General features: G+C 65.8%; 52 protein-coding genes and 1 tRNA gene (2 of these 53 running past the window's edge). 24 read left to right on the top strand and 29 right to left on the bottom strand.

Annotated features, from left to right (window positions below):
• Window positions 1–491: the 3' portion of a CsiV family protein gene (locus HMPREF1224_RS17320; protein WP_003091190.1), read on the top strand. Its footprint begins 139 nt before the window's first position; 491 of the gene's 630 nt are visible here — the last part of the coding sequence; its start codon lies off the left edge, out of view; the stop codon is at window positions 489–491.
• Between the two features lie 45 nt (window positions 492–536).
• On the opposite strand, the gene HMPREF1224_RS17325 is transcribed toward HMPREF1224_RS17320, so the two are convergent.
• The 3 genes from HMPREF1224_RS17325 to psrA form a co-directional block, all read right to left on the bottom strand.
• Entirely contained in the window at window positions 537–1,274 is a 738-nt protein-coding gene (locus HMPREF1224_RS17325; protein WP_003091193.1) for an S-methyl-5'-thioinosine phosphorylase, read from the bottom strand.
• 11 nt (window positions 1,275–1,285) lie between these two features.
• Window positions 1,286–2,284 (bottom strand): beta-N-acetylhexosaminidase, encoded by a 999-nt coding sequence (nagZ, locus tag HMPREF1224_RS17330; protein ID WP_003118092.1) that lies wholly within the window; start codon window positions 2,282–2,284, stop codon window positions 1,286–1,288.
• 215 nt (window positions 2,285–2,499) lie between these two features.
• Window positions 2,500–3,201 (bottom strand): transcriptional regulator PsrA, encoded by a 702-nt coding sequence (gene psrA, locus HMPREF1224_RS17335; protein WP_003091195.1) that lies wholly within the window; start codon window positions 3,199–3,201, stop codon window positions 2,500–2,502.
• A gap of 231 nt (window positions 3,202–3,432) precedes the next feature.
• On the opposite strand from psrA, the gene lexA reads away from it, so the two are divergent.
• Entirely contained in the window at window positions 3,433–4,047 is a 615-nt protein-coding gene (gene lexA / locus HMPREF1224_RS17340; protein ID WP_003091196.1) for a transcriptional repressor LexA, read from the top strand.
• Window positions 4,048–4,058: 11 nt separating this feature from the next.
• Window positions 4,059–4,544 carry an SOS-induced cell division inhibitor SulA gene (gene sulA, locus HMPREF1224_RS17345; protein WP_003091197.1) on the top strand — a complete coding sequence of 162 codons (486 nt, stop codon included), beginning with the start codon at window positions 4,059–4,061 and terminating at the stop codon, window positions 4,542–4,544.
• 21 nt (window positions 4,545–4,565) lie between these two features.
• Here sulA and HMPREF1224_RS17350 read toward each other — a convergent pair whose 3' ends face one another.
• The 6 genes from HMPREF1224_RS17350 to fadB all read right to left on the bottom strand — a co-directional run bounded on the left by HMPREF1224_RS17350 (window position 4,566) and on the right by fadB (window position 12,137).
• Window positions 4,566–4,799, bottom strand: coding sequence for a hypothetical protein (locus HMPREF1224_RS17350; protein ID WP_003109483.1), 234 nt, complete (start codon window positions 4,797–4,799; stop codon window positions 4,566–4,568).
• Between the two features lie 205 nt (window positions 4,800–5,004).
• Window positions 5,005–5,523 carry a DUF6586 family protein gene (locus tag HMPREF1224_RS17355; protein ID WP_003113979.1) on the bottom strand — a complete coding sequence of 173 codons (519 nt, stop codon included), beginning with the start codon at window positions 5,521–5,523 and terminating at the stop codon, window positions 5,005–5,007.
• A gap of 106 nt (window positions 5,524–5,629) precedes the next feature.
• Window positions 5,630–8,236 carry a type I DNA topoisomerase gene (topA, locus tag HMPREF1224_RS17360; protein WP_003091201.1) on the bottom strand — a complete coding sequence of 869 codons (2,607 nt, stop codon included), beginning with the start codon at window positions 8,234–8,236 and terminating at the stop codon, window positions 5,630–5,632.
• 90 nt (window positions 8,237–8,326) lie between these two features.
• Window positions 8,327–8,590: a DUF1653 domain-containing protein gene (locus HMPREF1224_RS0111995; RefSeq protein ID WP_003109484.1), complete on the bottom strand. Its 264-nt coding sequence runs from the start codon at window positions 8,588–8,590 to the stop codon at window positions 8,327–8,329.
• Between the two features lie 193 nt (window positions 8,591–8,783).
• Complete coding sequence (fadA, locus tag HMPREF1224_RS17365) at window positions 8,784–9,959, bottom strand: acetyl-CoA C-acyltransferase FadA (RefSeq protein WP_003113978.1); 1,176 nt, start codon at window positions 9,957–9,959, stop codon at window positions 8,784–8,786.
• Between the two features lie 30 nt (window positions 9,960–9,989).
• Complete coding sequence (gene fadB, locus HMPREF1224_RS17370; RefSeq protein WP_010793201.1) at window positions 9,990–12,137, bottom strand: fatty acid oxidation complex subunit alpha FadB; 2,148 nt, start codon at window positions 12,135–12,137, stop codon at window positions 9,990–9,992.
• Window positions 12,138–12,564: 427 nt separating this feature from the next.
• Between fadB and HMPREF1224_RS17375 the strand changes: the two genes are divergently transcribed.
• Window positions 12,565–13,383: a hypothetical protein gene (locus tag HMPREF1224_RS17375; protein ID WP_003119795.1), complete on the top strand. Its 819-nt coding sequence runs from the start codon at window positions 12,565–12,567 to the stop codon at window positions 13,381–13,383.
• A 16-nt stretch (window positions 13,384–13,399) separates the two neighbouring features.
• On the opposite strand, the gene HMPREF1224_RS17380 is transcribed toward HMPREF1224_RS17375, so the two are convergent.
• The gene (locus HMPREF1224_RS17380) at window positions 13,400–13,834 is read right to left on the bottom strand and encodes a hypothetical protein (RefSeq protein WP_003109487.1); all 435 of its coding nucleotides are present in this window, start codon (window positions 13,832–13,834) and stop codon (window positions 13,400–13,402) included.
• A gap of 207 nt (window positions 13,835–14,041) precedes the next feature.
• Here HMPREF1224_RS17380 and HMPREF1224_RS17385 point away from each other — a divergent pair, with 207 nt between their 5' ends.
• The gene (locus tag HMPREF1224_RS17385) at window positions 14,042–14,479 is read left to right on the top strand and encodes a universal stress protein (protein ID WP_003091210.1); all 438 of its coding nucleotides are present in this window, start codon (window positions 14,042–14,044) and stop codon (window positions 14,477–14,479) included.
• A 29-nt stretch (window positions 14,480–14,508) separates the two neighbouring features.
• Here the strand turns inward: HMPREF1224_RS17385 and HMPREF1224_RS17390 are convergent, their stop codons facing one another.
• Window positions 14,509–15,195, bottom strand: coding sequence for a DUF6901 family protein (locus tag HMPREF1224_RS17390; RefSeq protein ID WP_003091213.1), 687 nt, complete (start codon window positions 15,193–15,195; stop codon window positions 14,509–14,511).
• A gap of 149 nt (window positions 15,196–15,344) precedes the next feature.
• Complete coding sequence (locus tag HMPREF1224_RS17395) at window positions 15,345–17,267, bottom strand: ATP-binding cassette domain-containing protein (RefSeq protein WP_010793202.1); 1,923 nt, start codon at window positions 17,265–17,267, stop codon at window positions 15,345–15,347.
• A gap of 225 nt (window positions 17,268–17,492) precedes the next feature.
• Here HMPREF1224_RS17395 and slt point away from each other — a divergent pair, with 225 nt between their 5' ends.
• A complete protein-coding gene (gene slt / locus HMPREF1224_RS17400; RefSeq protein WP_010793203.1) occupies window positions 17,493–19,421 on the top strand; it encodes a lytic transglycosylase Slt in 1,929 nt (642 codons plus the stop codon).
• A gap of 56 nt (window positions 19,422–19,477) precedes the next feature.
• Window positions 19,478–19,864 (top strand): lysozyme inhibitor LprI family protein, encoded by a 387-nt coding sequence (locus HMPREF1224_RS17405; protein WP_003091225.1) that lies wholly within the window; start codon window positions 19,478–19,480, stop codon window positions 19,862–19,864.
• 43 nt (window positions 19,865–19,907) lie between these two features.
• On the opposite strand, the gene HMPREF1224_RS17410 is transcribed toward HMPREF1224_RS17405, so the two are convergent.
• From HMPREF1224_RS17410 to HMPREF1224_RS17430, 5 genes are all read right to left on the bottom strand, one after another.
• Window positions 19,908–20,714: an MOSC domain-containing protein gene (locus HMPREF1224_RS17410; protein WP_003122468.1), complete on the bottom strand. Its 807-nt coding sequence runs from the start codon at window positions 20,712–20,714 to the stop codon at window positions 19,908–19,910.
• A gap of 102 nt (window positions 20,715–20,816) precedes the next feature.
• Complete coding sequence (gene yegS, locus HMPREF1224_RS17415) at window positions 20,817–21,725, bottom strand: lipid kinase YegS (RefSeq protein WP_003091230.1); 909 nt, start codon at window positions 21,723–21,725, stop codon at window positions 20,817–20,819.
• Between the two features lie 74 nt (window positions 21,726–21,799).
• Window positions 21,800–23,359: an FGGY-family carbohydrate kinase gene (locus HMPREF1224_RS17420; RefSeq protein ID WP_010793204.1), complete on the bottom strand. Its 1,560-nt coding sequence runs from the start codon at window positions 23,357–23,359 to the stop codon at window positions 21,800–21,802.
• Between the two features lie 20 nt (window positions 23,360–23,379).
• Complete coding sequence (locus tag HMPREF1224_RS17425) at window positions 23,380–24,960, bottom strand: glycerol-3-phosphate dehydrogenase/oxidase (RefSeq protein ID WP_010793205.1); 1,581 nt, start codon at window positions 24,958–24,960, stop codon at window positions 23,380–23,382.
• 5 nt (window positions 24,961–24,965) lie between these two features.
• A complete protein-coding gene (locus HMPREF1224_RS17430) occupies window positions 24,966–26,561 on the bottom strand; it encodes an FAD-binding oxidoreductase (protein WP_010793206.1) in 1,596 nt (531 codons plus the stop codon).
• Between the two features lie 176 nt (window positions 26,562–26,737).
• Between HMPREF1224_RS17430 and HMPREF1224_RS17435 the strand changes: the two genes are divergently transcribed.
• Window positions 26,738–27,769: an AraC family transcriptional regulator GliR gene (locus tag HMPREF1224_RS17435; RefSeq protein ID WP_003116474.1), complete on the top strand. Its 1,032-nt coding sequence runs from the start codon at window positions 26,738–26,740 to the stop codon at window positions 27,767–27,769.
• Between the two features lie 28 nt (window positions 27,770–27,797).
• Here HMPREF1224_RS17435 and glp read toward each other — a convergent pair whose 3' ends face one another.
• Together glp and moaB are read right to left on the bottom strand one after the other, a co-directional pair.
• Window positions 27,798–29,015: a molybdopterin molybdotransferase MoeA gene (glp, locus tag HMPREF1224_RS17440; RefSeq protein ID WP_003116473.1), complete on the bottom strand. Its 1,218-nt coding sequence runs from the start codon at window positions 29,013–29,015 to the stop codon at window positions 27,798–27,800.
• On the bottom strand, window positions 29,012–29,551 hold the full coding sequence (gene moaB / locus HMPREF1224_RS17445; protein ID WP_003091240.1) for a molybdenum cofactor biosynthesis protein B: 540 nt from the start codon (window positions 29,549–29,551) through the stop codon (window positions 29,012–29,014). The genes glp and moaB overlap by 4 nt, the downstream gene beginning before the upstream one ends.
• Window positions 29,552–29,617: 66 nt before the next feature.
• On the opposite strand from moaB, the gene mobA reads away from it, so the two are divergent.
• The 3 genes from mobA to HMPREF1224_RS17460 all read left to right on the top strand — a co-directional run bounded on the left by mobA (window position 29,618) and on the right by HMPREF1224_RS17460 (window position 30,797).
• Window positions 29,618–30,214, top strand: coding sequence for a molybdenum cofactor guanylyltransferase MobA (gene mobA / locus HMPREF1224_RS17450; RefSeq protein ID WP_010793207.1), 597 nt, complete (start codon window positions 29,618–29,620; stop codon window positions 30,212–30,214).
• Window positions 30,215–30,345: 131 nt separating this feature from the next.
• Entirely contained in the window at window positions 30,346–30,567 is a 222-nt protein-coding gene (locus tag HMPREF1224_RS17455) for a YgdI/YgdR family lipoprotein (protein ID WP_003091247.1), read from the top strand.
• 153 nt (window positions 30,568–30,720) lie between these two features.
• Window positions 30,721–30,797: transfer RNA gene (locus HMPREF1224_RS17460), tRNA-Pro, on the top strand.
• 57 nt (window positions 30,798–30,854) lie between these two features.
• Here the strand turns inward: HMPREF1224_RS17460 and HMPREF1224_RS17465 are convergent.
• From HMPREF1224_RS17465 to HMPREF1224_RS17475, 3 genes are all read right to left on the bottom strand, one after another.
• Window positions 30,855–32,258, bottom strand: coding sequence for a cytochrome C Snr1 (locus HMPREF1224_RS17465; RefSeq protein ID WP_003103259.1), 1,404 nt, complete (start codon window positions 32,256–32,258; stop codon window positions 30,855–30,857).
• 367 nt (window positions 32,259–32,625) lie between these two features.
• Window positions 32,626–32,865 carry a glutaredoxin family protein gene (locus HMPREF1224_RS17470; RefSeq protein WP_003113967.1) on the bottom strand — a complete coding sequence of 80 codons (240 nt, stop codon included), beginning with the start codon at window positions 32,863–32,865 and terminating at the stop codon, window positions 32,626–32,628.
• Window positions 32,866–32,910: 45 nt separating this feature from the next.
• Window positions 32,911–33,468, bottom strand: a complete 558-nt coding sequence (locus HMPREF1224_RS17475; protein ID WP_003103255.1) for a TetR/AcrR family transcriptional regulator — start codon at window positions 33,466–33,468, stop codon at window positions 32,911–32,913.
• 165 nt (window positions 33,469–33,633) lie between these two features.
• On the opposite strand from HMPREF1224_RS17475, the gene HMPREF1224_RS17480 reads away from it, so the two are divergent.
• The 4 genes from HMPREF1224_RS17480 to opdQ all read left to right on the top strand — a co-directional run bounded on the left by HMPREF1224_RS17480 (window position 33,634) and on the right by opdQ (window position 37,479).
• Entirely contained in the window at window positions 33,634–34,230 is a 597-nt protein-coding gene (locus tag HMPREF1224_RS17480) for a glutathione S-transferase family protein (RefSeq protein ID WP_003116471.1), read from the top strand.
• 16 nt (window positions 34,231–34,246) lie between these two features.
• Entirely contained in the window at window positions 34,247–35,179 is a 933-nt protein-coding gene (locus HMPREF1224_RS17485) for a pyridoxamine 5'-phosphate oxidase family protein (protein ID WP_003119784.1), read from the top strand.
• Complete coding sequence (locus tag HMPREF1224_RS17490) at window positions 35,179–36,045, top strand: MBL fold metallo-hydrolase (RefSeq protein WP_003116469.1); 867 nt, start codon at window positions 35,179–35,181, stop codon at window positions 36,043–36,045. The genes HMPREF1224_RS17485 and HMPREF1224_RS17490 overlap by 1 nt, the downstream gene beginning before the upstream one ends.
• Before the next feature lie 168 nt (window positions 36,046–36,213).
• A complete protein-coding gene (gene opdQ / locus HMPREF1224_RS17495; RefSeq protein WP_003091257.1) occupies window positions 36,214–37,479 on the top strand; it encodes a porin OpdQ in 1,266 nt (421 codons plus the stop codon).
• A 184-nt stretch (window positions 37,480–37,663) separates the two neighbouring features.
• On the opposite strand, the gene HMPREF1224_RS17500 is transcribed toward opdQ, so the two are convergent.
• Entirely contained in the window at window positions 37,664–38,872 is a 1,209-nt protein-coding gene (locus tag HMPREF1224_RS17500; protein WP_003091258.1) for an ammonium transporter, read from the bottom strand.
• Window positions 38,873–39,341: 469 nt separating this feature from the next.
• Between HMPREF1224_RS17500 and HMPREF1224_RS17505 the strand changes: the two genes are divergently transcribed.
• The 4 genes from HMPREF1224_RS17505 (at window position 39,342) to HMPREF1224_RS17520 (ending at window position 41,840) form a co-directional block, all read left to right on the top strand.
• Complete coding sequence (locus tag HMPREF1224_RS17505) at window positions 39,342–39,671, top strand: ElaB/YgaM/YqjD family protein (protein WP_003091262.1); 330 nt, start codon at window positions 39,342–39,344, stop codon at window positions 39,669–39,671.
• A 3-nt stretch (window positions 39,672–39,674) separates the two neighbouring features.
• Window positions 39,675–40,055 (top strand): phage holin family protein, encoded by a 381-nt coding sequence (locus HMPREF1224_RS17510; protein WP_003091263.1) that lies wholly within the window; start codon window positions 39,675–39,677, stop codon window positions 40,053–40,055.
• A 13-nt stretch (window positions 40,056–40,068) separates the two neighbouring features.
• Window positions 40,069–40,392, top strand: a complete 324-nt coding sequence (locus tag HMPREF1224_RS17515; RefSeq protein ID WP_003103249.1) for a hypothetical protein — start codon at window positions 40,069–40,071, stop codon at window positions 40,390–40,392.
• A 116-nt stretch (window positions 40,393–40,508) separates the two neighbouring features.
• On the top strand, window positions 40,509–41,840 hold the full coding sequence (locus tag HMPREF1224_RS17520) for a deoxyguanosinetriphosphate triphosphohydrolase (RefSeq protein ID WP_003091265.1): 1,332 nt from the start codon (window positions 40,509–40,511) through the stop codon (window positions 41,838–41,840).
• 10 nt (window positions 41,841–41,850) lie between these two features.
• Here the strand turns inward: HMPREF1224_RS17520 and HMPREF1224_RS17525 are convergent, their stop codons facing one another.
• The 3 genes from HMPREF1224_RS17525 to HMPREF1224_RS17535 all read right to left on the bottom strand — a co-directional run bounded on the left by HMPREF1224_RS17525 (window position 41,851) and on the right by HMPREF1224_RS17535 (window position 45,483).
• Window positions 41,851–44,076 carry an ATP-binding protein gene (locus HMPREF1224_RS17525; RefSeq protein WP_010793208.1) on the bottom strand — a complete coding sequence of 742 codons (2,226 nt, stop codon included), beginning with the start codon at window positions 44,074–44,076 and terminating at the stop codon, window positions 41,851–41,853.
• Between the two features lie 13 nt (window positions 44,077–44,089).
• On the bottom strand, window positions 44,090–44,713 hold the full coding sequence (locus HMPREF1224_RS17530) for a response regulator transcription factor (protein ID WP_003091268.1): 624 nt from the start codon (window positions 44,711–44,713) through the stop codon (window positions 44,090–44,092).
• A gap of 425 nt (window positions 44,714–45,138) precedes the next feature.
• The gene (locus HMPREF1224_RS17535) at window positions 45,139–45,483 is read right to left on the bottom strand and encodes a YggL 50S ribosome-binding family protein (protein ID WP_003091271.1); all 345 of its coding nucleotides are present in this window, start codon (window positions 45,481–45,483) and stop codon (window positions 45,139–45,141) included.
• A 310-nt stretch (window positions 45,484–45,793) separates the two neighbouring features.
• Here HMPREF1224_RS17535 and dacB point away from each other — a divergent pair, with 310 nt between their 5' ends.
• A complete protein-coding gene (dacB, locus tag HMPREF1224_RS17540; protein WP_003091272.1) occupies window positions 45,794–47,224 on the top strand; it encodes a D-alanyl-D-alanine carboxypeptidase/D-alanyl-D-alanine endopeptidase in 1,431 nt (476 codons plus the stop codon).
• 68 nt (window positions 47,225–47,292) lie between these two features.
• On the opposite strand, the gene rlmKL is transcribed toward dacB, so the two are convergent.
• Window positions 47,293–49,470: a bifunctional 23S rRNA (guanine(2069)-N(7))-methyltransferase RlmK/23S rRNA (guanine(2445)-N(2))-methyltransferase RlmL gene (gene rlmKL, locus HMPREF1224_RS17545; RefSeq protein ID WP_010793209.1), complete on the bottom strand. Its 2,178-nt coding sequence runs from the start codon at window positions 49,468–49,470 to the stop codon at window positions 47,293–47,295.
• 460 nt (window positions 49,471–49,930) lie between these two features.
• On the opposite strand from rlmKL, the gene rmf reads away from it, so the two are divergent.
• Window positions 49,931–50,143, top strand: a complete 213-nt coding sequence (gene rmf, locus HMPREF1224_RS17550; protein ID WP_003103238.1) for a ribosome modulation factor — start codon at window positions 49,931–49,933, stop codon at window positions 50,141–50,143.
• Between the two features lie 87 nt (window positions 50,144–50,230).
• Here rmf and HMPREF1224_RS17555 read toward each other — a convergent pair whose 3' ends face one another.
• Together HMPREF1224_RS17555 and HMPREF1224_RS0112000 are read right to left on the bottom strand one after the other, a co-directional pair.
• On the bottom strand, window positions 50,231–51,259 hold the full coding sequence (locus tag HMPREF1224_RS17555) for a quinone-dependent dihydroorotate dehydrogenase (RefSeq protein ID WP_003103236.1): 1,029 nt from the start codon (window positions 51,257–51,259) through the stop codon (window positions 50,231–50,233).
• 56 nt (window positions 51,260–51,315) lie between these two features.
• Complete coding sequence (locus HMPREF1224_RS0112000; RefSeq protein WP_003103227.1) at window positions 51,316–51,537, bottom strand: DUF2835 domain-containing protein; 222 nt, start codon at window positions 51,535–51,537, stop codon at window positions 51,316–51,318.
• A 152-nt stretch (window positions 51,538–51,689) separates the two neighbouring features.
• On the opposite strand from HMPREF1224_RS0112000, the gene HMPREF1224_RS17560 reads away from it, so the two are divergent.
• From HMPREF1224_RS17560 to HMPREF1224_RS17570, 3 genes are all read left to right on the top strand, one after another.
• Window positions 51,690–52,571: a DUF6685 family protein gene (locus HMPREF1224_RS17560; protein WP_003103225.1), complete on the top strand. Its 882-nt coding sequence runs from the start codon at window positions 51,690–51,692 to the stop codon at window positions 52,569–52,571.
• A gap of 71 nt (window positions 52,572–52,642) precedes the next feature.
• Window positions 52,643–53,644, top strand: a complete 1,002-nt coding sequence (locus HMPREF1224_RS17565; protein ID WP_003103224.1) for an alpha/beta fold hydrolase — start codon at window positions 52,643–52,645, stop codon at window positions 53,642–53,644.
• A 167-nt stretch (window positions 53,645–53,811) separates the two neighbouring features.
• Window positions 53,812–55,353, top strand: partial view of a M14 family metallopeptidase gene (locus HMPREF1224_RS17570; protein WP_010793210.1) — the 5' portion only. The gene runs 363 nt beyond the window's last position; 1,542 of the gene's 1,905 nt are visible here — the first part of the coding sequence; its start codon is at window positions 53,812–53,814; its stop codon lies off the right edge, out of view.

Consider the following 55,353-nt stretch of genomic DNA (forward strand, 5'->3'; position numbering starts at 1 on the left):
ACTGGGCCACCGGCGCACAGCCGCTGGCCAGCGACGCCCTGCGCGCCACCGCGCTCGACAACCAGCTCGCCAAGCTCAGCCAGGACAACGGCTACACCGTGCTGCTGCACAAGGCCTGGCGCCAGGACATCGGCGAGACCCCGGTGAAGATCGCCCTCAGCGAAGGCCAGGAACAGGATCATCATTTCCCGGTGGAAGGTACGCTGACCCTCAGCCAGGTGCGCTTCGTCGACATGGAGGCCGATTTCTGGGTCAATCGCTTCGGCGACGACGGTTTCCTCGCCGGCAGCCAGCACATCAGGCAGGGCACGCGGCTGAAGAATGGCGAACTGACCTATCTCGACCATCCGAGCCTGGGCATCCTGATCAAGGTGGTGCCGGTCGGCGCCCGTCCCGCCGCCCCCAATCCCATGGAAATGGAAGAACAGCAGGCACCGGCGGACGCGCCTCCCGTCGAAGGCGGTTTCGACGCCGCACCTCCTGCGCAATAGCGAAAAAGGCCGCAATAGCGGCCTTTTTTTCGTTGCGATGGCCGCCTAGCCGGCCAGGACCCGCGCCAACACCTCGCGCACCTTGCCAATGCCATCGTGCAACGCCTGTTCGATTTCGGCCATGGTGATGATCCCCGCCGACTTCCCCGCCGCGGGATTGACCACCAGCGCCAGGCAGGCGTAGGGCAGGTCCAGCTCGCGGGCCAGTGCCGCCTCGGGCATGCCGGTCATGCCGACGATATCGTTGCCGTCCCGCTCCAACCGGGCGATTTCCGCCACCGTTTCCAGGCGCGGCCCTTGGGTGCAGGCGTAGACCCCATGGCTGCTGTGCGCCAGCCCCAACGCACGCAACGCCTCGATCAGGCGCTGGCGCAACGGCTCGTCATAGGGGTGGCTGAAGTCGATATGGGTGACATGCTCGATATCGCCGGCGAAATAGGTGTGCTCGCGTCCCGAGGTGTAGTCGATCAACTGGTGCGGCACGCACAGGTGCCCCGTTCCCATCGCCGCATGGATGCCACCCACCGCGTTGACCGCGATCACCGCCTCGGCACCCGCCTGCTTCAGCGCCCAGAGATTGGCCCGGTAGTTCACCTGGTGCGGCGGGAAGCGGTGCGGATGACCGTGACGTGCCAGGAACAGCACCTCGCGCCCGGCGTAGCGGCCACGCTGGAGCGGCGCGGACGGCGCGCCATACGGCGTTTCGATCGGCAGGGACTCGCTCAGCGTCAGCCCTTCCAGCTGGGTCAGGCCGGTTCCTCCGATAATCGCGTAGACACTCATCGACAGCTCCCTCAATCAATCAGTTGCGCAGCGCGCAACGCGGACAGTGCTTCCAGCCAGCGCGGCTGCTGGCGATAGTCGGTATTCGCGTAGCCCTTGCCACGCATGCGTTGCAGACGCGACGGCGGGGTCACCTTCAGGCGTTGCAGGGCAGCCAGGGCCAGCTCGGCGGAAGCCCGGTCGTTGCACACCAGGCCCATGTCGCAGCCCGCGGCCAGGGCGGCCTCGATGCGGCTGGCGGCGTCGCCGACCACATGGGCGCCGGCCATCGACAGGTCGTCGCTGAATATCACCCCGTCGAACTTCAGCTCGCCGCGCAGGATCTCCTGCAACCAGCGCCGGGAAAAGCCGGCGGGCTGCGGGTCGACCTGCGGATAGATGACATGGGCCGGCATCAGCGCGTCGAGCTGTCCGGCCAGGCGGGCGAACGGAACCAGGTCGCTGCGCCGGATTTCCTCGAGACTGCGCGCGTCTTCGGGAATCGCCACATGGGAATCGGCCTCGGCCCAGCCGTGACCGGGAAAATGCTTGCCGGTGGCGGCCATCCCGGCGGCATGCATGCCGCGAATGAAAGCACCGGCAAGCAGCGCGGCACGCTCCGGGTCGCCCTCGAAGGCGCGGCTACCGACCACGGCGCTGCGCTGGTGATCGAGATCCAGCACCGGCGCGAAACTCAGGTCGAGGCCGACCGCCTGCACCTCGGTCGCCATCAGCCAGCCACAATGCTCGGCCAGCTCTTCGGCATTGGGGTTGTCGGCGATCGCGCGCATCGCCGGCAGGCGCACGAAGCCCTGGCGCAGGCGCTGCACGCGCCCTCCTTCCTGGTCGACGGCCAGCAACAGGTCGGGACGGATGGCGCGAATGGCCGCACACAGTTCGCGAACCTGGGCAGGATGCTCGATGTTGCGAGCGAAGATGATCAGCCCGCCCACCTCGGGGTGGCGCAGGATTTGGCGGTCCTCGGCGGTCAGCCAGGTGCCGCCGATGTCGAGCATCAGAGAGCCTTGCATGAAAAGTCCTATGGCCTGGAAATCAGCGAAGCCCGCCGTCACGGGCCTCAGACAGCGCACACTGTACTGCACCCGGCAGAAAGACTTAAGTCCCGGGGCGGTACCGCGCGCCTGCCAATGGAGCCGGCCCGGCGCATGGAGTTCCGCCCGGAGCACAGAGAAAGGAGAAAGGAGAAAGGAGAAAGGAAAACGGCGCCCTGGGGCGCCGTCTGCGATCAGGCCTTGGCGGGCGTCTTGTTCCGCGGGCGCAGTTGCGCCCCGGCCAGCAGCGGATCGTCGATGCCGCTCTCGGCGCGCATGCCGGCAGCGAAGAACGGCACCATCAGGTGCATCACCTGCTCGGTGGAAGTGTTCACGCCGAAATCGGTTTCCGCCATCGCCCGCAGGGCCTTGATCCCCGACATGCTGAAGGCGGCCGCGCCGAGCATGAAGTGCACGCGCCAGAACAGCTCGATGGGCGGCAGCTTCGGCGCAGCCTCGTTGACCAGCAGCATGTAGCGCCGGAAGACCTTGCCGTAGACCTCCTCCAGGTACTTGCGCAGGTGCCCCTGGCTCTGGCTGAAGGCCAGGCCGAGCAAGCGCATGAAGATCGACAGGTCGTTGCCGCTGCGCGGCTTCACCGCCATCGCCTGGGACACCAGCAGGTGCAGGAGGTCCTCCAGGGTGGCGTGCTGGGCCTCGGGCTTGGCCTGGCGACGATCCAGCTCCTTTTCCAGGCTGGCGCAGAATGGCCCGAGGAAGCGCGAGAACACCGCCTGGATCAGCGCCTTCTTCGAACCGAAGTGATAATTCACCGCCGCCAGGTTGACCCCGGCCTTGCTGGTGATCAGACGCAACGAGGTTTCGGCGAAGCCTTTTTCCGCGAACAGCTGTTCCGCCGCATCGAGAATGCGTTCGACGGTTTCCGACTGGGCCATGGTTTCTCCGCCTGACAAACACTTGTTTGAAACATACGTTTCAGCCACATCCCTTGTCAAGCGGCAGATGACGCACCAGTCAGGAAAATTACAGAGAAGTCCCGAAAAACGGAAGCAAGACACTGGCCAACTTCATCGTGACGCAGGACGAAATGTCATGCGGAAAATCATTGCCACGCCCCGCTCACTGTATATAATCCCAGTCACTGGATAAAAACACAGAGCGACGACATGCAGAAGCTGACGCCCCGCCAAGCCGAGATCCTCTCCTTCATCAAGCGCTGCCTGGAAGACCACGGCTTTCCGCCGACCCGGGCGGAAATCGCCCAGGAACTCGGCTTCAAGTCGCCGAACGCCGCCGAGGAGCACCTCAAGGCGCTGGCACGCAAGGGCGCCATCGAAATGACTCCGGGCGCCTCTCGCGGCATCCGCATTCCCGGCTTCGAACCGCATGCCGCCAACGACGATGAGGGCCTGCCGGTGATCGGACGGGTCGCCGCCGGCGCACCGATCCTCGCCGAACAGAACATCGAGGAATCCTGCCGTATCAATCCCGCCTTCTTCAATCCTCGCGCCGACTACCTGTTGCGCGTGCGCGGCATGAGCATGAAGGACATCGGCATCCTCGACGGCGACCTGCTGGCCGTCCACGTCACCCGCGAAGCGCGCAACGGCCAGGTGGTGGTCGCGCGGATCGGCGAGGAGGTCACGGTGAAACGCTTCAAGCGCGAAGGCAGCAAGGTCTGGCTGCTGGCGGAAAACCCTGAGTTCGCTCCGATCGAAGTCGATCTGAAGGAGCAGGAACTGATCATCGAAGGCTTGAGCGTCGGCGTGATCCGGCGCTGACAGGAGATACCATGCAGACCTCCCACTCGCTGCCCAGCGCCCAGTTGCCACTGTTCCAGGAAGCGTTCTGGGCCAGCAACGGCGCACCCTTGCTCGACGATGTCATCGACAGCCCTTCCAGCGCCTCCATCGAGGAACCCGCTGCCTTTAGCGAACTTTCGCTCAGCGGCCTGCCGGGGCACTGCCTGACCCTGCTCGCACCGATTCTCCGCGAGCTCAGCGAGGAACAGGATGCCCGCTGGCTGACCCTGATCGCTCCGCCGGCGAGCCTGACCCATGAATGGCTGCGCCGCGCCGGCCTGAACCGCGAGCGCATCCTGCTACTGCAGGCGAAGGACAACGCCGCTGCCCTGGCGCTCAGTTGCGAGGCCTTGCGCCTGGGCCGCAGCCACACCGTGGTCAGTTGGCTGGAACCGCTGAGCCGGGCGGCGCGCAAGCAACTGTCCCGCGCCGCCCAACTGGGCCAAGCACAGAGCCTGAATATTCGTCTGGGTTGAAAAAACGGCGGGGGACAGCGTTCAGTGCAGGACGCGGGGGCCTTCGTCGTGTTCCATCTCGCCCTCGGCAAGACGACCGGCCATTTGCACGCCGACATTGAACATGGCCTTGGCCACTTCGACATGCTGGCCTTGCAGGAAATTCTTCGCGTCCCCGGAGAACTCCAGGGTCACCAACGCCTCCTCGTCATCGGCGCGACGCAGCACGATGCGCCCGTCGGGCATTTCTACGATTTCAAGGAAGGATGTTGGCATGACAGACGCTCTCTACGAAGACGCGACATTGTAACAGCCCATCCAGTGCATCCCTAGCCCGCATCCGCCTTCCAGTTCCGCTCTCGCGCCTGTAACGGCGGTTCCAGAGCGCCCGGACGGCATCCGCTAAATTTTTTTGCTGGCAAATCAACCGAGTGGAACGGTAGGAAAATGTCCTACCGCTGATCGGCGAATGACGACGGCGTTACAGCTCCGTCAGGCTCTCGCGAAAACGCAGGACCAATTGCTTCAGCGACTGCCGCCATTCCTCGAGGGTTTCGCGAGAAAGCAAGGGGGCTTCTTCGTCGATACTCACGGCAACGATCAACGGTGTGCTGGGGTCGATCTTCGCTGCCTTGGTCGGTCGCGGCGGCAGGAACAGCTCGGAGTAGGCGCCCAGCAACTGGCCCAGCCAGGTTTCCGGCTGCGACGCCAACTCCACCAGTTCAGCCAGCTCGGGGCTGGGCGCGGCCGCCAGCACTTCGGCATTCAGCAATGCATCCACGCGAGGAGCGGCAGCCTGCGGCAGACGGTAGTAACCGGCGATCTCATGGCATACACCGAGCACTGCGCCATAAAGGTGGAACAGCGCCGACTCGCGCTCCCCCTGGATGATCGCCTGGGCATTCATCGCCCGCTCGGCATCGGCTCGCTTCCAGGCCTCCAGAGCCAACCCGGCGAAATACAGCTTCTGGTTGGTGCGGGTATAAAGCTCTTGGGCCATGCCGGTACTCCCGATTAAAACTGGAAGGAATGCGGAGCGCAGGCCAGGTCAGCGCCCGGCCTTCGCGCAGTATAAGCGCGCCCCATGCAAGCGGGCGCGCCATCCATCAGCGCTTGTCTTCGACCTTCCACTTGCCGCCATCGTAGAAGGCGCGCCAGCCGGTGGGCTTGCCATCGACCTCGGACTGCACGTATTGCTCCTTGGTCTTGCGGCTGAAACGGATCACCGCGGGACGGCCGTCCGGGTCTTTCTGCGGGGCGTCGCAGAGGTAATGGTACTTGGGATCCAGCTCGGCCTTGTGCGGGATGATCTCGCTCACCAACGGCGCGCGGGTCTCGCGGTTCTTCGGGAACTGGCTGGCGGCCAGGAACATGCCCGAAGCGCCGTCGCGCAGCACGTAGATATCGTCCACCTTCTCGCACTTCAATTCAGGCATGCGGATGGCGTCCATCTTCGGCGGCGCCGCCTCGCCATTCTTCAGCAGCTTGCGGGTGTTCTTGCAGGTCGGATTGGTGCAACCGAAGAACTTGCCGAAACGGCCGGTCTTCAACTGCATCTCGCTGCCACACTTGTCGCATTCCAGGCTCGGCCCTTCGTAGCCCTTGATCCGGTACTGGCCTTCCTCGATCTCGTAGCCCGGACAGTCGGGGTTGTTGCCGCAGATATGCAGCTTGTGTTTCTCGTCCAGCAGGTAGGCGTCCATCGCGGTACTGCAGATCGGGCAGCGATGCTTGCCACGCAACACCCGCGACTCGGACTCGCCCTCGTCGTCCGCGGCGATCTCGTCGCCGGGAATCAGGTTGACGGTCGCCTTGCAACGCTCCTTCGGCGGCAGGCTGTAGCCCGAGCAGCCGAGGAACACGCCGGTGGAGGCGGTACGAATCATCATCGGCCGGCCGCACTCGCGGCAGGGAATGTTGGTCAGGGTCGGCTGGTTGGCGCGCATCCCCTTCTCGCTGACTTCGGCCACCTCGAGCTTCTTCTTGAAATCGCCGTAGAACTCGTCGAGCAGGTGCTTCCAGTCGCGCTCGCCCTGGGCCACGTCGTCGAGATGCTCCTCCATCCCGGCGGTGAAACCGTAGTCCATCAGGTTGGCGAAGCTCTCGTTGAGCCGATCGGTGACGATGTCGCCCATCTTCTCCGCATAGAAGCGGCGGTTGTGGGTGGTTACGTAGCCGCGCTCCTGGATGGTGGAGATGATCGCCGCGTAGGTCGAGGGGCGGCCGATACCGCGCTTCTCCAGTTCCTTGACCAGGCTCGCTTCGGAGTAGCGCGCCGGCGGCTTGGTGAAGTGCTGGCTCGGATCGAGCTTGATCAGCTTGAGGTTCTCGCCTTCCTTCATTTCCGGCAGGACGTCGTCCTCGCCCGGCTTGCTCTGCTGCGGCAGTACCCGGGTATAACCGTCGAACTTGAGGATGCGGCCCTTGGCGCGCAGCTCGAAATCGCCGGCGGTGACGCTCACGCTGGTCGAGAGGTATTCGGCCGGGGTCATCTGGCACGCCACGAACTGGCGCCAGATCAGGTCGTACAGGCGCTCGGCGTCACGCTCCATGCCGGACAGCTGGGTCGGCTTGAGGTTGACGTCGGAAGGACGGATCGCCTCGTGCGCTTCCTGGGCGCCCTCCTTGCTCGAGTAGACGTTGGCCTTGCCCGGCAGGTACTTCTGGCCGAACTCGTCCTCGATGAAACCGCGGACCATGCCAATGGCATCGGCCGACAGGTTGGTCGAGTCGGTACGCATGTAGGTGATGTAGCCGGCCTCGTAGAGACGCTGGGCCATCATCATGGTCTTCTTCACCCCGAAGCCCAGGCGGTTGCTCGCCGCCTGCTGCAGGGTGGAAGTGATGAACGGCGCCGAGGGTCGGCTGGAGGTCGGCCGGTCCTCGCGCTTGGCGACGCTATAGGCCGAGGCCTTGAGCTTTTCCAGGGCCGCCATGGCCTGGGCTTCGTTGAGCGGCTTGAAGGCCTCGCCCTTCTCACGGGTAACCTCGAAGCGCACGTTGGCGCCCTTGGCGGTACCGAGGTCAGCATGCACTTCCCAGTACTCTTCCGGGACGAAGGCGCGAATCTCGCGTTCGCGCTCCACCACCAGCTTCACCGCCACCGACTGCACGCGGCCGGCGGACAACCCACGGGCAATCTTCTGCCAGAGCAGCGGCGAGACCATGTAGCCGACCACGCGGTCGAGGAAACGCCGCGCCTGCTGGGCGTTCACCCGGTTGATATCGAGCTCGCCGGGCTGGGAGAAGGCCTCCTGGATGGCCTTCTTGGTGATTTCGTTGAATACCACGCGCTTGTAGCGGCTTTCGTCGCCGCCGATGGCTTCCCGCAGGTGCCAGGCGATGGCCTCCCCTTCGCGGTCCAAGTCGGTCGCGAGATAGACGGTGTCGGCGTCCTTGGCCAGGCGGCGCAGCTCGTCGATGACCTTTTCCTTGCCGGGCAGGATCTCGTACTTGGCCTTCCAGCCATGCTCGGGGTCGACCCCCATGCGCGAGACCAGTTGGCGCCTGGCCTTCTCCTTCGGTGACAGCGCCGGCGCCTCGGAGGCGCTCTTGCGGCCCTTGGCCGCCGGCTCCTTGGAACTCGACGAACCACTGGTGGGCAGGTCACGGATGTGGCCGATGCTCGACTTCACCACGTACTGGCTGCCCAGGTACTTGTTGATGGTCTTGGCCTTGGCCGGGGATTCCACGATGACCAGCGATTTACCCATGGATCGGAAGGTTCCTGCGTCGAAAAGATGAATATAAAGGAGGGAGCGACTAGCGCGGCACCGCTATATATAGTGGCGAACGAGCCAAGGTCAAGCGCGGTCTTCCCCGCCGGGAGCTTTCTGCAAGCCCAGGGGATCGGCCTCGGGACTCACCAGGACGAAGCGCGGCACCCACTCGCCATCGACCTCCACGGCCTCGGTGAACATCTCCAGCGGACGCACCCAGAGACCGAATTCGCCGTACAGCGCCTGGTAGATCACCAGCGCCTCTTCCGTCTCCGAATGCCGCGCGACACCCAGGACCCGGTAGTTCTGTCCCTTGTAATGACGATAGAGCCCAGCCTGCAGGTCCATGTTCCTTACCTTGTCTCGAAAATCGGAAAACAACGGCACAATGCCGACATACAACAGCCCGGTATAGGCACGGATCGCACAATAGGCAAACCCGCGCTCCCGGGGCGTCATTCGCTCGATACAGCCGGAAACGACTGACACTGAAAAACGAAAGCCGGGGCACGAGGCCCCGGCTTTCCCCTTCGACGAACGCTTAGATGCGCTCGAAGACGGTGGTGATACCCTGTCCCAGGCCCACGCACATGGTGGACACGCCAAGGGTACCGCCGTTCTGCTTCATCACGTTCAACAGGGTGCCGGAAATGCGCGCACCGGAGCAACCGAACGGGTGACCCAGGGCGATGGCGCCGCCGTGGAGGTTGACCTTCTCGTCCATCTTGTCGAGCAGCTTGAGGTCCTTCAGCACAGGCAGGGCCTGGGCGGCGAAGGCTTCGTTGAGTTCGACGAAATCGATGTCGGCGATGGTCAGGCCGGCACGCTTGAGCGCCTTGTTGGTCGACGGCACCGGGCCGTAGCCCATGATCGCCGGGTCGACACCCGCCACGGCCATGGAGCGGATCACCGCCATCGGCTGGATGCCCAGGTCCTGGGCGCGCTGGGCCGACATCACGATCATGCAGGAGGCACCGTCGGTGATCTGCGAGGAGGTCCCCGCGGTCACGGTGCCGCCTTTCGGATTGAACGCCGGCTTCAACTCGGCCAGGGTCTCGACGGTGGTTTCCGGACGAATGGTCTCGTCGAAGTCGAAGACTTTCAGGAAACCGTTCTCGTCATACCCTTCCATCGGGATGATCTCGTCCTTGAACTTGCCTTCCTGGGTGGCCTTCCAGGCCAGTTGGTGCGAACGCGCGCCGAACTTGTCCTGCGCCTCACGGCTGATACCGTGCATCTTGCCGAGCATTTCCGCAGTCAGGCCCATCATGCCCGAGGCCTTGGCGGCGTACAGGGACAGGTGCGGGTTCGGGTCGACGCCATGCATCATGCCGACGTGGCCCATGTGCTCCACGCCGCCGATGACGAATACATCGCCATTGCCGGTCTGGATCGCCTGGGCGGCGGTGTGCAGCGCGCTCATCGACGAACCGCACAGGCGGCTGACGGTCTGCGCGGCGCTGGTGTGCGGGATCTGGGTCATCAGCGACGCCATGCGCGCGATGTTCCAGCCCTGCTCCAGGGTCTGGTTGACGCAGCCCCAGATCACGTCTTCCACTTCGGCCGGGTCGACCTTCGGGTTACGCTCCAGCAGCTTGCTGATCAGGTGCGCCGACATGGTCTCGGCGCGGGTGTTGCGGTGCATGCCACCCTTGGAACGACCCATCGGGGTGCGGCCGAAGTCGACAATGACGACGTCTCTCGGATTCAGGCTCATAAATTCACTCTCGCTCTAGTCGTTCCGCGATTAACCGAAGAATTTCTGACCGTTCTTGGCCATTTCACGCAGCTTCGCGGTCGGGTGGTACAGCGCGCCCAGCTCGGCGTACTTGTCGGCCAGGGCCACGAACTCGGCGACACCGATCGAATCGATGTAGCGCAGAGCACCACCACGGAAGGGCGGGAAGCCGATGCCGTAGATCAGGCCCATATCGGCCTCGGCAGCGGTCTCGACGATGCCGTCTTCCAGGCAACGCACGGTTTCCAGGCACAGCGGGATCATCATGAAGTTGACGATGTCCTCGTCGGTCACTTCGCGCTGCTCGACCACGATCGGCTTGAGCACTTCGTAGGCCTGCGGATCGGTGACCTTCTTCGGCTTGCCGCGCTTGTCGGTCTCGTAGGCGTAGAAGCCCTTGCCGTTCTTCTGGCCCAGGCGGTTGGCCTCGTACATCACGTCGACGGCGGTCTTGCCCTCGACCGCCATGCGGTCCGGGAAGCCCTCGGCCATGACGTCGCGGCCATGGTGGCCGGTGTCGATGCCGACCACGTCGGACAGGTAGGCCGGGCCCATGGGCCAGCCGAACTTCTCCATCACCTTGTCGATGCGCACGAAGTCGACGCCGAAGCTCAGCAGCTTGGCGAAGCCGCCGAAGTACGGGAACAGCACACGGTTGACCAGGAAGCCGGGGCAATCGTTGACCACGATCGGGCTCTTGCCCATCTTCTTGGCGTAGGCGACGGTGGTGGCGATGGCGGTTTCACCGGTCTTCTCGCCACGGATCACTTCCACCAGCGGCATCATGTGCACCGGGTTGAAGAAATGCATGCCGCAGAAGTTTTCCGGACGCTTCAGCGCCTGGGCCAGCAGGCTGATGGAGATGGTCGAGGTGTTGGAGGCGATGATCGCGTCTTCCTTCACCGCGCCTTCCACTTCGGCGAGCACGGCTTGCTTGACCTTGGGGTTCTCGACGACGGCTTCGACGACGATGTCGACGTTGCCGAAGTCGCCATAGGACATGGCCGGACGGATGCCATTGAGCGCCTCGGCCATCTTCGCCGGGGTCAGGCGACCCTTCTCGACGCGCTTGCCGAGCAGCTTGGCGGCCTCGTTCAGGCCCATCTGGATACCCTCTTCGCGGATATCCTTCATCAGGATCGGGGTGCCCTTGAGCGCCGACTGATAGGCGATGCCGCCGCCCATGATGCCGGCGCCGAGCACGGCGGCCAGTTTCACGTCCTTGGCGACTTCGTCGTATTTCTTGGCTTTCTTCTTCAGTTCCTGGTCATTCAGGAACAGGCCGATCAGACTCTGCGCGACCGAGGTCTTGGCCAGCTTGACGAAGCCGGCGGCTTCGACTTCCAGCGCCTTGTCGCGGCCGAAGTTGGCGGCCTTCTGGATGCTCTTGATGGCTTCCACCGGCGCCGGGTAGTTCGGACCGGCCTGGCCGGCGACGAAGCCCTTGGCGGTTTCGAAGGCCATCATCTGCTCGATTGCATTCAGCTTCAGCTTTTCCAGCTTCGGCTGGCGCCGTGCCTTGTGGTCCAGCTCGCCGGCGACGGCGCGCTTGGCCAGGTCGAGGGCAGCGGCCTGCAGTTGCTCGGGAGCGACCACGGCGTCGACGGCGCCGACCTTCAGGGCGTCCTCGGCCTTGTTTTCCTTGCCCGAGGCGATCCACTCGACGGCGTTATCGCAGCCGATCAGGCGCGGCAGGCGGACGGTGCCGCCGAAGCCCGGGTAGATGCCCAGCTTGACTTCCGGCAGGCCGACCTTGGCGGTCGCGCTCATCACGCGGAAGTCCGCGGCCAGGCACATCTCCAGGCCGCCGCCGAGGGCGATGCCGTTGATCGCGGCAACGGTGGGTACGTCCAGGTCTTCGAAGTCGCTGAAGATCTTGTTGGCTTCGAGGTTGCCCGCCATCAGTTCCTCGTCGGGCAGCTGGAAGTTGTCAACGAACTCGGTGATGTCGGCACCAACGATGAACACGTCCTTGCCGCTGGTCACGATCACGCCCTTGACCGATGCATCGGCCTTGATCGCATCGACTGCCGCACGCAACTCACTGAGGGTGAGACGGTTGAACTTGTTGACGGACTCGCCCTTGAGATCGAAATTCAACTCGACGATGCCGCCCTCAAGAGGCTTAACCGTGATGGCTTTACCTTGGTAAATCATCAACTGATCTCCACGCTATTATGGAAGCTTGAACTTACACATCGGACGCCGTGTCGGGACCCTTTCGGCAACCGCCGAGCATAGTCCCAAACCCTTCGGCACACCCGCCGACGCGATAACCGGGTCTCTATTGTCGAGGCCTGCGCGAGGCAAACGCTCGATTCATACGCCCGTTTGACTTGGGTGCGCACACATTCCGGCAAAAGCCGGGAATTGTCAATCAGCCATCCGGAAAACACCTGCCCTCCTCCAGGCCCTCTGCGCAGGGCCATTCAGCCAGCCTCTGTCGGACCATTCAGATGTTCGATGATCGGTGCCGTGGGCGCTTGTCCCGGTGCGGAAAGGCAGGCTAGAGTCGCCGCAGATCGCCATGCATGATCGGCCACGGGCCGTTACAAAAGAACAACAAGAAGGCCTCCAGGGCCACATGGAGATGGAACCCATGATCTGCCGTCCGTTCACTCTTTGTCTGGCCCTGCTCGGCCTGCTGAGCCTCCCCGTCTTCGCGGCAGGGACCGCCGATGACCTGCTCGCCCTGCACCAGATGCGGCTCGCCACGCAGAAATCCCTGAACGCCTTCTTCATGTACGTCGGCCAGGAAGGCGATCAACGCTACGCCAGCCTGATCGAAAGCTCGGCGCAGACGGCGGAAGCCCGCCTGCAGCGACTCGACGGCGTGAACGGCAGCGAATCCCGGCGCCTGCTGGGCCAGCTTCGCGAGCAATGGCGGGACTATGCGCAAGACCTCGACAAGCTGACCGGCGCGGTGCGCAACAAGGGCTACAGCGACCTGCAACCGGTCGCCGACCTGGCACGACGCAACCAGCAACTGATGGACCTCGGCGGCCAGTTGTATCGCAGCCTGCAACGGGAAAACGCCGCCACGGTGCCGACGCTCACCGAGCAGAGCCGCGAACAGAGCCTGCTGATGCAGGACATTGCTCTGGACTATGCCTCGCGCAACGCATCGGTGGGCGCCAGCTTCTTCGGCGGCGGCGAGGAGCGTCCACTGGACGACCTGGCCAGCCGCTTTTCGGTCAACCTGTTGAAGCTGCAGCAGGCGCCGCAGAACGACGAGGAGATCGCCAGGGCGCTGCGCAGCGTGGCGATCAAGTGGCACTACATCGAGAAGTCCCTGCGCAACTACAACCAGAACAGCGTGCCGTTCCTGGTCAACAAGAATGCAGACCGGATCATCGATGGCCTGGAGAAGGTCGCCGCGCTGTATGCCGCGCGCAACCAATGAACCTCGGCGCGCCGCCTCAGGCGCGCTGGCGGAGAAACTCGGCGATGCGCCCGAGGTCGGCGCTATCGCCGCGCTCGCCCCAATACAGGGCAAGGAACTGGGCGGTCGCCTCCACCTTGTAGACATCCCCGGGGAGGCTGCGCAGGGCGTCCAGCAACTCATCGTCCGCGCACGGCTCGCGCCACTGGTTCAGCCACTGGCCCGGGGTATTCTGCCAATAGCACCAGGCCTCCCGGCCGCGTCGGCGCGGGCAGTGGAACTGCGCGCAGGACGTCGGCGGAGCGCTCTCCAGCCAATGCGGCCAATCCTGGCGCGCGAGCTGCATGGCCAGGCCGAGACGGCGCGCCTCGAGGCGCAGGGCCATCTTGCCGCGCTGCCTGTTGGACGGCATCAGCCAGGCCAGGGGACTGAGCATGACAGCCAGCAGCAGGATCACCAGCCAAGTGGTCATAAGGAACGGACACTCGAAAAACGGTTAAGGCATTTGCCTCGATCCGCGCGCGCAGGCAGGATCGGTCGCAGTCGCCAAGGGAGGCGCAGTTTACAGGCGAATGCGACCACGGCGGAGCAGCTTTTTGCCCAGCGCAACGGAACAGGTTCCACGCGCGGCGCGAAAGTCCATAATGAAAACACTATCCCCTTCTGGGAGGAGACGTTCATGCCCTATCAACACATTCTGGTCGCCGTCGACCTGACCGACGAATGCGACCCGGTGATGAAGCGTGCGGCGGCCCTGGCCACCAGCAACCAGGCCCGGCTCTCGGTGGTGCATGTGGTCGAGCCCATGGCCATGGCCTTCGGTGGGGACGTGCCGATGGACCTGTCGATGTTGCAGCAGCAGCAGTTCGACCAGGCCCGTGAACGCCTGGATGCCTTCGCCGTACGCTATCCGGACCTCGGCAGCGAGCAGCGCCACCTGGTCTACGGGCAACCGCGCCAGGAAATCCACCGCCTCGCCGCGGAACAGGCCTGCGACCTGATCGTGGTCGGCAGCCACGGTCGCCACGGCCTAGCGCTGCTGCTCGGTTCCACTGCCAACGACGTGCTGCACGGCGCGCCCTGCGACGTGCTCGCGGTGCACCTGAAGAAAGCCTGATCTCTCCCCGCTCGGCCGGGGCCTGCGCCTCAGCCGAGCGTTTCCTCGGCGCTCATCACCAGCGGGCGGATCTTCTGCAACTGGGTTTCCAGCGAATAGCTGATGCTCGACGACAGCGAGAAGAAGGTCAGGAACGCCTTCAGGTTGGAATCGCTGACACAGGTGTCGTGGATTCGCTGCCAGAACGCCTGGTTGACCAGTTGCAACTGCTGGAACAGCCGCACCAGCCCTTTCAGTTCCCAATCGGCATGCCGCCCCTCGCGGAAGTTGAAGTACTGGCGCATCAGGTACAGCGGCACCACCCGCAGCACGAACTCCTGGTTGCTGGCGAACGGCAGGTGCTGCATGGCCATCGGCCTCAGCGGCGCCAGCAGCGGACAGGCGCTGCTGGCCATGATCAAGCCGATCAGCGCGCGCAGTCCTTCCTCCAGGCCCGCCTGCTTGATGTACTCGCGCTCCGGCGTGCGCACGCAGATGCCGGCCTTGCGGAACGCCGGCAGGTTGCGGAAATCCTCGATCACCCCATGCAGGTCGACCGCCGCCGGACAATGGCTGTAGCGTTCGCGATCGAGCGGGCAGTTGCTGCAGCGATTGTGTTCCAGGCGCGTCCAGCGCGGCGCTGCGGCAGCCGCCTGCGGGTCGTAGTGCCGCTCCAGCTCGATGCGATAGTTGAGCTGATGCTGGTCGTCCAGCGTGATGCGGTACTCGATTGCCATGGACTGATCCTTTCTCGGGAGACGGCCGGCCCGTCAATGACGCCAGCCAGAGGGACCGACGGGGGACTGCACCCACCGCCGGCAAGGCCCGCAAGGATCATCGAGATGAGCCGCTATCACATTGATGCAGCTCACTTTTTCGAGATGGATCAGTCTTCCAGTTCGGCCCAGCGCTCGAGCAAGGCATCGAGTTCCTGCTGCAACGCGTCCAGCCGCGCCAGGGTTTCGCGCTGCTCGTCCTGCGGGCGCAGATAGAAATCCTGCTGCGCGATGGTTTCCTGGACACCCGCCAGCTCCGCCTCGACCGCGTCGATCTGCCCGGGCAAAGCCTCCAGCTCGCGCTGCAACTTGTAGCTGAGCTTTTTCTTCGCCGGCGCCTCGCTCGGCGCCGCAACAGCCGGCGCGGGTTCGGCGGCGGGCGCCAGCGCGGTATTCAGCTCGGCCTTGCCGCTCTTCGACTCGCTCACGCCGAGCAGGCGCGGCGTGCCCCCTTGGCGCAGCCAGTCCTGGTAGCCACCGACGAATTCGCGAACCTTGCCCTCGCCCTCGAAGACCAGGGTGCTGGTCACCACGTTGTCGAGGAAGGCCCGATCGTGGCTGACCATCAGCACGGTGCCCTGGAAGCCGAGCAGGACTTCCTCCAGCAGTTCCAGGGTTTCCACGTCGAGGTCGTTGGTCGGTTCGTCGAGCACCAGCAGGTTGGCCGGCTTGCTGAACAGCTTGGCCAGCAACAGGCGCGCGCGCTCGCCGCCGGACAACGCCTTCACCGGGGTGCGGGCGCGCTGCGGACTGAACAGGAAGTCGCCGAGATAGCTGAGCACATGCCGGTTCTGGCCGTCGATGGTGATGAACTCGCGGCCTTCGGAGATATTGTCGATCACCGTCTGCTCGGGTTCGAGCTGATGGCGCAACTGGTCGAAGTAGGCCACTTCCAGCTTGGTGCCCACCTCGATCTTGCCCGAGGTCGGCTGCAGGTCGCCAAGCAGCAGCTTGAGCAAGGTGGTCTTGCCGGTACCGTTGGCGCCGAGCAGGCCGATACGGTCGCCGCGCTGCAGGACCATGGAGAAGTCGCGTACCAGCGGCTGGCCGCCGGGATGGGCGAAGCTGACGTGCTCCACCACGATCACCTGCTTGCCGGACTTGTCCGCGCTTTCCAGCTGGAAGCTGGCCTTGCCCTGGCGCTCGCGGCGCTCGGCGCGTTCGCGACGCATTTCCTTCAGTGCCCGAACCCGCCCTTCGTTGCGCGTGCGGCGGGCCTTGATGCCCTGGCGGATCCACACTTCTTCCTGGGCCAGGCGCTTGTCGAACAATGCGTTGGCAGCTTCTTCGGCGGCCAGTTGCTGTTCCTTGTGCACCAGGAAACTGGCGTAGTCGCCGTTCCAGTCGATCAGGTGGCCACGATCCAGCTCGAGGATGCGGGTCGCCAGGGATTGCAGGAAGGCGCGGTCGTGGGTAATGAACAGCACCGCGCCGTTGAAGCCCAGCAGCGCTTCCTCGAGCCAGGCGATGGCGCCGATGTCCAGGTGGTTGGTCGGTTCGTCGAGCAGCAGCAGGTCCGGCTCGGCGACCAGCGCCTGGGCCAGCAGCACGCGCCGACGCCAGCCGCCGGAGAGTTCGGCGAGGGTCTTGTCGGCCGGCAACTGCAGGCGGCTGAGGGTGCTGTCCACCAGTTGCTGCAGGCGCCAGCCATCGCGCGCCTCGAGTTCCTGCTGGACCCGCGAGAGGCGCGCCAGGTCGTCGTCGGTATGGATGTTCAGGCTCAGGTGGTGGTACTCGGCGAGCAGCTTGCCGACTTCCGCCAGACCCTCGGCCACCACGTCGAACACTGTCCGTTCGTCGGCACGCGGCAGTTCCTGGGGCAATTCGCCGATCTTCAGCGCCGGTGCGCGCCAGACTTCGCCGTCGTCGGCCTGCTGTTCGCCCTTGACCACCTTGAACAGGCTGGACTTGCCGGTACCGTTGCGCCCGATCACGCAGACCCGCTCGCCACGGCCGATCTGCCACGACACCTTGTCCAGCAAGGGAGTGGTGCCAAAGGCAAGGGATACATCGGTGAACTTGAGCAGGGTCATGGGCGCCTCCGGAAACAGGGCGCGCATTTTACGCCGGATAGGCATCGGATGGCACGGCGCTTTCACCGCCATGCCGCAACGGCTAAGCTTAGGCGAGCCATCCGCCCGGCTTCGGGCGCGCCCCGCGACAGCGGTCGCGCGCCAGTCCCGCGAGCGGTCGAAACGCCCGTAGGCAGCCGTTGCGGACCTGCCGACGTTACCCGACATCACCTGCCCGGATAAGTCATGCGCGGTCGCCTGTTCACTCTCGTTTCCTGCCTTTTGCTCAGTATTTCCTCCGTCGACGCGGTCCACGCCGCTTCCCTGACCGAACAACGCCGTCTCTACGACCAGGCCAAGGCCGCCCTGGCCAAGGGCAACAGTGCGCCCTACATGGCCTCGCGCAGCGCCCTGCGCGATTACCCGCTGGAACCCTACCTGGCCTACGACGAACTGACCCACCGGCTGAAGTCCGCCAGCAACGAGGAGGTCGAGCGCTTCCTCACCGAACACGGCGACCTGCCGCAGATCGGCTGGCTGAAACTGCGCTGGCTGCGCCTGCTGGCCGACCGCGGCGACTGGAAGACCTTCGTCAACTACTACGATCCGAAGCTGAACTTCACCGAACTCGACTGCCTGTATGGCCAGTACCAGCTGGGCCACGGCCAGAAGGCCGGAGGCTACGCCACCAGCGAACGCCTGTGGCTGGTCGGCAAGTCGCAGCCGGCTGCCTGCGACACCCTGTTCGGCCTCTGGCAGGGCGAAGGCCAGCTCACCGAGGAAAAGGTCTGGAAACGCCTCAAGCTGGCCGCCGAAGCACGCAACTACAGCCTCGCCTCGCACCTCGCGCAGCGCCTGCCGACCCTCGGCAACCAGGGCGCGCTGATGGTCAGCGTGGCGCAGAACCCCGCCCAGCTGAGCCAGACCGGCCGCTTCAGCCAGCGCGACCATGCCACCGCCGACGTGGTCGGTCTCGGCCTGCGCCGCCTGGCGCGGCAGGACCCGGAAAAGGCCCTTAGCCTGCTCGACTACTACAGCTCGGCGCTACCCTTCTCCAGCGACGAGAAGGTCGCCATCGCCCGCGAGATCGGTCTCAGCCTGGCCAAGCGCTTCGATCCGCGCGCACTGCCGCTGATGACCCAGTACGATCCCGGCCTGCGCGACAACACCGTCACCGAATGGCGCACCCGCCTGCTGCTGCGCCTGGGCCGCTGGGACGAAGCCTATGCGCTGACCCGCAAGCTGCCCCAGGATCTCGCCGCCACCAGCCGCTGGCGCTATTGGCAGGCACGCAGCCTGCAACTGGCACAGCCGAACAGCAAGGAGCCGATCGCGCTGTACCAGAAGCTCGCCGGCGAGCGCGACTTCTACGGCTTCCTCGCCGCCGACCGCCTGAGCGTGCCGTACAAGCTCGGCAACCGCCCTGCGCACATCGACCCGCGCGTCCTGCAACGCGTACGCAACGCCGCCAGCACGCGCCGGGCCATGGAGTTCTTCAACCGTGGCGAAGTGATCAACGCCCGCCGCGAGTGGTACCACGCCGCGCGCCTGTTCGATCGCGACGAGCTGATCGCCCAGGCCAGGCTGGCCTACGACATGCAGTGGTATTTCCCGGCGATCCGCTCGATCAGCCAGGCGCAGTACTGGGACGACCTGGACATCCGCTTCCCGATGGCGCACCGCGCCACCCTGGTGCGCGAAGCGAAGAACCGCGGCCTGCACTCCAGCTGGATCTTCGCCATCACCCGGCAGGAAAGCGCGTTCATGTCCGATGCCCGTTCCGGAGTCGGCGCCACCGGGCTGATGCAGCTGATGCCCGGCACCGCCAAGGAGACCTCGCGCAAGTTCGGCATCCCGCTGGCCTCGACCCAGCAACTGATCGTGCCCGACGTCAACATCCGCCTCGGCGCCGCCTACCTGAGCCAGGTGCATGGCCAGTTCAACGGCAACCGGGTACTCGCCTCGGCCGCCTACAACGCCGGTCCGGGCCGCGTCCGCCAGTGGCTGAAAGATACCCGCCACCTGGCCTTCGACGTGTGGATCGAGACCATTCCGTTCGACGAGACTCGCCAGTACGTGCAGAACGTGCTGTCCTATGCGGTGATCTACGGGCAGAAGCTCAATGCACCGCAGCCCATCGTCGACTGGCACGAACGCTACTTCGACGATCTCTGACCCCCAACCCGGCCCGGACGCCCGGGCCTTTCCAGTACCTTGAAAAGGACCTCAAGATGAACAAGCCCCTCGCTACCGCCCTGCTCGCCGCCTCCAGCCTGCTGCTCGCCGACGGCGCCCTGGCCGCCGACGCCTGCGGTACGCCGCGCAACGCCTTCGACAGCGTGTATTGCCGCAGCGGCGAGTTTTCCCAGGCCGACCGCGAGCTGAACCAGCAGTTCGGCACCCTGCGCAAGCACCTGAACGACGGCCAGAAAGCCCTGCTGAAGAAGAGCCAGATCGCCTGGATCAAGGAGCGCGACGCGGCCTGCAGCGAAAGCAAGGACAACGGTTATTTCGTCAATCTCGACTGCGCCACCGAGAAGACCCGCCAGCGCCTCGACTTCCTCCGCGAACGCGAGCGCGAGTGCCTGAGCACCGGTTGCGTCGACGCCAAGCTCTGATCGCCGGCAATGGCCGCCCGCCGCAACGGCGGGCGACCGTTCCTCAGTCGAGGATTTCCACCGGCATCCCCACCTCCAGGCCGCCCTGTCCCAGCGCAATCAGGTTCTGCCCGAACAGCACCGCGCCATCCTTTTCCCGGTAGGTCTTCAGGGTCGTCAGCGGCTCGCGGTCCTCGTTGCGCTCGCCGGTCGCCGGATCCAGGGTGGTGAGGATGCAGCGGGAACAGGGCTTGGCCACGACGAACTCGACCGAGCCGATGCGGATGCGTTTCCAGCCGTCCTCGGCGAACGCGGCGCTGCCTTCCACCACCAGGTTGGGACGGAAGCGCAGCATCTCCAACGGCCGGCCGACCCGCTGGCTGAGGTCGTCGAGCGAAGCCTGGCCGATCAGCAGCAGCGGGAAACCGTCGGCGAAATGCACCTTCTGCCCCGGCTCGGCGTAGCCGGTATCGACCTGCCGCGCGCGCGCCTCGGGAATGTGCACCAGGCGCGTCGGGCGGCCGAGGAAGCGCGTCAGCCAGTCCGCTGCGGCGTCGCCGGCATCCGGCGCCTGCAAGGTATCGCGCCAGACCGTGACGCCACGCAGGTTGGCGTCGGCTGCCGGTACTTCGAGACTCAGCTCGGACATCCCCGGCGCATTCAGCCGCAGGACCTCCGGCGCCGCCCAGCGCGCCTGGATACGCCCCAGCTGCGGCAGCAGGCGCTGGGTGAAGAAACGTCCGGTTTCGGTGTCCACCGCCATCCAGCGTCGGTCGCCGACCACGCCCAGCGCATCGAGCGCGACGCGCTCCAGGGACTCGGCGGCGGAAGACTTGATCGGATAGCGGTACAGCGCGGAGAGACGGAACATGGAACCAGCATCCTTGGTGGAAAGATGCTGTTATACGGTGTCGCGGGAAAGGCCGACAAGACACAGACGCCACTCCAGGCAGCGGATCAGTCGGCCCCGCCCTCAGTCCTCGCGCGGCGGCTCGCGCAACAACGGCGAACCGGCCGGCAAGTGCACGCGCAGCGCGCCCGGGGAAACCGAGAAACGCAGCTTGCGTCCTTCCAGCGGCTCGCCGTCGAGATTGACGTCGAGACCTTCCGCCGCCTCCACTTCCAGCCATGGCACCCGCGCGCGGACGAACAGGCTTTCCACTCCGTTGCCACCGCCGAGCAGGGTGCCCAGGGTACCGACCATGTCCTGCGGCGTCGGCAGGATGCTCACGTCCAGCAGGCCGTCGTCCACTCGCGCTTGCGGACACAGTACGTGCCCGCCGCCGGCCTGGCGCCCGTTACCGATGCCCAGGGCGAGGAACTCGCCTTCCCACTGGAAGTCCGGGGCGCTGAAACGGCCCTGGGCGGCATGCACTTCGGAAAAACGGGTCAACCCGGTCAACAGGTAGGCGGCACCGCCGAGAACCTTCTTCAGGTCCTCCGAGGTATTCGCGGTGACCTTCGAACCGAAGCCGCCAGTGGCCATGTTGAGGAACAGCTTGCCGTTCACCTCGCCCAGGTCGATCGGCCGCGCCGTCTGGTCGAGCAGCGCCAGCGCCGCGGCCGGTTCCAGGGGAATCCCGGCGGCGCGGGCGAAATCGTTGGCGGTGCCCAGCGGCAGGATCGCCAGGCTCGCCTCGCCTCGCCCGCGCGCCAGCGCTTCGGCTACCTCGCGCAGCGTGCCGTCGCCACCGCCCGCGACCAGCGTCGCATAGCCGGCCGCCAGCGCCTCCTCGACGATGCGCCGGGCGTCGCCGTCCTCCCAGGTTACCCGCACCGCCAGCTCCCGCCCGGCCTCGCGCTGTGCCGCGACCGCGGCACGAACCTCTTCGTTGCCCGCCTGCTTGCCGTGCAGGACCAGCAGAACCTTGTCCTTGTCCATCGAACCGAACCCCTCGTCGTGGCCTTGTCTTTGCCTATTGACCGCGTATCCGGGACGGAAGTGCGGCGCCCGGTTCAGGCAGGGTAGCCGGTAATCTCGCGAATGCTGCGGTAGAGCGGGCGCAACTGGCGATACATGCGCAGGTAGACCTCGCCATAGAGCCGCTGGTAGATCTGCCGGGCTTCCGCCTGGGGCAGGAAAACCCGGCCGACGCGGGTCATCCCGGCCACCGCGCTGGCGACGTCCGGATAGAGGCCGAGCCCCACCGCGCAGTCGATCGCCGCACCCAGGCCGGACGCCTCGTAGACATGCGGGCGCTCGGCCGGCAGGCCGAAGATGTCGGCGGTGAGCTGCATCGCCGCGTCGCTCTGCGAGCCGCCGCCGGCCACGCGCAGGCGCACGATCGGCGTGCCCGAACGCTTCTCGATGCGCTCCTTGCCCTGGCGCAGGGCATAGGCCAGGCCCTCGAGGATGGCCCGGTAGATGTGCGCCCGGGTATGCACGTCGCCGAAACCGATCATCGCCCCCTTGGCCTCCAGTCCCGGTTCGCGGACTCCCGGCGACCAGTAGGGTTGCAGGGTCAGGCCCATCGAGCCGGGCGGCACGCCGTTGACCAGTTCGTCGAACAGTTGCTCCGGCTCGACCCCCTGCTCGCGCGCCTGCTGCATCTCGCGCAAGCCGAACTCGCGCTTGAACCAGCTGACCATCCAGTAGCCGCGATAGATCATCACCTCGGTATTGAAATGATCGGGAATCGCCGCCGGATAGGGTGGAATCAGCGGCACGGTTTCCAGGTAGCGGGCGCGAGTGGTGTTGATGGTCGCCGTGGTGCCATAGGAGAGGCAGGCGATGGTGGGCTCCAGCGCACCTGCGCCGAGCACCTCGCAGGCCTTGTCGGCCCCCGCGGCGATCAACGGCAGGCCTTGCGGAATGCCGGTGTGCCGGCTGGCCTCGGCGCTGATCTGGCCGAGCCGCTCGCCCGGCTTGAACAGCTCCGGCAACTGCTCGCGGCGTACCGCCAGCGCCTGCCATTTCCAGTCGCGCGGCGCGGCCCAGCGCAGGCGCTTGTAGTCGAACGGCAGGTAGGCAACGCAGCACCCCACCGAGTCGACGAAACGGCCGGTCAGGCGGTGGCTGAGAAAGCCGGAAAGCAGCAACACCTTGTCGGTCTTCGCAGCGATCTCCGGCTGCTCCTGGGCCACCCAGTTGACCTCGGCCTGGGCGCGGAAATGCTCCACCGCGCCCTCGGCGCCGACCAGCTTGAACAGCCAGCCCCAAGGCCCCCTGATGCGCTCGCGGACCTCCGCCCGGCGCTGGTCGAGCCAGAGGATCGCCGGACGCAACGGCCTGCCCTCGGCATCGACGTGGATCACCGTGCCACGCTGGGTGGTCAGCGACACCCCGCGGATGAGCCCGCGATCGATGTCCACCTGGTCCCAGAGCCGCCGACAGGCCTCGCCGAGCATCGCCCAGTAGTACTCGGGGTCCTGTTCGGCCCAGCCCGGATGCTTCGAGTAGTAGGCCTCCAGCTCCACCTTGCCCTTGCCCAGCAGGTTGCCCTGCAGGTCGAACAGCAGGGCGCGCACGCTCTGGGTGCCATTGTCGATCGCCAGCAGATAGTTCTTGTCGTTCATCTCGTTCTCGTCTCGGCTGGTCAGACGGGCAGGCTGTAGTGCCGGCGCCAGAGGTCCAGATAGGCCTGTTGCTCACGTTCCCAGCGCGGGTCGTCCCAGCCCAGGCGCGCTTGGCAGAGCGCGCGGATACGCGGCAGGTATGCCGCGCCGCCTCCGGGCAACAGCAGGCCGAGGCGGGTGCGGCGCAACAGCAGGTCATCGAGATGCAGCACCATTTCCGCCTCGGCGGCGAACGCCAGTTCGGCCCAGAGCGTTTCGCTGGCACCCACGCAGTCCGTTCCGAAGGTGTCCACCAGCCGCTTGAGGCGGACCAGGTCGCGTCCGTAGCGACCGGCCAGGCGGCGTCGCTGGCCGCTGCCGAGCCCGTCGATGAGCGGGCCTTCGCAGGCGCCGAACACCGCCGCGCCATCGTCCGTGACCGTGCGCCCGAGCAGCGGCGCGCAGGCTTGTAGCACCTCCACCGCCAGCGGCCGGAAGGTGGTCAGCTTGCCGCCGGCCAGGGTCACGCAGCCCGGCTCGCGCCAGAGCACATGCTCGCGTTTCTCGTCGGAAGGCTTGCCGCTGTCGTCGCCGCTGCTGACCACCGGTCGCACGCCGGCCCAGGTCGACAGCACGTCGCGCGCCTCGATGGCAGCGGCGGGAAACTGCTGGGCGCAGGCCGCCAGCAGGTAGTCGAGTTCGGCGCGGCTGATCCGCGCGTCCTCCCCAAGGCCGTCGCGATGGTCGAGATCGGTGGTGCCGACCACCGTCGCGCCCTCCCAGGGGAACACGAACACCGGTCGCCGGTCCGTGGCGTGCATGAAGCTGAAGGCATGGGCCACCGGCAGGCGCCAGGCCGGCAGCAATAGATGGCTGCCGCGCAGCGGGCGGATGTGCTCGCTTCCGCCGGGCTGGCGCAACTCATCGGCCCAGGCCCCGGTGGCCAGCGCCAGGGCGCGGCAGCGAAAGTCGAAAAGCTCGCCGCTCTCGCGGTCCTCGGCGCGCAGGCCGACCACCTGGCCGCCCTCGCGCAGCAATTCGCGCACACGCATGCCGTTGAATGCCTCGCCGCCGTCGTGACGCGCCTCGGCCAGCACCCGCAGCACCAGGCGCGCATCGTCGGTCACCGCATCGAAGAATCGCGTGCCGCCGAGCAGCCGTTGTTCCTTCAGGCCCGGCGCCAGGTAGCGCAACGCGGCGGCGTCGTAGAAACGGTGGTTGCGCCGCCCGGCAAGGGCGTCGTACACGCTCAGCAGGCCGCCGAATAGCCGCGGGCCGGGAAAGCCGCCGCGGTAGTGGGCCATCACGAAGCTCAACGGCTCCACCAGCCCAGGCGCCTCGCCGAGCAGGCGCTGGCGCTCGCGCACCGAGTCGCGGGTCAGCCGCCACTGGCCCTTCGCGATGTAGCGCAGGCCGCCATGGACCATCTTCGACGAGCGGCTCGAGGTGCCCCAGGCGAAGTCCCGCTGCTCCAGCAGCAGGCAGCGCCAGCCGCGCCGCGCGGCTTCGCGGAGGATGCCGGCACCGCTGATGCCGCCGCCGACCACGATCAGGTCCCACTCCTGCCCCGCCAGCGCCGGCAGGCGGCGGCGACGCCACTCCTCGTTCCAGGCTGAAGTCATTCCGCTCAGTCCTGCAGCAGGGTGCCGCGGTTGAGCCGCCCGGCCGGGTCGAAGTGACCGGCCATGGCACGCAGCGCGGCGACGCCCAGTTCGCCCTTCTCGCGGGGCAGGTAGGGTGCGTGGTCCTTGCCGACGCCATGCTGGTGGCTGATGGTGCCGCGATTGTCGACGATCGCCTGGCTGGCCGCATGCTTGAGACGCTTCCAGCGCTGCAGCGTCGCCGCATAGCTCGCGGCCGGACGGAACACGTAGGTGGTATAGATGCTCGACCCCTCGCCATAGACATGCGAGAGGTGGGTGAACACATGGACCCTCTCGCCCTCGGCGGCCAGGCCGTCGCGCAGGCTGGCCTCGATCTTCTGCAGCAGGCCGTCGACGTTGCTCCAGTCGGTGGCGGTCTCCAGGGTGTCCACGGCGTAGCCCGCCTGCCACAGGGCCTCGCGCAGGTAGGGGAAGCGGAAGCGGTTCTGCGCCCACTTGCGCCCCAGCAGGGTGCCGGTGAAGACCCCGCCGAAGCGTTTCAGCAAGGCCTTCGCCTGGCTCAGCGACAATCCGTTCTGCCGACGGTTGCCGGTCACGCCGAAGGTCAGCATGCACTTGCCCTCGCCCGCGCCGCGCAGTGCCAGGTATTTCTCCAGCCAGGCGATCTGTCCGGGATGGCCGGCCAGGGCCAGCTGGGTCATGGTTTCCACGGCGTTGGACAGGCGCAGCATCGACAGCGGCACGCGCGCCTGGGCCAGCTCGCGGGTGGCTTGCAGAGCCTGCTGCCAGTTCGGCAGGAAGACGCTGTAGAAGCGCTCGTCCTCGGCCAGCGGCGAGACCCGCACCTTCACCGAGGAAATGATCCCGAAGCGTCCCTCAGAGCCCAGCACCAGTTCGCGCAGGTCCGGTCCCGCCGCGGATGCCGGGAAGGTAGCGATTTCAAGCGGCCCGGCGAAGGTCTCCAGGGTCCCGCCGGCGAAAAGTTGTTCGATCCGCCCGTAGCGCAGCGACTGCTGGCCACTGGAGCGGCTGGCGACCCAGCCACCGAGGGTCGACAACTCCCAGGACTGCGGGAAATGCCCGAGCGTGTAGCCCAGCGCACGCAACTGGCTCTCCACCTGCGGGCCGGCGGCGCCGGGGCCGAAGGTCGCGACCAGGCTCTCGCGGTCCAGATCGATCAGGCGGTTCATGCGCTCCAGCGAGACCGTCAGTACCGGCCGCCGCGAGGCTTGCGGATTGATATGGCCGGCCACGGAAGTACCGCCGCCATAGGGAATCAGTTGCAGGTCGCGGGAGTCGGCCAGGGCCAGCAACTCGCGGATCTGTTCGGCGGTTTCCGGATAGGCCACGGCGTCCGGGTAGACGCCGAAGTCGCCCTCGCGCATCGCCAGCCAGTCCGGCAGGCTCTGCCCGCGGGCATGCAGCAGACGCTCACGGGGGTCGATGCTGTAGCGCGGATCGGCCTCCAGGCGCGACGCCGGGACCTTCGCCAGCGCCGCCTCCAGGCTGGCGTCCGGCAAGCGTGCGCCCTGCCCGACCAGTTCCGCCAGGAACCCACGGGCGCTGTCCGGCAATTCGACCACGGTGCTTTCTTCGCCCCAGCCATTCCAACGGCGCATGAACCTCTCCCCTCGCTTGTCGCGGCAACCTGTTTATCGGAACCTTTCTGGCTGCCTATACTAGCCAGCCGCCCTCGCCTGTCACTGTCGGATCGAGACACTCCCTGTGACCGATCAAGACAGCCGGCACGCACGCCGGACGGCCTGTTCCACCCGCCACGACAAGAACAACGACCATGCAGACCCTTGGCTCCACCTCGGTTCCGGCCCTGCTGAAATACCTGCGCCATGCCGAACGGCTCGGCCTGGACATCGCCCCTGCCCTGGCCGCCGCCGGCCTCCAGGCCGACCAGCTCAACGACAATCGCCAGCGCCTGCCGGGCGAAGCCCACGAGCGCCTGCTCGGCTATTTCTGCGAGCATTCCGGCGATCCCCTGTTCGGCCTGCATTCGGCGCGTTTCGTCCAGCCCGGCTCCTGGAGCGTGCTCGGCTACATCGCGATGAACTGCGCCACCCTGGGCGAGGCCATGAGCCGCATCACGCCCTACGAGAAGCTGGTCGGCGACATGGGCACCAGCCGCATCGAGGCGGCCGGCGGGCAGGTCCGGCTGATCTGGAACTGCCGCCACCAGACACCCCTGGTACGGCGCCACATGGTCGAGCACGTCCTGGCTTCCTGGGTCCTCTACGCGCGCTGGATCGCCGACCTGGAAGGTTCGCCGGACGAGGTCTGGCTGGAACACGACCTGCCGGACGGAACCCGCGTGGAAGACTACGAGACCTTCTTCGGCTGTCCGGTGCGCTTCGCCCAACCCTGTTCGGCGCTGCTGGTACCGCTGGACTACCTGGCGCTGCCGCTGCGCCAGGCCGACGCGACGCTGCTGCGCACCCTGGAGGAACATGCCCTGGCGCTGATGGCCGAGCTGGACGATGACGAACCGCTGCCGCTGCGGGTGAAGAACGCCCTGCGCCAGCTACTCAAGGACGGCCTGCCGCGCAAGGAACGGGTGGCGGAGAAGTTCGGCATGACCGTACGCACCCTGCAACGCCACCTGCAGCAAGCCGGCAGCAGCTACCAGCAGACCCTCGACGAACTGCGCCGCGAACTGGCCGAGCACTACCTGCTGCATAGCGAGCTGCCGATCCAGGACATCGCCCAGTACCTGGGCTTTACCGAGTCGCGCTCGTTCCATCGCAGTTTCAAGGGTTGGACCGGGCAGACGCCCGGCGAGTACCGGCAACGGCGCAAGGAGCCGGCGGCGCAATGAGAACGGCGGCCATCCGGCCACCGTCGGCTCAGTCGAGCAGTTCGCTCAGCGGAATGAACGCCACACCCTCGCCTTCCACGAGGGTACGTCCCTCGCGGACCTCCACCAGCCCCTCGGCCCAGGAAGCGCTGCGCAGTACCCCGGAACTCTGGTTCGGATAGAGCACCGCGCGGCCCTGCTCCAGGCGACCACGCAGGTACTCGCGACGCTGCCCCGCCTTGGTCCAGGCAAAGCCGGCCGGTACCTCCACCCGCAGCGGCGCGACCTGCGCCACACCAAGCCGGCGCAGCAGGTAGGGACGCGCCAGCAGGGCGAAGGTGACCAGGGTCGAAGCCGGATTGCCCGGCAGGCCGATCACCGGGATGCCCTGGAACTGGCCGACGGTCAGCGGCTTGCCGGGTTTTATCGCCAGCTTCCAGAGGGTCAGCTCGCCGGCTTCGCGCAGCGCCATGCCGAGGAAGTCGGCCTCGCCCACCGATACGCCGCCAGTGGACAGGATAAGGTCCACCCCGGCCAACCCGGCCAGGCGCTCGCGGGTACGTGCCAGGTCGTCGGGAAGGATGCCGGCGTCGAGCACGTCGCAGCCCAGGCGTTGCAGCCAATCCTTGAGCAACGGACGGTTGCTGTTGTAGATCTGCCCGGCCTGCAGCGGCTGGCCCGCCTCGACCAGCTCGTCGCCGGTGGACAGCAGCGCCACCCGCGGCTTGCGTCGCACCTCCAGGGCCGCGTAGCCGAGCGAAGCCGCCAACCCCAGTTCGATGGAGCGCAGGCGCGTGCCGGCCGGCAGGACCAGGTCGCCCTGGCGGATTTCCTGGCCACGCGGGCGCACATGCTGGCCCACGCGCAACGGCTGGGTGAAGCGCACGCGGCCATCGTCGAGCGCTTCGGCGTTTTCCTGCATCTCTACCAGATCGGCGCCTTCGGGCAGCGGCGCACCGGTGAAGATCCGCGCACAGGTATCCGCTTGCAGCGGCTTCGGCGCCTGTCCGGCAAAGATCTTCTGGCTGACCGGCAGTGGCTCGCCGTTCCAGTCGGCGAGGCGCAAGGCGTAGCCGTCCATGGCGCTGTTCGGCCACGGCGGCAGGTCCAGGCCGGCCAGCAGGTCGACCGCCAGCACGCGGCCGCCAGCCTGCTCCAGGGGCACCTGCTCACACGTATCGATAGGCGTTTGCGCGGCCAGTTCGAGGAGCCGTTCCAGCGCCGTCTCGACCGGCATCAGCCCCGGCTGTTCGCAGCAGCCGCTCACCCGCGGCTCTCGCAGGGCGCCGCCTGTTTCAGGTGCGGGACGAAGTTGCACGGGCGATGACGGGCGTCCAGTTGCTCGACGAGGATGCCTTCCCAGGCAGTGCGGCAGGCGTTGGTTGAGCCCGGCAGGCAGCAGACCAGGGTGCCGTTGGAAAGCCCGGCCAGGGCCCGCGACTGGATGGTGGAGGTACCGATGTCGGCCAGCGAAATCTGCCGGAACAGCTCGCCGAAGCCGTCCACCTGCTTGTCCAGCAGGCAGGCCACCGCTTCCGGGGTGCTGTCGCGGCCGGTGAAACCGGTGCCGCCGGTGATCAGCACGACCTGCACGCTATCCTCGGCGATCCAGGTCGCGACCTGTGCGCGGATCCGGTACAGGTCATCCTTCAGCAGCACGCGAGCGGCCAGGTTGTGCCCGGCCTCGGTCAGGCGGTCGACGAACAACTGGCCTGAAGTATCGGTTTCCAGGGTACGGGTATCGCTGACGGTCAGGACGGCGATGTTCAACGGCACGAATGCCGTTTCGGCCTTGTGGCTCATGGGGTTGGCCCTTGCTTGTGGACGTGATCGCGGTGTTATATCACAGGCCCGACACGGAGACCCCAGATGCCCGATAGCGCCCTGCCCCCCTGCTCCATCCTTCTCCTGGCGGGAGGCCGCGGCCAGCGCATGGGCGGTCGCGACAAGGGCCTGATCGAGTGGCAGGACCTGCCCCTGATCGCCCACCTGCATCGCCTGGTGCGCCCGCTCACCGATGACCTGATCGTCTCCTGCAACCGCAACCAGGAACGCTATCTGGCCTATGCCGACCGCCTGGTGAGCGACGACAGCCGAGACTTCCCCGGCCCGCTCGCCGGCATCCGCGCCGGCCTGGCGGTGGCCCGGCATCCCTGGCTGCTGGTGCTGCCCTGCGACGCGCCGCGCATCGACCGCGCCTTGCTGGAAACCCTGCTGCAGGCCGCCGGCCGCACACCGGCGCGCCCCTGGATGCTGCGCTGCGGCGGCCAGTGGGAACCGCTGTTCAGCCTGATCCCGACGCACCTGGCCGAAGAGATAGAACACGCCTGGCGCCAGGGCGACCGTAGCCCACGCCACGTCCTGTTGCCGCTTGGCGCGGAGGCCATCGAGTTGGCCGCGGGCGATCCGCGGCTGGCCAACCTGAACACCCCCGAGCTGTTGGCTAATCACCGCGAACTGAAGTAAAACGGAAGGGACGTCGAGTCGAATTTTCTCGAAGGTGGGGGGAACACTCGTTTTTAGGGGGGAACTCTTCCTAGAACTCGTCTGTCAGAAACTCGTAACTTCAAAGTCTGACCGCACAGGAGAACTGCGCAATGATCAAGCGGATGCTACCCGCCCTCCTCCTCGCCGTAGGCCTCGGCGCCCTCGCGGGTTGTTCCAGCCCTACCGTGATCACCCTCAACGACGGACGTGAAATCCAGGCCGTAGACACCCCTTCCTATGACGAGGATTCCGGCTTCTACGAGTTCGAACAGCTCGACGGCAAGCGCGCCCGCGTGAACAAGGACCAGGTCCGCACCGTCAAGGAACTCTGATACCGTCGCGTAACAGGTTTTCCTGAAGACCCCGTCGACTCGAACGAGCGACGGGGTCTTTGCTTTTTCGCCCGGGGAAACCGGGGCTCGAAAAAAAATTCATCTAACCCCTTGTGTACCAAAACTTTTTCTGTAGAATGCGCCCCAACAAAACGGAGCGTAGCGCAGCTTGGTAGCGCGTCTCGTTCGGGACGAGAAGGTCGCTGGTTCGAATCCAGTCGCTCCGACCATATCCCGAAAAACCCGCCTCAACGGCGGGTTTTTTATTGCCTGCGATTCGGCCTTTCTCACAGGGTACGCAGGTAGGCCACCAGGTCGCCCTTCTCTTCCGCGGACAGCTTGCGCTCCAGCACCAGGTTGAAGAACTCCACGGTGTCCTCCAGGGTCAGCAGGCGGTCGTCGTGCAGGTACGGCGGCGAATCCTTGATCCCGCGCAACGGGAAGGTCTTGATCGGCCCGTCGGCGGACGCCATCACGCCATTGACCAGTTTCGGATCGTAGAAGCGCTCCACCTTCAGGTTGTGCATCAGGTTGTCGGTGAAGTAAGGCGGCGCATGGCACCCGGCGCAGGCCGCCTTGCCGTAGAACAGCTTTTCGCCACGCAATTCCTGCTCGCTGGCCTTGCCCGGATCGAGCCGCCCCTCCACATCCAGCTTCGGTGCCGGGGGGAAGTCCAGCAGCGCCTGGAACTCACCCATGAAATGCACCTGACTGCCACGCTCGAGCACGTTCACCCCCTTCTTGGTGGCGATTACCGGATCACCGTCGAAGTAGGCGGCGCGCTGCTCGAACTCGGTGAAGTCCTCGACGGTCTTCAGCGCCCTCTGCGAGCCGAACAACCGCTGGATGTTCACCCCGCGCAGCGTCGGCGTGTCGATGCGGTGGCGGAACGGCTGCGGGCGCACATCGCCGGCCAGGTGGGTAGCGGCATTGGTGTGGCCGTTCGCATGGCAGTCGAAGCAGGCTACGCCGCGGCTCGGATGCTCGCTACGGCGATCGTCGGTGAGGTTGAACTGCTGCTGCGGAAAGGCCGTTAGCAGCAGGCGCAGCCCTTCCAGCTGCTTGGGATTGAGAATCCCGTTGAACAACTCGAAATAGTTGTCGATGGTCACCAGCTTGCCCTTGGACACATCGCCCAGGTCAGGCCGGGTGGTAAGGAACATCGGTGCCGGGAATTCCGGCAGGAAGTGGTCCGGCAGGTCGTAGTCGAGGTCGAAACGAGTCAGATCGCGGCTTTCCTGGCGCTTGATCTCGTCGATGAGGAACTTGGGAAAGACCATCCCGCCTTCGGCATGGTTAGGGTGCGGCAGCGGCAGGAAGCCACCGGGGAACAGCCCCTGCTTGCGGATTTCCTCGGGGCTCAGCCTGGCCAGTTCCTCCCAGCTGGTGCCGGCCGGCAGCTTCACCCGGATCCCTTCCTGCAGCGGCTTGCCGCGCGTCATGCTGGCGCCCTTGGCCGGCCTGTCGCTGAGATCGTAACGCTGCTCGAGAAGCGTCTTGTGGGCCTGTTCGATCGACGGTTTGTTCGCCGTCATGCGCTTCATGATGGTGGCGAAGTCCTCATTGATCACCACCGGCGAATAGCTGGAAGTCTTGCTTGGCTGCTCATCCCCCGCGACCACGGCGGATTGCAGCCCCAAGGCGAGCGGCATGACCCAGAGGGCATGGCGCGTCCAGGCGGGCGTTTTCATCAGGCGTCCTCTTTCGTTATGAGGAAACGCCGAGCCTCGTCGTCCCGACCCCCACACCCCGGCGGTCCGCGACAGCGGACCGAACGACCTGCGACGCGTCCTGCGCCACGCGGGTTCCCGGCTGTTTCCAGTCAGTCCTGAAGGGAACTCAGGGTTTATCCATCGCCCTTAGGCCTAGCCGAACGCAGCCTGCCGAGCCAATAGACTCAGGCTATGAAAACCATTGAGAAACGCCTATGCATCGCTTCGCCAGCATCGCCGAAGCCAGGCACCGCGCGGCATGGGGGAAGGAAGCGGAACGCAGTCCGGTTTGCGCATAGAGCGCGGGGTTACCAGCGGTGCCGCGCTTAGCGCGAATGAATAGGCATCAGCAGCTGAGGAAGGCTGCGACCTGCTCGGCCTCGAACGGCCAGTTCAGCTCGGCGCCATTGTCGCAGCGGCGCAGCACCGGGATCCGCAGGCCATAGTGCTCGACCCAGGCTTCGTCGTCGGCGATGTCCACCAGTTCGACCAGCAGGCCATGTTCGACGAAGGGCATCAGCACCGCCTCCGCGACTTCGCAGAGGTGGCAACCGAGGGTTCCGAAGAGTTGGCATTCCGGGGGCATCGAAAGGACCTGTGCAGTGTTTCGCGGCGATGGTAGCACCCGCGCTCAGATGCCAGCGACCTGCAACAGACTTTCGGCCGCCTGCCGGGCCTCGCGAGCCTGATCCGCCGGCCCATGGATGTGCGCCATCACCAGGGCGCCCTCCATTAGGTATTGCAACTGCCGCGCAAGCAGTGCCGCCGAACGCGCGCCCAGGCGCTCCAGCTGGCGCTGGAAATAGGCTTCAACGAAGGCCTTTTGCTCGGCCGCCTGGCGATGGATCGGATGCGAGCGCTCATGGAACTCGGCGGCGGCATGGATGAAGGCACAGCCACGGAACGCCTCGTCCTGGAGGAACTCCTGCAGACCATCGAACACCGCCAGGATCGCCGCTCGCGGCTGCAACCGTGCCTCGGCTTCGAGCATGCGTTCGGCGGTGCGCTGCCGACGCACCTCCAGGGCGGCCATGATCAGTTCGTCCTTCGAGCGAAAGTGCTTGTACAGCGTCATCTTCGCCACCCCGGATTCGGCCAGGATGCGGTCGATGCCGGTGGCGTGGTAACCCTCGCGATAGAACAGGTCGACGGCGGTGCTGAGCAGTTGCTCGCGTTTGCGGGATGTCATGGAAAGCCTCCTGAGCGGCCCATTATGCGCGACCCTGCCGCCCCCTTGAACCGCTCTGCGTCGCTCCCCGGACGAATACCGACGGAAAAAGGCGAACGCGCGCCTTGAAATATACAGACCTGTCTGTCTAATATCCAGGCACCAATACCCGCCTGGAACCCTCAGATGAAACTCCATGACCTGGATCTCTCCGGCAACGCCTACAAGGTCCGCCTGTTCCTCTCCCTCATCGGCCGCGAGGCGACGCTGCGGCCGGTCGATTTCCTCAACCGCGAGCACAAGACCCAGGCCTTCCTCCGCATGAATCCCCGCGGACAGATCCCGGTGCTGGAAGACGGCGAGCTGCAACTGGGCGACTCCCACGCCATTCTCGTCTATCTGGCACGACGCCATGCCGGTCCCGAGTGGTATCCGCTCGACCCCGTCAGCCAGGGCCGCATCGCCTACTGGCTCAGCTATTCGGCCAACGAGGTGCAGAACGGCCCGGCCAGCGCCCGGCTGATCACTCGCTTCAACCTGCCGCTGGATCGCGAGCAAACCCACCAGCGAGGCCTGGAAGTGCTGCGCCTGGTCGACCGGCACCTGGCCGAGCATCGCTGGCTGGCCCAGGGCGAACAGCCGAGCATCGCCGACGTGGCCCTCTACCCCTACCTGGCCCTCGCCCCCGAAGGCGGCCTGGCGCTGGACCACTACCCGGCGCTGAACGCCTGGATCGCCCGCATCCGCGCGCTGCCCGGCTACATCCCGATGCCCGGCCTGTAGCTCGGCAGGAGGCAGCATGAGCCAGGAACAGAGTCCCTTCCACACCGGCGAACTGGCGATCCAGGAACGCGCCGGCGTTCGCGAACAGGTCGCCGGCTTCGGCAGCCGCGCGATCCGCACCTTCATGCCGGACCAGCACCGGGAGTTCTTCTCCCTGCTATCGCTGTTGCTGGTGGGCAGCCTCGACGCCGACGGCTACCCCAGCGCCTCGGTGCTCTGGGGCCCCCCCGGCTTCGCCCGTTCGCCGGAACCGACCCGCCTGCGCATCGACAACCTGCCGCAAGCGGACGATCCGCTGGCGGCCAATCTCGAGGCTGGCACCCGCCTCGGCATCCTCGGCCTGGAATGGCCGACCCGCCGCCGCAACCGCATGAATGGACGGGTCCTGGCGCGGGACGGAAAGGGTTTCACGGTCGGCGTCGAGCAATCCTTCGGAAACTGTCCCAAGTACATCCAGGCGCGCAGCCATCAGCCCGTCTCCAGGATCGCAAGTCCCGCATTGCAGGGCGAAGGACTCGATCCACGCTGGCTGTCGCTGGTCTCGCGCAGCGATACGCTGTTCATCGCCAGCCAGCATGCCGACCCGCTCAGAGGCGGCGTCGACGTCTCCCATCGGGGCGGGCCGCCGGGCTTTCTCCGGCTCGGCGCGGATGGCCGCCTGTGGTTGCCCGACTATGCCGGCAACCGCCTGTTCAATACCCTCGGCAACCTGCTCCAGGATCCTCGCTGCGGCCTCCTGTTCATCGATTTCGACAATGGCGACCTGCTGCACCTGCACGCCGAGGCCGAGCTGTTCTGGCCGGGTTCGCAGCCATCCATCCCCTGGCCCGCCGGCGCCGAGCGCCTGCTGGCGTTGCGCCCCGCAGGCTGGCGCTGGCGGCGCGGCCGCCTGCCGCTGGCATTCGGCGAGCCCCAGCCATCCCCTTTTCTTCCTGCCGGTGAATCTTGATGCCTTTCCTGTATCGCCTTGCCTCGTTGTTGATCGCCCTCCTCGTCCTGCCGGTGCAGGCGGCGGAAATGCGAGTCGCCCTGTTGCGCACCTCGGGAGTGGAAACCCTCGATGCGCTCACCGTCGACGGCGGCTCCTGGGTGCGCCGGGTGCCGCTCAGCCATACCGCGGTGCTGATCGAGCACCACGCCGCCACCCTGCTCTTCGACACTGGCCTGGGGCGCGACATCGACGCCCAGTTCCGCGCCGACATGCCTTGGTGGGCAGCGCCGCTGTTCGCTTACCAGAAAGTCGTCCCGGCGCGCGACCAACTGGACGCAGCCGGTATTCGCGTCGATCGCATCCTGCTGTCCCACGCACACTGGGATCACGCCTCGGGCCTGGTCGACTTCCCCGAAGTACCGGTCTGGGCACCCTACGAGGAGATCGCCTTCAGCCGCATCGCCACCCCGCCGGCCGCCTTCCCCAGCCAATTCCGCCATGGCGTGCGCTGGCGACCTTACAGCTTCGATCCGCGGCCGTTCATGGGCTTCGACGAAAGCCTCGACCTGTTTGGCGACGGCCGCCTGGTGCTGGTCCCCCTGCCCGGCCATACGCCCGGCTCGGTCGGTCTGTTCGTCACCCTCGACAGCGGGCGCCGGCTGTTCTTCAGCGGCGACACCAGTTGGCGACTCGAAGGCGTCGAAGGCCCACGGCAGAAATTCTTCGCCGGCCGCGCCCTGGTCGATCGCGATCCCGCGCGCACCCTCGCGCAACTGGCGAAGATCCGCCTGCTGCTCCGCAGCGACCCGCGCCTGAGCGTGATTCCGGCGCACGATGCGCGGGTCCAGGCCGCCCTGGGCTACTTTCCGCACTGGCTGGAATAGCGGGAAAGCCCGTCCTAGACAGGGTTCGTGCCAATTCGCGGCCACCCTCGACTAATGTCTAACAGTGGCCGTCTTCCTGTAGTGCTTAAGTAACCGGGCTGTCACAGGCCGACGTGGCGTCACGCCGCCGCCATCGGCCTGCCCCAAGCGCTCGAGGAGACAATAACAATGAGCATGACCCCGATCGCCCGTGCCGTGGCTTTTGCCGCGCTGGGTTCCAGCATTACCGTCCCAACCCTGGCCCATGCCGAGTTCATCAAGGACAGCAAGGCCAGCATCGAACTCCGCAACTTCTACTTCAACCGTGATTTCCGCCAGGAAGGCGCCAGCCAGTCCAAGGCCGAGGAATGGGCTCAGGGCTTCCTCCTGCGCTACGAGTCCGGCTACACCGAGGGCACCATCGGTTTCGGCGTCGACGCCATCGGCCTGCTCGGGGTGAAGCTCGACTCCAGCCCCGACCGCAGCGGCACCGGCCTGCTCAAGCGCGACCGCGAGACCGGCCGCGCCCAGGACGACTATGGCGAGGCAGGGATCACCGCCAAGCTGCGGGCGTCGAAGAGCACCCTGAAGATCGGCACCCTGACCCCCAAGCTGCCGGTGATCATGCCCAACGACAGCCGCCTGCTGCCACAGACCTTCCAGGGCGGCGCGCTGAACTCCATGGAGATCGACGGCCTGACCCTCGACGCCGGGCGCCTGAAGAAGGTCAACCAGCGCGACTCCTCGGACAACGAGGACATGACCATCACCGGTGGCGGCAAGCGCAACATCGTGGTCCGTTCCGGGCTGACTTCGGACAAGTTCGACTTCGCCGGCGGCAGCTACAAGTGGACCGACAACCTCAGCACCAGCTACCACTACGGCAAGCTCGACAACTTCTACAAGCAGCATTACCTCGGCCTGGTGCACACCCTGCCGATCGCCGACAAGCAGTCGCTGAAATCCGACATCCGCTGGGCGCGCTCCACCGACGACGGTTCCAGCAACGTCGACAACAAGGCGCTCAACGCCATGTTCACCTACAGCCTCGGCTACCACGCCTTCGGCGTCGGCTACCAGAAGATGAGCGGCGACACCGGCTTCGCCTACATCAACGGCGCCGACCCCTACCTGGTGAACTTCATCCAGATCGGCGACTTCGCCAACAAGGACGAGAAATCCTGGCAGGCGCGCTACGACTACAACTTCGCCGGCGTCGGCATTCCCGGCCTGACCTTCATGACCCGCTACGTCAAGGGCGACAACATCGACCTGCTGACCACCTCGGGCGAAGGCAAGGAATGGGAACGCGACATGGACATCGCCTACGTGTTCCAGAGCGGCCCGTTGAAGAACCTCGGGGTGAAGTGGCGCAACGCGACCATGCGCACCAACTACACCAACGACTACGACGAAAATCGCCTGATCGTCAGCTACACGCTGCCGCTCTGGTAACGGCAGGCCCCGCGGATAGCCGCGCTACGGCCATCCGCCCCTCCCCAGAGCCCCGCGGCGGAACGAAGAGGCCACCCTTGGGTGGCCTCTTTCATGGCGGGATGCCTCGCTCGCAGCGTGCAGGACGGATAGCGCCTGGGGCGTTATCCGCCGATACCCCACCGGACCAAGGAAGTCCGCCCCCTCATTCGTGGCTGATCGCGCCGATCTTGTGGATCGACAGGTCCGCGCCGTAGTACTCCTCCTCCTGGCTCAAGCGGATGCCCAGCAGCGCCTTCATCAGCCCATAGACCAACAGGCCGCCGGCGAAAGCCACCGTCACCCCCAGCAGGCTGCCGAGCGCCTGGCTGGCCAGGCTCACCCCGCCGAGCCCACCCAATGCCTGCTGGCCAAAGATGCCGCAGGCAATCCCGCCCCAGACCCCGCAAAGACCGTGCAACGGCCAGACACCGAGGACGTCGTCGATCTTCCAGCGCACCTGGGTCGCGGTGAACGCCCAGACGAACAGGGCCCCCGCCACCAGGCCGGTAGCCAGCGCGCCGATCGGATGCATCAGGTCGGAACCGGCGCACACCGCCACCAACCCGGCCAGCGGACCGTTGTGCAGGAAACCCGGGTCGTTGCGGCCGATCAGCAGCGACGCCATGGTGCCGCCAACCATCGCCAGCAAGGAGTTGACCGCCACCAGCCCGCTGACCCCAGCGAGGGTCTGGGCGCTCATCACGTTGAAGCCGAACCAGCCGATGATCAGGATCCACGACCCCAGTGCCAGGAACGGGATGCTCGACGGCGCCATCGCCACCAGCTTGCCGTCGCGATAGCGGCCGTTGCGGCTGCCCAGCAATAGCACCGCCGCCAATGCCAGCCAGCCGCCAAGCGCATGCACCACCACGGAGCCGGCGAAATCGTGGAAAGGTGCGCCGAACTCCAACTTCAGCCATTCCTGCAAGCCGAAATTGCCGTTCCACACCAAGCCTTCGAAGAACGGGTACACGAAGGCCACGATCAGCGCCGTGGCGCACAACTGCGGACCGAACCTGGCACGCTCGGCGATGCCGCCGGAGATGATCGCCGGGATTGCCGCGGCGAAGGTCAGCAGGAAGAAGAACTTCACCAGCGCATAGCCACTGTCCACGGTCAGCGCCGCCGCCGGATGGAAGAAAGTCACGCCGTAGGCAATCCAGTAGCCGACGAAGAAATAGGCCAGCGCCGAGATGGCGAAGTCGGACAGAATCTTCGACAGGGCGTTGACCTGGTTCTTCAGGCGCACGGTGCCCACCTCGAGGAAGGCGAAGCCGGCGTGCATCGCCAGCACCATCACCGCTCCGAGCAGGATGAACAGGGTATTGGAGCCGTGGATCAGGACTTGCACCGCACTATTCAGGTTATCCATGGATTGAGGCAGCCTTCGCGCGTAGAGAGAAAGCACCAGAAACGCCCACGCCCGCCCTTCAACGCACCATGACGAAGCAGTAGTCGTCGTGCGAACCGCCGCTTTTCTTCGGCAGACGTTTCGCAAGGTGCCTGAGGCAGCATGGAAAGCTCCCGGACTTTCCTTGATTTTCATTGGGTTGGACGTTCATCCCGAAGTACCCTCCGGGAGCGCCTGGCGCCCTCGCAAGGGGCATTCCGGCCGACGTGCGCACCAGGGAATTGCAAGCGCCATACCAGTTCGCGCCCCGTTGCGAGGCAGCCGGATGGGCGTCATCTCGCCGCAGCCGCGCCGACAGGCACGCTGTGGCAGTCTTTAATGAAAGGAACGCCGGGAGCGACCGGTAACGCGCGGAAATTACCCACCGGTTGAACCTTCCGCCCCGCGCTCGGCTCGAAAAAAACACACCCCATGACCAGAGGAGCTCGTCATGCCCCGCAAGACCACTGCAAACGCTGCAAAGGATGAACTGTTGGCTGAATTCCAGGCACTGGTCGCCGATACCGAGAAACTCCTGCAAAGCACCGCCGACGTGGCGGGCGACCAGGCCGAAGAAATCCGCGGCAAGATCCACGACAGCCTCAAGCGCGCTCGCGATACCTTGCGCGACACCAAGGACTCGCTGAAGGACAACGTCCGCGAACGCAGCCAGGCCGCGGTGGACGCCACCGAGGTGTACGTCGGCGAACACCCCTGGCAGAGCATCGGCATCGCCGCCGGCGTCGGCTTCCTGCTTGGCCTGTTGGTCAGCCGGCGCTGAGCCATGAGCGAAGGAAAGGACCCGGCGGACGGCCGCCCCTCCCTGCGGCGCTTCGGCGCCGCCTTCCTCGGCCTGTTGCACGGTCACGTCGAGCTGTTCGGCATCGAGCTGCAGGAACAGAAGGCCAACACCCTGCGCCTGCTGCTGTTCGCCGGGCTGGCCCTGGTATTCGCCCTGCTCCTGCTGGTCGGCCTGTCGCTGCTGGTGCTGATCGTATTCTGGGACACCAACCGGCTCGCAGCGGCGCTCGGGTTGTGCCTGTTCTACGTGATCGGCTCGCTGTTCTGCGGCTGGCGCCTGTACCAGTCGATCAACGACGAAAGCTCGCCGTTCAGCGCCACCCTGGAAGAACTGGCCAACGACCGCGAGCGACTGCTGCCATGACAAGGAAACGCGCATGAGCCAACTACCGGTGAACGCGACCGGCCTGTCGCGTCGCGAATTGCGCAAGGCGGTGATCCGCCTGCGCCTGGAAATGCAGCGCCAGCAATTGCGCCGCGAAAGCCAACTGCTGGTGCAACCCTTCCGCCAGGCCCAGGGGCTTGGCCACAACCTCAGCCAGCAACTGTTCGGCGGTGGCAATGCGGCGCTCTGGGGCGCCGGCGGAGCCGCACTGCTGGGCGTACTGCTTGGCAAGGGCGGACGCTGGCAGCGTCTGCTGCGCCTGGGCGTCGCCCTGGCACCGCTGTTGCTCGGCCTGCGCAAGCAGAAAGGCCGTTGAAGGATGCGCCGACCGGCAACGGTCGGCGCCCTCCGTTTCCCCAACGCGACGATTGAGCTTGCCAAGGCAAACCGTTAGCGTGTCCGCATCGCCTCAGCGCATCCCTGGAATTCCCGATGGACTGGCAGACCCTGCTCACCCGCGAACGGCTCGGAAAGCCGGTACACAGCAACGATGAACTGGGCCGCAGCGCCTTCCACAAGGACCATGACCGGATCATCTTCTCCGGCGCGTTTCGCCGCCTCGGACGCAAGACCCAGGTCCATCCGGTCTCCAGCAACGATCACATCCACACCCGCCTGACCCACTCCCTGGAAGTCGCCTGCGTCGGCCGCTCGCTGGGCATGCGGGTCGGCGAGATCCTCCGCGAGGAACTACCCGAGTGGTGCGACCCCAGCGACCTCGGGGTCATCGTCCAGTCGGCCTGCCTGGCCCACGACATCGGCAACCCACCATTCGGGCACTCCGGCGAAGACGCGATCCGCAACTGGTTCCAGCAAGCCGCCGGACGTGGCTGGCTGGACGAGATGAGCGACGCCGAGCGTTCCGACTTTCTCCACTTCGAAGGCAACGCCCAGGGCTTCCGGGTCCTCACCCAACTGGAATACCACCAGTTCGACGGCGGCACGCGGTTGACCTACGCAACCCTGGGTACCTACCTGAAGTACCCCTGGACCTCGCGCCACGCCGAAGCGCTGGGCTACAAGAAGCACAAGTTCGGCTGCTACCAGAGCGAACTGCCGCTGCTCGAGCAGATCACCCATAAGCTCGGCATGCCGCAACTCGACGACGAGCGCTGGGCTCGCCATCCGCTGGTCTACCTGATGGAAGCGGCGGACGACATCTGCTACGGCCTGATCGACCTCGAAGACGGCCTGGAAATGGAGCTGCTCGAATACAGCGAGGTCGAGGCGCTGCTGCTCGGCCTGGTCGGCGACGACCTGCCCGACACCTATCGCCAACTCGGCCCCAGGGACTCACGCCGGCGTAAACTGGCGATCCTCCGCGGCAAGGCCATCGAGCACCTGACCAATGCCGCCGCCCGTGCCTTCGTCGACCAGCAGCAGGCCCTGCTCGCCGGGCAGCTTGCCGGCGACCTGGTGGAACACATGCATGGCCCGGCCAAGCTCTGCGTGCAGCGGGCCAAGGCCATCGCGCGGGAAAAGATCTTCCAGGACAAGCGCAAGACCCTCCACGAGATCGGCGCCTACACCACCCTGGAGATCCTCCTCAACGCCTTCTGTGGCGCCGCGCTGGAGCAATATGGCGGGCATACGCCGTCGTTCAAGAACCGGCGCATCCTCGACCTGCTCGGACGCAACGCGCCCGACCCGCAGTGGCCGCTGTACCGCGCCTTCCTCCAGGTGATCGATTTCATCGCCGGCATGACCGACAGCTACGCCACGGAAATGGCCCGGGAAATGACCGGACGCTCGAGCCCCTCCTGAAAGGAAGGGCTCATACCGCAGCGCCCGCCAACTGCTCCTGGAGTTCCTCCTGCAACGCCTCCAGGGCCAGCCGGAGTCTTTCGCCAGGCGCCTGCAGGCACTCCCCGTCACCACTTCGCCGGCAGGCGTCCTCCAGGGCCTCGCAGGCCTCCAGCAGGGTACGCGCCCCGATCATCCGTGCGGCGCCCTTGATGCGGTGGGCATGCTCGGCGAGCCGGGTCCTGTCGCCCTCGCGCAGGAGGATGGCAAGGCGCTGGAGGTCCTGACGGTTGCTGCCTAGCAGGGTCTCCAGCAGTTCGCGCAGCCGTTCCGGGCGGTCGCCGCCGAGGCTGCTGAGAGCGGCTGCATCATAGAGCCCCCGGGGCTGCGCGGCGTCGCGTCCGAAAGAGGTCGCGAGGTAGTTGCGCAGGGTCTCCAGGCCGAGCGGCTTGAACAGGCAATCATCCATGCCCGCGTCGCGGCAGCGCTGTACCTCGTCCGGCTCGGCGTCGGCGGTATAGCCGAGGATCAGGATCGGCGCGCGTCGCTCGCACCGTTCCTGGATGCGTATCCTGCGTGCCAGCTGATAGCCGTTCAGGCGCGGCATGTTGCAGTCGCTGATCAGCACCTCGAAGCGCTCGTCGGCCCAGAGCTCCAGCGCCACCTGGCCATCCTCCGCTTCCGCCACCCGGTGGCCGAGAAACTCCAGTTGCTGGCGCAGCAGTACCCGGTTGGGCGGATAGTCGTCGGCGATGAGGATATGCAGGCGGCGAGACGGCTCCATGGATGCTGCCAGCGGGTCCTGGCCGGATTCAGGCATTTTCGGCCCGCACTGGCGCAAGAGCAGGTCGAGCGACACCCGGGTGCCTTTGCCCGGCTCGCTGTGCATCTCGACATCGCCGCCCATGAGGTCCACCAACTTCCGACAGATCGCCAGCCCAAGGCCGGTCCCGCCCTGCACCGTGCGTCCCTTGGCCACCTGGATGAAAGGCTGGAACAGGCGCGCCTGGTCCGCCGGAGCGATACCGATACCGGAATCCTCCACGTCCACCCGGACGATCGCCCTCCCCTCGTCCAGGCTCCTTTCCTGGAGACGGATCGTCACCTGTCCCCGCTCGGTGAACTTGATCGCATTGCTCACCAGGTTGGAGAGCACCTGCTTGAAGCGCAGGGGATCGATCAGCACGTCCCGTCCCGGGGCATCGTCCAGCTCCACAACGAGCCTCAGGCCTTTCTGCCGGGCCAGGCCTTCGAACATGCGGCGCACCGACTCCACGACATGGCGCAGGCGAACCCGCTCGGGCGTGAGGGTCAGGTGACCGGACTCGATCTTGGCGACGTCGAGGATGTCGCCGATGAGCAGTTGCAGCGACCCCGCTGCCTCGTAGGCGACCTCCAGCGAGGCGCGTTCGCGCTGCTCCGGCGCCAGGCGCTGCAGGACCAGTTCGAGGATGCCGATGACCGCATTCATCGGCGTACGGATCTCGTGGCTCATGGTCGCCAGGAAGACGCTCTTCGCCCGATTCGCCTCGTCCGCCTGGCGCATCGCCTCGCGCAACTGGCGGGCCAGGCGCTCCCGTTCGGTGATGTCGATCCAGCCGTTCATCAGGCCGAGCACCCGGCCCTGGCGATCCCTGTAGGGCGTGACCCAATGGTGGATCTCCAGCAATTGCCCGCCGATGCGCACCGCCATGTCGGTGAAGCTCGCCGTTCCTCCCCGAGCCACCGCCAGGCACTGCTGGTGCATGAGCCGTGCCTTGCTGCCCTCGACCCAGTCGGAATCGGTCAACAGGGTGCCGCGGGCCTGCTCTCGGGTCATCCGCAGGCTTTCCAGGTAATTGCGGTTGCAGGCCAGCAGGCGACCGTCGAGCGTGCGGATGCTCACCGGGTAGGGAATCCCGTCGACCAGCGCCTGCTTCAATGCCAGGCGGCCGCTCAGGTCGGCTTCGGTACGTTGCCAACGCCTGAGCCTGAGCTGCAGGACGGTATTCCAGCCCAGGCATCCGACGCAGACCAGGCAGGCCACCAGCAGGCCGAGCACCAGGCTGGAAGGGGATGGCGAGCGCAGCCCGTCGGCAGCCTGGCGTAGCGGCGCTTCGTCGACCACATCGGCGTCCCCCGGACGATCCGGAGCGGGAATCCGGAGCATGGAAGAATATTCGCCAGCCGTCGCCCTCGCCGGAACGGCATATCCCGCCATGCAGGCGAATATGAGAAGCAGGCCGAGCATGCACGCACTGCGTTTCTGGAACTTCATTCGGTTCCGGCCCTTAGATAAGCGTATTGCGTTTGGCGAACTCGATGAGATCCACCAGCGAGCCGGCGTTCAACTTCAACAACAAGCGCGCCTTGTAAGTGCTGACGGTCTTGTTGCTGATAAACATCTGCTCGGATATCTGCTTGTTCGAATAACCCTGGCTGAGGTATTGCAATACCGATACTTCGCGATCGGACAGGCGTCCGAGCAATTCCACATCGTCGGAATAGGCGCCCTGTTGCACAGGACGCATGGCCGAGCTGGGAAAGTAACTGTATCCCGAGGCGACCGCATTCACCGCCGTCACCAGTTCGGCCAGTCCGCCCTGCTTGCAGACGAACCCGGCTGCGCCCGCCTGCATGCTGCGCAGGGCGAAGAGCGAGGCGCTCTGGCCGGTCAGGACGAGGATCTTCAGGGGCAACGCCAGCACCATCAGGCGGCTGATGACCTCGAGGCCGTCCAGCCTGGGAATGCCGATATCGAGGATGACCAGGTCCGGCTTCAGCTCCCGCCCGAGGCTGATGGCATCCACGCCATTATCGGTATCGCCGACGATCTGGTGCCCTTCGGCTTCCAGCAACATCTTCATGGCCATGCGAATCACGGGATGATCGTCGACTATCAGGATACGGCTCATTGTCTGATTTCCTTGCCAATAAAAATTCAGAAAAAATTCTCCTGAGCAAGATATAGACGGGAGCCATATTGTCGAGATACTCGATGGCAACTCATATACTTTAAGGAATATTCTCACGGAAACTTAATTTATTTCTTACGGCGAATTCAAAACCTCGTATATTGCCAAGCAATTGGCCTGGTTATCTGCATGAAAAACACCCGCATATATACGCGCCTTCCCGGCTCGTTATCTGCCAGAGCGAGTTGAATAGTTCGTCAGGGGTTTCGGAGTATTGCTATCCGCATGTACGGCCACAAGCCGCCGACATGCCTTGGCAGGGCAAAGGGAAGCACGACGGGCGCCGGGCCAGATAGCGCCGGAGCAGGATCGAAAGGGAGGGAAGACGCGACCGCCATCCTCGGGCGGGATGGCGGCGCTATCGCTTAGAGCTTCGGCAGGACAGGCTGTTCCGGGTACCAGGCGTCGACCAACGCGCCGACCTCGACGCTGGCCAGTTCCGGTTGCTGCTTCAACCAGGCCTCGATCAGGGCCCGCTGCTCTTCATTGACCGAGCCACGGCGCGCCAGGCAGACGAAACCGAATTCGTCGCAGCCGCCATAGGTCAGTTCGTTGGCTTCGATCGCCTGATCGATGAAGCGCAACATGAAAGCGTTCACCGCATCGGCATCCACGCCTTCCTTGTAGTGGAAGTTCAATTCGAAACCCAGCTCCTGGAATTCATCGACGCACAATTTCTTGCGCAGGCGGCGGGAACGATTAGTAGCCATGGCGGCATCTCCTGGATTGACGCTCCATTGGCGGAGCCTCGCATTACAGACAGTAGCCGACGCCGCTGGAGCCGCGGGCGAACCCCGGCAAGCTCCGCGCGGCGCGGCCGGATTGCCGGCGCACTCTACCAGTTCCGACCATTCGGCGATATGACGGCGAACTCCGCGAAACTCCAGCGCATCGTTATCCGCCTTGCGGCATAATGAGCAAGACGGCCTCTTCGCGTGATGTCCGTCTCTTTTTTCAGGTTCGCTTCGTTTTTCATCTTCATTTCATTTTCTACCCTCCGTCTTCAAGGGTTCTTCATTAATGTTCAAGTCGCTGCGTACTCTTGCCTTCGCCACGCTCCTGCCTTTCGCCCTTCCCACCCTCGCCCAGGTCAACGCCACCCTGCCGGCCAACGTGCAGAAAGCCCTGCAGACCAACAAGCTGACCGGCAACGATCTGTCGCTGGTGCTGATTCCGCTCGACGGCCCGGGCAACCCCACCTACTACAACGCCGACGTATCGGTGAACCCGGCCTCGACCATGAAGCTGTTCACCACCTATGCCGCCCTGGAAATGCTCGGCCCGACCTACCAGTGGAAGACCGAGTTCTACACCGACGGCCAGCTCAAGAACGGAGTGCTCAACGGCAACCTCTACCTCAAGGGCGGCGGCGATCCGAAACTGAACATGGAGAAGCTCTGGCTGCTGATGCGCGACCTGCGCGCCAATGGCGTGACCAAGGTCACAGGTGACCTGGTACTCGACCGCAGCTACTTCAACATCCCGCAGTTGCCGGTATTCAACGACGACGGCGGCGACGACACCAAGCCGTTCCTGGTCGGTCCGGACTCGCTGCTGGTCAACCTGAAGAGCGTGCGCATGGTGGTGCGCACCGACGGCAACAAGGTCAACGTGCAGATGGACCCGCCGCTGGCCAACGTACGCATCGACAACCAGGTGAAGATGACCGCGCCGGCCACCTGCCCGGCCTGGCCGAAGCTGCGCTTCAGCCCGGTGACCCAGTTCGACGGCACCACCCTGCTGGCCACCGGACAGATTCCCCAGGGCTGTAGCGCGCAGACCTACATGTCGCTGCTCGACCACCCCGGCTACACCGCCGGCGCGGTGCGCGGCATCTGGCAGGAGCTGGGCGGCAGCATCCTCGGCAAGGACCGCCAGGGCAGCGTACCGCGCAACGCCACGCTGATCGCCAAGGCCTTCTCGCCAGACCTGGTCGAGATCATCCGCGACATCAACAAATACAGTAACAACACCATGGCCCGGCAGTTGTTCCTCTCCATCGGCGCGCAGTTCCGCAACAGTGCCGACGGCGACGACGCCCAGGCCGCGCAGCGGGTGGTGCGGCAGTGGCTGGCGCGCAAGGGCATCACCGCGCCGCGCCTGGTGATGGAGAACGGCTCGGGACTGTCGCGCCAGGAACGGGTCAGCGCCCGTGAGATGGCGGCGATGCTGCAAGCCGCCTGGCACAGCCCCTATGCAGCGGAGTACATCTCCTCGCTGCCGCTGGCCGGCCTCGACGGCACCATGCGCAAACGCCTGCGGCGCACCGCACTGGTCGGCGAGGCGCACGTGAAGACCGGCACCCTCAACACCGTGCGCGCCCTCGCCGGCTTCAGCCGCGACGCCAGCGGCCACAACTGGGTGGTGGTGGCGATCCTCAACAGCCCGCGGCCGTGGGGCGCTTCGGCGATCCTCGACCAGGTACTGCTGAGCCTGCACGCGCGGAAATAAGGCGCAGTACGAAAAAAAGGCCGCCAGCGGTTGCCCGCCGGCGGCCTTTTGCATGAATGCCGCTCGCCTCAGCGAACGGTGATTCTCCAGGCCCGATGGATCTTCGGATTACGCGCGAAATCCGGATCGAGGGTTTCGCCAGTGATCTCTTCGACCGCATAGCGGGCCTGCACGCTCTCGTCCAGTTCGAACTTGCGGAAGTTGTTGGAGAAATACAGCACCCCGCCCGGCGCCAGCCGCGCCATGGCCAGGTCGAGCAGTTCGACGTGGTCGCGCTGCACGTCGAACACGCCTTCCATGCGCTTGGAGTTGGAGAAGGTCGGCGGGTCGATGAAGATCAGTTCGTACTGGCCATCGTCTTCCCGCAACCACTCCATCACGTCGCCGTGCACCAGGCGCTGCTTGTCGGAAAAGCCGTTGAGCGACAGGTTGCGGCGCGCCCAGTCCAGGTAGGTCTTCGACAGGTCGACGCTGGTGGTGCTGCGCGCGCCGCCCCTGGCCGCATGTACGGTGGCCGTGGCGGTATAGCAGAACAGGTTGAGGAAGCGCTTGCCGGCCGCCTCCTTCTGGATGCGCAGGCGCATCGGCCGGTGATCGAGGAACAGCCCGGTATCCAGGTAATCGGTCAGGTTCACCAGCAGGCGCACATCGCCCTCACCCACCTCGAGGAACTTGCCCTCGCTGCTCTGCCGTTCGTACTGCTTCTTGCCGGCCTGGCGCTCGCGGCGCTTGACCACCACTCGCTCCTGGGCAACGCCCAGGGTCTGCGGAATCGCCGCCAGGGCGTCGAACAGGCGCGCCTGGGCTTTTGCCGGATCGATCGACTTGGGCGCGGCGTACTCCTGGACGTGAACCCAATCGCCGTAGATATCCACCGCCAGGGCATACTCCGGCATGTCGGCGTCATACAGGCGATAGCACTCGATCTTGTCGCGGCGCGCCCATTTGCCCAGTTGCCGGAGGTTCTTCTGCAGGCGATTGGCGAACATCTGCCCGCCCTCGCTCAGCCGTGCCGGCTCGCTCGGCGCCCGCGCCAGGCCTTCGTCGTTGCGTTCGCCACGCTCGCCGGTGACGAACTGGCGCGGCTCGACCTGGATCATCAGCAGCTTGCAGGCCAGCGCGCCGTTCCAGAACGCGTATTGCTTATGGCTGCGGATACCCATGCGCTTGCCCAGTTCCGGCGCCCCGGTGAACACCCCGGCGCTCCAGCCGATGCAGCTCTGGCGCAGGCGCTCGCCGAGGTTCTGGTAGAGATACAGCAGGCTGGCTTCGTCGCCGAGGCGCTCGCCATAGGGCGGGTTGCAGATCACCAGGCCGGTCTGGCCCTTGTCCGGGCGCGGCTCGAAAGTCGCCAGTTCGCCCTGGTAGATCTTCACCCAGTCGGCCACTCCGGCACGCTCGATATTGTTGCGCGCCGGCTGGATCAGGCGCGGGTCGGCCTCGTAGCCGCGAATCCACAACGGCGGCCTGGCCAGGCCGGCCGCCGCGCGCTGCTGGGCCTCCTCGTGGAGCTTGCGCCACAGCGCCGGCACGTGCCCCAGCCAACTGCTGAAGCCCCAGCGCTCGCGCTTGAGGTTCGGCGCGATATCGGCAGCCATCAGCGCCGCCTCGACCAGGAAGGTGCCGACGCCACACATCGGGTCGGCCAGGGCACCGCCCTCGGCGGCGATCTTCGGCCAGCCGGCACGGATCAACACCGCCGCCGCCAGGTTCTCCTTCAGCGGCGCGGCGCCCTGCTGCAGACGATAGCCGCGCTGGTGCAGGCTATGCCCGGAGAGGTCCAGGGAAAGGGTCGCCTGGCCGCGGTCGAGGTGCAGGTGGACGCGCACGTCCGGATTGACCTTGTCCACCGACGGACGTCGGCCGGAGCGCTCGCGCAGGTTGTCGACGATCGCATCCTTGACCTTCAGCGCCCCGAAATGGGTGTTGTCGATGCCCGAGCCCTTGCCGCTGAACTCCACCGCCAGCGTGCCGCCGGCGTCCAGGTGGTCTTCCCAGTTCACCGCGTGGACCGCCATGTACATGGACTCGGCGTTCTCCACCGGGAATCGCGCCAGCACCAGCAAGACCCGGTTGGCCAGGCGCGACCACAGGCAGAGGCGATAGGCCACCTCCAGGCTGCCCTGCCCGCGCACCGCCGACACCTGGGCGCGCGCCTCGTCCAGGCCGAGCCCCTGCGCCTCTTCGAGGAGCAGGCTTTCCAGGCCTTTCGGGCAGGTCAGAAACAATTCGTAAACATCAGCCATATCGCCTTCCCGGGCCGTAGCCCTTGTCAGTGGAAGCACCCTCATGGGCACTTCTTTGGCACCAGGTGCCGTGGTTCGATTGCCGGAACGCTCCCGGCGTTGCTCGCTGCGACCCCGAGTCGCAGTCTGGGCGACCCTTCGTCGGAATGCGAGGAAATCTCAATTGGTGGGGGTGCAAATCGTTATAAGGCGCAACCCCGCGACCCTGCGGCGTTAGCGCCGGAAACCAGGCGTCATGAGCCTGCAACATATGGCCCTATCGACGAAAGCGTTAAGTCTTTATGACAAATCGGTCATTCACACGCCTGAACGCTTTGGTTAGAACTCCAGTTAATCCGCCACCGCAACGGTGTCGGGCGAGGGTCGTCACGCCGGCAACGACCCCTTTCGGCGAAAGCTTCGCCAGGCCTCCCCTGGGGGCCAACGGGACATAACAGTCAACAAGTGAGGGCAACACCCTATGAGAAGACTTAAGCGTGATCCGTTGGAAAGAGCCTTCTTGCGTGGTTATCAGAACGGCATAACCGGTAAATCTCGTGATCTTTGTCCGTTCACCCATCCTACGACGCGGCAGTCCTGGCTCAACGGCTGGCGCGAGGGCCGTGGCGACAACTGGGACGGCCTCACTGGCACGGCCGGCTTACAACGTCTCAATCAACTCCAGCACGTGTAAGCGACAACACGGATAGCACCGATTTCCCCAAGGCACGCCCCATCCGGGCGGCGGGCGCAAGCCCAAGGGCTCCGCAAGGAGCCCTTTTCAATTCCGCCGCGGCAATGCGGCGATGGCGTCCACCGCTTCGCGGATCAACGCCGGTCCCTTGTAGATGAAACCCGAATAGATCTGCACCAGGCTCGCCCCGGCGGCGATCTTCTCCGCCGCGTGCGCGCCCTCGGTGATACCGCCGGCGGCGATGATCGGCAGCCGTCCGCCCAGTTCGCCGGCCAGCACCTTCACCGTGTGCGTGCTCTTTTCCCGCACCGGCGCGCCGGACAGGCCACCCGCCTCGTCGCCATGCGGCAGGCCTTCCACGCCTTCGCGGCCGAGAGTGGTATTGGTCGCGATCACCGCGTCCATCCCCGCCTCGACCAGCGCCGCGGCGACCAGCGCGGTCTCTTCGTCGGTCATGTCCGGGGCGATCTTGATCGCCAGCGGTACCCGCCGGCCATGCCGCAGCGCCAGCGCTTCCTGACGCTGGCGCAGTGCCTCCAGCAGTTGCTTGAGCGAATCGCCGAACTGCAGGCTGCGCAGGCCGGGCGTGTTCGGCGAGCTGACGTTGACGGTGACGTAGCTGGCGTCGGCGTAGACCTTGTCCAGGCAGATCAGGTAGTCGTCGACCGCGCGCTCCACCGGGGTATCGAAGTTCTTGCCGATGTTGATCCCCAGCACGCCGCGATACTTCGCCGCACGCACCCGCGCCAGCAGGTGGTCGACGCCGTGGTTGTTGAAACCCATGCGATTGATGATCGCGTTGGCTTGCGGCAGGCGGAACAGGCGCGGCCTGGGATTGCCCGGCTGCGGTCGCGGAGTGACGGTGCCGATCTCGATGAAGCCGAAACCGAGCTGGCCGAACCCGTCGATGGCGTCGCCGTTCTTGTCCAGGCCCGCGGCCAGCCCCACCGGGTTGGGAAACTCCAGGCCCAGCACAGAGACCGGCAGACTGGCCGGCTTGGGCGTCAGCAGGCGGTTCAGGCCCAGGCGGCCGCCGGCCCCGATCAGGTCGATGGACAGTTCGTGGGAGGTTTCCGGGGACAGTTTGAACAGCAGCTGGCGGGCCAGGGTGTACATGGTCGGGTATCGGTCGGCAGAATGAAGGGTGCCGATTATAGCCGTCGAGCGCCCGCTCAGGCGAGGCGTTGCAGCGCCAGCAGGCGGCCATCCTCGCTGAAATCGAGGCGGAACGTGCCATGCACGCCATCGTGGCCGATGAACGGACGCAGGTGATGGGCCGGCAGGTTCACCCGGCGACCGTCGCGGCTGCGCAGCAGGACCCGATTGGCCCTGCCGCCGTAGATGGCCTGCAGGCGTTCGCCGGACAGGGCGATATCCATGATGAGACTGGGCATGGAGCCCCCCGCTTGAATGAACCACGACAGCTTGCCACAAACCACGCGGTTGAATGTCACGCCCGAACCTGTGCTTCAATGGACGGACCGTCGCCGTCCCCTCCCACCCCTTTCCGCGTCGGTCGCCGAGCCCGAGGAGCCCTCCGTCGATCATGAGTTCCAACTCGCGTAGCAACAGCACCTTCACCGGTCGCCTTTCCGCACTCGCCAACCGCCTGCGCCTGGGTGCCGCGCGAAGCGATGGCCGGGAGCTGCGCGAACGGGCGGCCGCCCTCGAGCTGCCGTTCCAGCCATTGCGACGGCCGGAGCCGAGCGTCTGGTGGCAGGCCGGACCGCCCCTGCACACCCTGGTCGACCTGCCGCGCGGCGCGCTGTCCGGCCCGGTCCAGGAAGACAAGGCGGAAGCCCACGCGGTCCTCAAGCGCCTGGTGCGGGTCAGCCACTCCACCCTGGAGTCGGTCGACCTGAAGACCATCGAAGGCGTATGCAGCCGCGAGATCCTCGTCCAGGCACCTTGCCCACGCCTGGAAGACCTGGCCACGGCCGAGGTCTGCCGGGGCGTACGGATCATCAGCTACAAGGATTTCGTCAAGGCCCTGAGCCTGGCCCTGCCGCGTTTCACCAACGGCGACAGCATCCGCCTGCGCCAGGCCGCCTGGCACGGCGAGCGCCTGTTCTGGGCGGGCGAACGCCAGGCCTGCGCCTTCGCCGCGGCGATCGTCTACGCCCGCCGCCGCGAACTGGAACTGAAGCTGCCGGCACACCTGGAACGCTACGAACTGGAGCCCGGCGCGCTGGACGAACTGGAACGGCGCTACCACATGCTGCGGATTCCGACCCAGGCCTGGTCCGAGCCGACCTTCATGAGCCTGCTGCTGGATACCGGCCTGCCCTATGCGCGACTCGCCCTGTTCACCCCGGAAACCCCGGAATGCCTGTTGCTGCCCCGCAACGACGAACGCGCCGATGCCCTCGGCGAAGGTCTGCGGGCGGCGGGCGCGGCAGACGTGGTGAAGTATCTGAAGCAACTGTAGGCAACCGGCCAGGACTGGCCAGCTCGCGCCCTGACGTGCATCCTCCAGCAGACCCACACAGGAGCGATCGCATGTCCCTACCCCGCCTCAGCCTCTGTCTCGCCCTCGCCTGCGGGCCGGCGCTGGCCAGCCAGGCGCCGGTCTACGGCGAACGCCTGGAAGGCTTCGACTACGCCTATCCGGTGCATTATCTGGACTTCACCTCCCAGGGCCAGCCGCTGAGCATGGCCTACCTCGACGTCGCGCCGAAGAAAGCCAACGGCCGCACCATCCTGCTCATGCACGGCAAGAATTTCTGCGCCGGGACCTGGGAGCGCACCATCGACGTGCTCGCCGACGCCGGCTACCGGGTGATCGCAGTCGACCAGGTCGGTTTCTGCAAGTCGAGCAAGCCGGCCCATTACCAGTACAGCTTCCAGCAACTGGCAGCCAACACCCACGCCCTGCTGGAACGGCTCGGCGTCGCCCGGGCCAGCGTGATCGGCCACTCCATGGGCGGCATGCTCGCTACCCGCTACGCCCTGCTCTATCCGCGGCAGGTCGAACGACTGGTGCTGGTCAACCCCATCGGTCTGGAGGACTGGAAGGCCCTGGGCGTGCCCTGGCGCAGCGTCGACGACTGGTACAGGCGCGACTTGCAGACCAGCGCCGAAGGCATTCGCCAATACCAGCAAGCCACCTACTACGCCGGCGAATGGCGCCCCGAGTTCGATCGCTGGGTACAGATGCAGGCCGGCATGTATCGCGGCAAGGGGCGCGAGTCGGTGGCCTGGAACTCGGCGCTGACCTACGACATGATCTTCACCCAGCCGGTGGTCTACGAACTGGACCGGTTGCAGATGCCGACCCTGCTGCTGATCGGCGAGAAAGACAACACCGCCATCGGCAAGGACGCCGCGCCGGCGGAACTGAAAGCCAGGCTGGGCAACTACGCGCAACTGGGCAAGGACGCCGCCCGACGGATTCCCCAGGCGACCCTGGTGGAATTCCCCGACCTTGGCCATACCCCGCAGATACAGGCTCCGGAACGCTTCCACCAGGCACTGCTGGAGGGTCTGCAAACCCAGCCCTGAACCATCCACCGGCGGCGCTCTCGCCATCGGCTTCGCCGCGCCTTGCCCGGCGTCAACACCGATGCCTGCCGCCGGCGTTTCACTGCACTGGCTGCGCGACGACGCGTGGCTCGCGTCGCGCAGGCCCGCCCACGCCGCGGCCGTTCCCATCCACATGGAGGTTCATCGTGTTCCCTTGCCTACCCCGTTCGCTACTCGCCGGCGTCCTGCTGGCGAGCGCCCTGCCCGCTCACGCGGAGCTGCCCCACGCGCCCGCCTACATCGATGACAGCGCCTACCCGGCCGCGGCCCGCCAGCGCATCCTGCCACCGATGTTCGAGCAGAGGCTGGGCAGCCTGCGCTACCTCGCCAAGCCCGGCGACCCCTTGATCACCCAGGCCGAGAGCAGCGACTTCCAGCGCACCAGCGACTACCGCGAGACCCGCGCCTACCTGGAGAAACTGGTAGCCGCCTCCTCCGGCCGCATCGCCCTGCGCGAGTTGCCCGAGCGCAGCGCCGAGGGTCACCCGATGCTGCTGGTGACCGCCTCCACCGAGGCCGACAAGTCCGCCGCCGGCCTGAAGCGCTCCGCCAAGCCGACCTTGCTGGTGGAAGCCGAGATCCATCCCGGCGAGGCCAACGGCAAGGACGCCATGTTCATGCTGCTGCGCGACATGAGCGCTGCCGACCGCCCGCTCGCCGGGCTGCTGGAGAAGATCAACCTGCTGTTCATCCCGGTGGTCAACGTCGACGGCGACCTGCGCCGCAGCGCCTACGGGCGGATCAACCAGAACGGCCCGCAGGAGACCGGCTGGCGGGTGAACGGCCGCAATCTCAATCTCAACCGCGACTTCACCAAGCTCGACAGCGCGGAGATCCGCAACGTCGCCTGGGTGTTCAACCACTACGAGCTGAGCTTCTTCGCCGACACCCACTCCACCGACGGCGCCATGTATCCCTACGACAGCTCCTACTGCCACAACGGCAACGGCTGGTCACCGGCGAGCAGCGCCTGGATGGACCAGGTCATGCGCAAGCCGGTGTACCAGGCGCTGGAAAGCCTCGGGCACATGGTCCATGAATGCATCAGCCTGAACGACAACCAGGATCCGACCCAGGGCTACTACCCCTACCGCACCGACCTGGCGCGCTTCTCCAACCAGTACGGCGACATCCGCAACGTGCCGTCGATCCTCATCGAGCAACACGCCCTGCATCCGTACAAGACCCAGGTGCTGGGCAACTACGTGATGCTCAAGGCGATGTTCGAGGTGATCGGCGAGCAGGCCGCCAGCCTGCGCCAGGCCATCGCCAGCGACCGCGAGCGCCTGCTGCGGCAGAAGGAGGTGATCCTCACCTGGAAGCCGGGCGAGGCCGCCGAGACGCCGTTCGTGGTCGGCGACTACCGCTACGAGCAATCGCCGGTCACCGGGGCCCGCACCATCGTCTGGAGCAACCGGCCGAAGACGCTGAAGCTACCGGTGACCGACAACGGCGTACCCGACCTGGTGGTGCCGCGTCCCCAGCGTTTCATCGTCCCGGCGCAGTGGCACGAGGTGATCGCCCGGATCAAGGCCCACGGCATCCGCTATAGCACCCTGGAGCGTCCGACCGAAATCGCCGTGACCCTGTACCGCATGGACGACATCAAGCTCGCCGATGGCTTCGAACCGGATCGCGTGCAAGGCAACCGGATTCCGGGCTACGAAGGTCGCCTGCTGGTCAGCGGC

This window comes from Pseudomonas sp. P179 (genome assembly GCF_000478485.2).
Taxonomy (GTDB): domain Bacteria; phylum Pseudomonadota; class Gammaproteobacteria; order Pseudomonadales; family Pseudomonadaceae; genus Pseudomonas; species Pseudomonas aeruginosa.

Coding starts and splice junctions, on each gene's coding strand:
- HMPREF1224_RS17325 (WP_003091193.1), bottom strand. CDS start 1,274: ATGAGTGTCTACGCGATTATCGGAGGAACCGGCCTGACCCAGCTGGAA.
- nagZ (WP_003118092.1), bottom strand. CDS start 2,284: ATGCAAGGCTCTCTGATGCTCGACATCGGCGGCACCTGGCTGACCGCC.
- psrA (WP_003091195.1), bottom strand. CDS start 3,201: ATGGCCCAGTCGGAAACCGTCGAACGCATTCTCGATGCGGCGGAACAG.
- lexA (WP_003091196.1), top strand. CDS start 3,433: ATGCAGAAGCTGACGCCCCGCCAAGCCGAGATCCTCTCCTTCATCAAG.
- sulA (WP_003091197.1), top strand. CDS start 4,059: ATGCAGACCTCCCACTCGCTGCCCAGCGCCCAGTTGCCACTGTTCCAG.
- HMPREF1224_RS17350 (WP_003109483.1), bottom strand. CDS start 4,799: ATGCCAACATCCTTCCTTGAAATCGTAGAAATGCCCGACGGGCGCATC.
- HMPREF1224_RS17355 (WP_003113979.1), bottom strand. CDS start 5,523: ATGGCCCAAGAGCTTTATACCCGCACCAACCAGAAGCTGTATTTCGCC.
- topA (WP_003091201.1), bottom strand. CDS start 8,236: ATGGGTAAATCGCTGGTCATCGTGGAATCCCCGGCCAAGGCCAAGACC.
- HMPREF1224_RS0111995 (WP_003109484.1), bottom strand. CDS start 8,590: ATGGACCTGCAGGCTGGGCTCTATCGTCATTACAAGGGACAGAACTAC.
- fadA (WP_003113978.1), bottom strand. CDS start 9,959: ATGAGCCTGAATCCGAGAGACGTCGTCATTGTCGACTTCGGCCGCACC.
- fadB (WP_010793201.1), bottom strand. CDS start 12,137: ATGATTTACCAAGGTAAAGCCATCACGGTTAAGCCTCTTGAGGGCGGC.
- HMPREF1224_RS17375 (WP_003119795.1), top strand. CDS start 12,565: ATGGAGATGGAACCCATGATCTGCCGTCCGTTCACTCTTTGTCTGGCC.
- HMPREF1224_RS17380 (WP_003109487.1), bottom strand. CDS start 13,834: ATGACCACTTGGCTGGTGATCCTGCTGCTGGCTGTCATGCTCAGTCCC.
- HMPREF1224_RS17385 (WP_003091210.1), top strand. CDS start 14,042: ATGCCCTATCAACACATTCTGGTCGCCGTCGACCTGACCGACGAATGC.
- HMPREF1224_RS17390 (WP_003091213.1), bottom strand. CDS start 15,195: ATGGCAATCGAGTACCGCATCACGCTGGACGACCAGCATCAGCTCAAC.
- HMPREF1224_RS17395 (WP_010793202.1), bottom strand. CDS start 17,267: ATGACCCTGCTCAAGTTCACCGATGTATCCCTTGCCTTTGGCACCACT.
- slt (WP_010793203.1), top strand. CDS start 17,493: ATGCGCGGTCGCCTGTTCACTCTCGTTTCCTGCCTTTTGCTCAGTATT.
- HMPREF1224_RS17405 (WP_003091225.1), top strand. CDS start 19,478: ATGAACAAGCCCCTCGCTACCGCCCTGCTCGCCGCCTCCAGCCTGCTG.
- HMPREF1224_RS17410 (WP_003122468.1), bottom strand. CDS start 20,714: ATGTTCCGTCTCTCCGCGCTGTACCGCTATCCGATCAAGTCTTCCGCC.
- yegS (WP_003091230.1), bottom strand. CDS start 21,725: ATGGACAAGGACAAGGTTCTGCTGGTCCTGCACGGCAAGCAGGCGGGC.
- HMPREF1224_RS17420 (WP_010793204.1), bottom strand. CDS start 23,359: ATGAACGACAAGAACTATCTGCTGGCGATCGACAATGGCACCCAGAGC.
- HMPREF1224_RS17425 (WP_010793205.1), bottom strand. CDS start 24,960: ATGACTTCAGCCTGGAACGAGGAGTGGCGTCGCCGCCGCCTGCCGGCG.
- HMPREF1224_RS17430 (WP_010793206.1), bottom strand. CDS start 26,561: ATGCGCCGTTGGAATGGCTGGGGCGAAGAAAGCACCGTGGTCGAATTG.
- HMPREF1224_RS17435 (WP_003116474.1), top strand. CDS start 26,738: ATGCAGACCCTTGGCTCCACCTCGGTTCCGGCCCTGCTGAAATACCTG.
- moaB (WP_003091240.1), bottom strand. CDS start 29,551: ATGAGCCACAAGGCCGAAACGGCATTCGTGCCGTTGAACATCGCCGTC.
- mobA (WP_010793207.1), top strand. CDS start 29,618: ATGCCCGATAGCGCCCTGCCCCCCTGCTCCATCCTTCTCCTGGCGGGA.
- HMPREF1224_RS17455 (WP_003091247.1), top strand. CDS start 30,346: ATGATCAAGCGGATGCTACCCGCCCTCCTCCTCGCCGTAGGCCTCGGC.
- HMPREF1224_RS17465 (WP_003103259.1), bottom strand. CDS start 32,258: ATGAAAACGCCCGCCTGGACGCGCCATGCCCTCTGGGTCATGCCGCTC.
- HMPREF1224_RS17470 (WP_003113967.1), bottom strand. CDS start 32,865: ATGCCCCCGGAATGCCAACTCTTCGGAACCCTCGGTTGCCACCTCTGC.
- HMPREF1224_RS17475 (WP_003103255.1), bottom strand. CDS start 33,468: ATGACATCCCGCAAACGCGAGCAACTGCTCAGCACCGCCGTCGACCTG.
- HMPREF1224_RS17480 (WP_003116471.1), top strand. CDS start 33,634: ATGAAACTCCATGACCTGGATCTCTCCGGCAACGCCTACAAGGTCCGC.
- HMPREF1224_RS17485 (WP_003119784.1), top strand. CDS start 34,247: ATGAGCCAGGAACAGAGTCCCTTCCACACCGGCGAACTGGCGATCCAG.
- HMPREF1224_RS17490 (WP_003116469.1), top strand. CDS start 35,179: ATGCCTTTCCTGTATCGCCTTGCCTCGTTGTTGATCGCCCTCCTCGTC.
- opdQ (WP_003091257.1), top strand. CDS start 36,214: ATGAGCATGACCCCGATCGCCCGTGCCGTGGCTTTTGCCGCGCTGGGT.
- HMPREF1224_RS17500 (WP_003091258.1), bottom strand. CDS start 38,872: ATGGATAACCTGAATAGTGCGGTGCAAGTCCTGATCCACGGCTCCAAT.
- HMPREF1224_RS17505 (WP_003091262.1), top strand. CDS start 39,342: ATGCCCCGCAAGACCACTGCAAACGCTGCAAAGGATGAACTGTTGGCT.
- HMPREF1224_RS17510 (WP_003091263.1), top strand. CDS start 39,675: ATGAGCGAAGGAAAGGACCCGGCGGACGGCCGCCCCTCCCTGCGGCGC.
- HMPREF1224_RS17515 (WP_003103249.1), top strand. CDS start 40,069: ATGAGCCAACTACCGGTGAACGCGACCGGCCTGTCGCGTCGCGAATTG.
- HMPREF1224_RS17520 (WP_003091265.1), top strand. CDS start 40,509: ATGGACTGGCAGACCCTGCTCACCCGCGAACGGCTCGGAAAGCCGGTA.
- HMPREF1224_RS17525 (WP_010793208.1), bottom strand. CDS start 44,076: ATGAAGTTCCAGAAACGCAGTGCGTGCATGCTCGGCCTGCTTCTCATA.
- HMPREF1224_RS17530 (WP_003091268.1), bottom strand. CDS start 44,713: ATGAGCCGTATCCTGATAGTCGACGATCATCCCGTGATTCGCATGGCC.
- HMPREF1224_RS17535 (WP_003091271.1), bottom strand. CDS start 45,483: ATGGCTACTAATCGTTCCCGCCGCCTGCGCAAGAAATTGTGCGTCGAT.
- dacB (WP_003091272.1), top strand. CDS start 45,794: ATGTTCAAGTCGCTGCGTACTCTTGCCTTCGCCACGCTCCTGCCTTTC.
- rlmKL (WP_010793209.1), bottom strand. CDS start 49,470: ATGGCTGATGTTTACGAATTGTTTCTGACCTGCCCGAAAGGCCTGGAA.
- rmf (WP_003103238.1), top strand. CDS start 49,931: ATGAGAAGACTTAAGCGTGATCCGTTGGAAAGAGCCTTCTTGCGTGGT.
- HMPREF1224_RS17555 (WP_003103236.1), bottom strand. CDS start 51,259: ATGTACACCCTGGCCCGCCAGCTGCTGTTCAAACTGTCCCCGGAAACC.
- HMPREF1224_RS0112000 (WP_003103227.1), bottom strand. CDS start 51,537: ATGCCCAGTCTCATCATGGATATCGCCCTGTCCGGCGAACGCCTGCAG.
- HMPREF1224_RS17560 (WP_003103225.1), top strand. CDS start 51,690: ATGAGTTCCAACTCGCGTAGCAACAGCACCTTCACCGGTCGCCTTTCC.
- HMPREF1224_RS17565 (WP_003103224.1), top strand. CDS start 52,643: ATGTCCCTACCCCGCCTCAGCCTCTGTCTCGCCCTCGCCTGCGGGCCG.